At 55.0% G+C, this 57,121-nt stretch carries 56 protein-coding genes and 3 tRNA genes (1 of these 59 cut by a window edge); 26 read left to right on the forward strand and 33 right to left on the reverse strand.

Annotated elements, in window-relative coordinates:
* From AUQ41_RS20595 to AUQ41_RS19410, 3 genes are all read right to left on the reverse strand, one after another.
* Positions 1–97 (reverse strand): GTP-binding protein (locus tag AUQ41_RS20595; protein WP_039011239.1); only part of this gene is annotated, 97 nt, incomplete at its 3' end.
* 81 nt (positions 98–178) lie between these two features.
* Positions 179–252, reverse strand: a tRNA-Gly gene (locus tag AUQ41_RS19405).
* Between the two features lie 36 nt (positions 253–288).
* Positions 289–373 (reverse strand) — tRNA-Tyr (locus AUQ41_RS19410).
* A 194-nt stretch (positions 374–567) separates the two neighbouring features.
* Here AUQ41_RS19410 and rlmB point away from each other — a divergent pair.
* Together rlmB and AUQ41_RS19420 are read left to right on the forward strand one after the other, a co-directional pair.
* Entirely contained in the window at positions 568–1,440 is an 873-nt protein-coding gene (gene rlmB, locus AUQ41_RS19415; protein WP_008892100.1) for a 23S rRNA (guanosine(2251)-2'-O)-methyltransferase RlmB, read from the forward strand.
* Between the two features lie 108 nt (positions 1,441–1,548).
* Positions 1,549–1,625 (forward strand) — tRNA-Thr (locus tag AUQ41_RS19420).
* Between the two features lie 60 nt (positions 1,626–1,685).
* Here AUQ41_RS19420 and AUQ41_RS19425 read toward each other — a convergent pair.
* From AUQ41_RS19425 to AUQ41_RS19460, 8 genes are all read right to left on the reverse strand, one after another.
* Positions 1,686–2,093, reverse strand: coding sequence for a GFA family protein (locus tag AUQ41_RS19425; RefSeq protein WP_063090169.1), 408 nt, complete (start codon positions 2,091–2,093; stop codon positions 1,686–1,688).
* A gap of 16 nt (positions 2,094–2,109) precedes the next feature.
* Complete coding sequence (locus AUQ41_RS19430; RefSeq protein ID WP_063090171.1) at positions 2,110–2,994, reverse strand: oxaloacetate decarboxylase; 885 nt, start codon at positions 2,992–2,994, stop codon at positions 2,110–2,112.
* 6 nt (positions 2,995–3,000) lie between these two features.
* Positions 3,001–4,272, reverse strand: a complete 1,272-nt coding sequence (locus tag AUQ41_RS19435; protein ID WP_008892103.1) for a TRAP transporter large permease — start codon at positions 4,270–4,272, stop codon at positions 3,001–3,003.
* On the reverse strand, positions 4,269–4,757 hold the full coding sequence (locus tag AUQ41_RS19440; protein WP_008892104.1) for a TRAP transporter small permease: 489 nt from the start codon (positions 4,755–4,757) through the stop codon (positions 4,269–4,271). Before AUQ41_RS19440 ends, AUQ41_RS19435 begins: the two co-directional genes overlap by 4 nt.
* 165 nt (positions 4,758–4,922) lie before the next feature.
* The gene (dctP, locus tag AUQ41_RS19445) at positions 4,923–5,912 is read right to left on the reverse strand and encodes a TRAP transporter substrate-binding protein DctP (protein ID WP_063090173.1); all 990 of its coding nucleotides are present in this window, start codon (positions 5,910–5,912) and stop codon (positions 4,923–4,925) included.
* A gap of 301 nt (positions 5,913–6,213) precedes the next feature.
* Positions 6,214–6,768: a GNAT family N-acetyltransferase gene (locus AUQ41_RS19450; RefSeq protein WP_063090175.1), complete on the reverse strand. Its 555-nt coding sequence runs from the start codon at positions 6,766–6,768 to the stop codon at positions 6,214–6,216.
* A gap of 14 nt (positions 6,769–6,782) precedes the next feature.
* The gene (locus tag AUQ41_RS19455) at positions 6,783–7,337 is read right to left on the reverse strand and encodes a helix-turn-helix domain-containing protein (RefSeq protein WP_063090177.1); all 555 of its coding nucleotides are present in this window, start codon (positions 7,335–7,337) and stop codon (positions 6,783–6,785) included.
* Between the two features lie 124 nt (positions 7,338–7,461).
* Complete coding sequence (locus AUQ41_RS19460) at positions 7,462–7,866, reverse strand: RidA family protein (RefSeq protein ID WP_063090179.1); 405 nt, start codon at positions 7,864–7,866, stop codon at positions 7,462–7,464.
* Between the two features lie 143 nt (positions 7,867–8,009).
* Here AUQ41_RS19460 and AUQ41_RS19465 point away from each other — a divergent pair, with 143 nt between their 5' ends.
* Complete coding sequence (locus AUQ41_RS19465; protein ID WP_063090181.1) at positions 8,010–8,612, forward strand: TetR/AcrR family transcriptional regulator; 603 nt, start codon at positions 8,010–8,012, stop codon at positions 8,610–8,612.
* Positions 8,613–8,692: 80 nt separating this feature from the next.
* Here the strand turns inward: AUQ41_RS19465 and AUQ41_RS19470 are convergent, their stop codons facing one another.
* Entirely contained in the window at positions 8,693–9,031 is a 339-nt protein-coding gene (locus AUQ41_RS19470; protein WP_008892110.1) for a rhodanese-like domain-containing protein, read from the reverse strand.
* A 615-nt stretch (positions 9,032–9,646) separates the two neighbouring features.
* Between AUQ41_RS19470 and AUQ41_RS19475 the strand changes: the two genes are divergently transcribed.
* From AUQ41_RS19475 to AUQ41_RS19520, 10 genes are all read left to right on the forward strand, one after another.
* The gene (locus tag AUQ41_RS19475; RefSeq protein WP_008892111.1) at positions 9,647–11,590 is read left to right on the forward strand and encodes a PrkA family serine protein kinase; all 1,944 of its coding nucleotides are present in this window, start codon (positions 9,647–9,649) and stop codon (positions 11,588–11,590) included.
* A gap of 175 nt (positions 11,591–11,765) precedes the next feature.
* Positions 11,766–13,103, forward strand: a complete 1,338-nt coding sequence (locus AUQ41_RS19480) for a YeaH/YhbH family protein (RefSeq protein ID WP_008892112.1) — start codon at positions 11,766–11,768, stop codon at positions 13,101–13,103.
* Entirely contained in the window at positions 13,100–14,671 is a 1,572-nt protein-coding gene (locus AUQ41_RS19485; protein WP_063090183.1) for a SpoVR family protein, read from the forward strand. The genes AUQ41_RS19480 and AUQ41_RS19485 overlap by 4 nt, the downstream gene beginning before the upstream one ends.
* Before the next feature lie 403 nt (positions 14,672–15,074).
* Positions 15,075–16,607 (forward strand): multicopper oxidase family protein, encoded by a 1,533-nt coding sequence (locus tag AUQ41_RS19490; RefSeq protein ID WP_063090184.1) that lies wholly within the window; start codon positions 15,075–15,077, stop codon positions 16,605–16,607.
* A 44-nt stretch (positions 16,608–16,651) separates the two neighbouring features.
* Positions 16,652–16,948 carry a c-type cytochrome gene (locus tag AUQ41_RS19495; RefSeq protein ID WP_232308477.1) on the forward strand — a complete coding sequence of 99 codons (297 nt, stop codon included), beginning with the start codon at positions 16,652–16,654 and terminating at the stop codon, positions 16,946–16,948.
* Positions 16,948–17,643, forward strand: a complete 696-nt coding sequence (locus tag AUQ41_RS19500; protein WP_008892116.1) for a phytochelatin synthase family protein — start codon at positions 16,948–16,950, stop codon at positions 17,641–17,643. The genes AUQ41_RS19495 and AUQ41_RS19500 overlap by 1 nt, the downstream gene beginning before the upstream one ends.
* Positions 17,640–18,098 carry a hypothetical protein gene (locus AUQ41_RS19505; protein WP_063090188.1) on the forward strand — a complete coding sequence of 153 codons (459 nt, stop codon included), beginning with the start codon at positions 17,640–17,642 and terminating at the stop codon, positions 18,096–18,098. Before AUQ41_RS19500 ends, AUQ41_RS19505 begins: the two co-directional genes overlap by 4 nt.
* Complete coding sequence (locus AUQ41_RS19510) at positions 18,098–19,702, forward strand: GMC oxidoreductase (RefSeq protein ID WP_063090190.1); 1,605 nt, start codon at positions 18,098–18,100, stop codon at positions 19,700–19,702. The genes AUQ41_RS19505 and AUQ41_RS19510 overlap by 1 nt, the downstream gene beginning before the upstream one ends.
* Positions 19,699–21,135 carry a hypothetical protein gene (locus AUQ41_RS19515; protein WP_063090191.1) on the forward strand — a complete coding sequence of 479 codons (1,437 nt, stop codon included), beginning with the start codon at positions 19,699–19,701 and terminating at the stop codon, positions 21,133–21,135. The genes AUQ41_RS19510 and AUQ41_RS19515 overlap by 4 nt, the downstream gene beginning before the upstream one ends.
* 206 nt (positions 21,136–21,341) lie before the next feature.
* Positions 21,342–22,256 (forward strand): hypothetical protein, encoded by a 915-nt coding sequence (locus AUQ41_RS19520; RefSeq protein WP_063090193.1) that lies wholly within the window; start codon positions 21,342–21,344, stop codon positions 22,254–22,256.
* 103 nt (positions 22,257–22,359) lie between these two features.
* Here the strand turns inward: AUQ41_RS19520 and AUQ41_RS19525 are convergent, their stop codons facing one another.
* Complete coding sequence (locus AUQ41_RS19525) at positions 22,360–23,175, reverse strand: hypothetical protein (protein ID WP_063090195.1); 816 nt, start codon at positions 23,173–23,175, stop codon at positions 22,360–22,362.
* Positions 23,176–23,423: 248 nt separating this feature from the next.
* On the opposite strand from AUQ41_RS19525, the gene AUQ41_RS19530 reads away from it, so the two are divergent.
* From AUQ41_RS19530 to AUQ41_RS19540, 3 genes are read left to right on the forward strand one after another with little or no spacing between them, the layout of a single operon-like run.
* Positions 23,424–24,542, forward strand: coding sequence for a zinc ABC transporter substrate-binding protein (locus AUQ41_RS19530; RefSeq protein WP_063090197.1), 1,119 nt, complete (start codon positions 23,424–23,426; stop codon positions 24,540–24,542).
* Positions 24,502–25,197 (forward strand): DUF1007 family protein, encoded by a 696-nt coding sequence (locus AUQ41_RS19535; RefSeq protein ID WP_063090199.1) that lies wholly within the window; start codon positions 24,502–24,504, stop codon positions 25,195–25,197. Before AUQ41_RS19530 ends, AUQ41_RS19535 begins: the two co-directional genes overlap by 41 nt.
* Positions 25,166–26,176, forward strand: a complete 1,011-nt coding sequence (locus AUQ41_RS19540) for a nickel/cobalt transporter (protein WP_063090201.1) — start codon at positions 25,166–25,168, stop codon at positions 26,174–26,176. The genes AUQ41_RS19535 and AUQ41_RS19540 overlap by 32 nt, the downstream gene beginning before the upstream one ends.
* An 80-nt stretch (positions 26,177–26,256) precedes the next feature.
* On the opposite strand, the gene AUQ41_RS19545 is transcribed toward AUQ41_RS19540, so the two are convergent.
* The 4 genes from AUQ41_RS19545 to AUQ41_RS19560 form a co-directional block, all read right to left on the reverse strand.
* Positions 26,257–26,703, reverse strand: a complete 447-nt coding sequence (locus AUQ41_RS19545; RefSeq protein ID WP_120225230.1) for a hypothetical protein — start codon at positions 26,701–26,703, stop codon at positions 26,257–26,259.
* Between the two features lie 124 nt (positions 26,704–26,827).
* Entirely contained in the window at positions 26,828–27,568 is a 741-nt protein-coding gene (locus tag AUQ41_RS19550) for an anti-sigma factor domain-containing protein (RefSeq protein WP_063090203.1), read from the reverse strand.
* The gene (locus AUQ41_RS19555) at positions 27,565–28,107 is read right to left on the reverse strand and encodes a sigma-70 family RNA polymerase sigma factor (protein ID WP_063090442.1); all 543 of its coding nucleotides are present in this window, start codon (positions 28,105–28,107) and stop codon (positions 27,565–27,567) included. The genes AUQ41_RS19550 and AUQ41_RS19555 overlap by 4 nt, the downstream gene beginning before the upstream one ends.
* A gap of 175 nt (positions 28,108–28,282) precedes the next feature.
* On the reverse strand, positions 28,283–29,152 hold the full coding sequence (locus tag AUQ41_RS19560) for a LysR family transcriptional regulator (protein WP_008892128.1): 870 nt from the start codon (positions 29,150–29,152) through the stop codon (positions 28,283–28,285).
* Positions 29,153–29,301: 149 nt separating this feature from the next.
* On the opposite strand from AUQ41_RS19560, the gene AUQ41_RS19565 reads away from it, so the two are divergent.
* Entirely contained in the window at positions 29,302–29,535 is a 234-nt protein-coding gene (locus AUQ41_RS19565; protein WP_063090204.1) for a hypothetical protein, read from the forward strand.
* Between the two features lie 109 nt (positions 29,536–29,644).
* On the opposite strand, the gene AUQ41_RS19570 is transcribed toward AUQ41_RS19565, so the two are convergent.
* The 10 genes from AUQ41_RS19570 to AUQ41_RS19615 all read right to left on the reverse strand — a co-directional run bounded on the left by AUQ41_RS19570 (position 29,645) and on the right by AUQ41_RS19615 (position 41,529).
* Positions 29,645–30,286 (reverse strand): bifunctional 4-hydroxy-2-oxoglutarate aldolase/2-dehydro-3-deoxy-phosphogluconate aldolase, encoded by a 642-nt coding sequence (locus tag AUQ41_RS19570; protein ID WP_063090206.1) that lies wholly within the window; start codon positions 30,284–30,286, stop codon positions 29,645–29,647.
* A 21-nt stretch (positions 30,287–30,307) separates the two neighbouring features.
* Positions 30,308–31,246 carry a glucokinase gene (gene glk / locus AUQ41_RS19575; protein WP_063090208.1) on the reverse strand — a complete coding sequence of 313 codons (939 nt, stop codon included), beginning with the start codon at positions 31,244–31,246 and terminating at the stop codon, positions 30,308–30,310.
* Entirely contained in the window at positions 31,246–33,078 is a 1,833-nt protein-coding gene (gene edd, locus AUQ41_RS19580; RefSeq protein WP_008892135.1) for a phosphogluconate dehydratase, read from the reverse strand. The genes glk and edd overlap by 1 nt, the downstream gene beginning before the upstream one ends.
* A 5-nt stretch (positions 33,079–33,083) precedes the next feature.
* Entirely contained in the window at positions 33,084–33,803 is a 720-nt protein-coding gene (gene pgl / locus AUQ41_RS19585; protein WP_063090211.1) for a 6-phosphogluconolactonase, read from the reverse strand.
* Between the two features lie 73 nt (positions 33,804–33,876).
* A complete protein-coding gene (gene zwf / locus AUQ41_RS19590) occupies positions 33,877–35,370 on the reverse strand; it encodes a glucose-6-phosphate dehydrogenase (protein WP_063090213.1) in 1,494 nt (497 codons plus the stop codon).
* A gap of 125 nt (positions 35,371–35,495) precedes the next feature.
* A complete protein-coding gene (locus AUQ41_RS19595; protein ID WP_063090215.1) occupies positions 35,496–36,626 on the reverse strand; it encodes an ABC transporter ATP-binding protein in 1,131 nt (376 codons plus the stop codon).
* A 26-nt stretch (positions 36,627–36,652) separates the two neighbouring features.
* Complete coding sequence (locus AUQ41_RS19600) at positions 36,653–38,284, reverse strand: alpha-glucosidase (protein ID WP_063090217.1); 1,632 nt, start codon at positions 38,282–38,284, stop codon at positions 36,653–36,655.
* Positions 38,285–38,322: 38 nt separating this feature from the next.
* Positions 38,323–39,162 (reverse strand): carbohydrate ABC transporter permease, encoded by an 840-nt coding sequence (locus AUQ41_RS19605; protein WP_083952911.1) that lies wholly within the window; start codon positions 39,160–39,162, stop codon positions 38,323–38,325.
* 1 nt (position 39,163) lies between these two features.
* A complete protein-coding gene (locus AUQ41_RS19610) occupies positions 39,164–40,087 on the reverse strand; it encodes a carbohydrate ABC transporter permease (protein WP_063090219.1) in 924 nt (307 codons plus the stop codon).
* A 167-nt stretch (positions 40,088–40,254) separates the two neighbouring features.
* The gene (locus tag AUQ41_RS19615) at positions 40,255–41,529 is read right to left on the reverse strand and encodes an ABC transporter substrate-binding protein (RefSeq protein ID WP_198155662.1); all 1,275 of its coding nucleotides are present in this window, start codon (positions 41,527–41,529) and stop codon (positions 40,255–40,257) included.
* 276 nt (positions 41,530–41,805) lie between these two features.
* On the opposite strand from AUQ41_RS19615, the gene AUQ41_RS19625 reads away from it, so the two are divergent.
* The 3 genes from AUQ41_RS19625 (at position 41,806) to AUQ41_RS19630 (ending at position 45,172) form a co-directional block, all read left to right on the forward strand.
* On the forward strand, positions 41,806–42,795 hold the full coding sequence (locus AUQ41_RS19625) for an AraC family transcriptional regulator (RefSeq protein WP_064790521.1): 990 nt from the start codon (positions 41,806–41,808) through the stop codon (positions 42,793–42,795).
* Between the two features lie 252 nt (positions 42,796–43,047).
* The gene (locus AUQ41_RS21305) at positions 43,048–43,179 is read left to right on the forward strand and encodes a hypothetical protein (protein ID WP_255356223.1); all 132 of its coding nucleotides are present in this window, start codon (positions 43,048–43,050) and stop codon (positions 43,177–43,179) included.
* 703 nt (positions 43,180–43,882) lie between these two features.
* Positions 43,883–45,172 carry a polyhydroxyalkanoate depolymerase gene (locus AUQ41_RS19630; RefSeq protein WP_008892138.1) on the forward strand — a complete coding sequence of 430 codons (1,290 nt, stop codon included), beginning with the start codon at positions 43,883–43,885 and terminating at the stop codon, positions 45,170–45,172.
* 77 nt (positions 45,173–45,249) lie between these two features.
* Here AUQ41_RS19630 and AUQ41_RS19635 read toward each other — a convergent pair whose 3' ends face one another.
* Positions 45,250–45,633: a hypothetical protein gene (locus tag AUQ41_RS19635; protein ID WP_063090224.1), complete on the reverse strand. Its 384-nt coding sequence runs from the start codon at positions 45,631–45,633 to the stop codon at positions 45,250–45,252.
* Positions 45,634–45,754: 121 nt separating this feature from the next.
* Between AUQ41_RS19635 and AUQ41_RS19640 the strand changes: the two genes are divergently transcribed.
* Positions 45,755–46,477 (forward strand): SDR family oxidoreductase, encoded by a 723-nt coding sequence (locus AUQ41_RS19640; protein ID WP_063090226.1) that lies wholly within the window; start codon positions 45,755–45,757, stop codon positions 46,475–46,477.
* Positions 46,478–46,484: 7 nt separating this feature from the next.
* On the opposite strand, the gene AUQ41_RS19645 is transcribed toward AUQ41_RS19640, so the two are convergent.
* The 4 genes from AUQ41_RS19645 to AUQ41_RS19655 form a co-directional block, all read right to left on the reverse strand.
* On the reverse strand, positions 46,485–47,099 hold the full coding sequence (locus tag AUQ41_RS19645; protein ID WP_063090228.1) for an NUDIX domain-containing protein: 615 nt from the start codon (positions 47,097–47,099) through the stop codon (positions 46,485–46,487).
* A gap of 15 nt (positions 47,100–47,114) precedes the next feature.
* Positions 47,115–47,903: an alpha/beta fold hydrolase gene (locus AUQ41_RS19650; RefSeq protein ID WP_063090230.1), complete on the reverse strand. Its 789-nt coding sequence runs from the start codon at positions 47,901–47,903 to the stop codon at positions 47,115–47,117.
* A gap of 163 nt (positions 47,904–48,066) precedes the next feature.
* Positions 48,067–48,228, reverse strand: a complete 162-nt coding sequence (locus AUQ41_RS20790; protein ID WP_157088485.1) for an RSP_7527 family protein — start codon at positions 48,226–48,228, stop codon at positions 48,067–48,069.
* A 498-nt stretch (positions 48,229–48,726) separates the two neighbouring features.
* Entirely contained in the window at positions 48,727–50,277 is a 1,551-nt protein-coding gene (locus AUQ41_RS19655; RefSeq protein ID WP_232308478.1) for an NAD-dependent succinate-semialdehyde dehydrogenase, read from the reverse strand.
* Positions 50,278–50,475: 198 nt separating this feature from the next.
* On the opposite strand from AUQ41_RS19655, the gene AUQ41_RS19660 reads away from it, so the two are divergent.
* Positions 50,476–50,940: a cytochrome c gene (locus AUQ41_RS19660; protein WP_063090232.1), complete on the forward strand. Its 465-nt coding sequence runs from the start codon at positions 50,476–50,478 to the stop codon at positions 50,938–50,940.
* A gap of 107 nt (positions 50,941–51,047) precedes the next feature.
* On the opposite strand, the gene AUQ41_RS19665 is transcribed toward AUQ41_RS19660, so the two are convergent.
* On the reverse strand, positions 51,048–51,749 hold the full coding sequence (locus AUQ41_RS19665) for a cytochrome b/b6 domain-containing protein (RefSeq protein ID WP_063090234.1): 702 nt from the start codon (positions 51,747–51,749) through the stop codon (positions 51,048–51,050).
* Between the two features lie 341 nt (positions 51,750–52,090).
* On the opposite strand from AUQ41_RS19665, the gene AUQ41_RS19670 reads away from it, so the two are divergent.
* The 4 genes from AUQ41_RS19670 to AUQ41_RS19685 all read left to right on the forward strand — a co-directional run.
* Positions 52,091–53,359, forward strand: coding sequence for an imelysin family protein (locus AUQ41_RS19670; RefSeq protein WP_063090236.1), 1,269 nt, complete (start codon positions 52,091–52,093; stop codon positions 53,357–53,359).
* 356 nt (positions 53,360–53,715) lie between these two features.
* Positions 53,716–55,179 carry a di-heme oxidoredictase family protein gene (locus AUQ41_RS19675; protein ID WP_063090238.1) on the forward strand — a complete coding sequence of 488 codons (1,464 nt, stop codon included), beginning with the start codon at positions 53,716–53,718 and terminating at the stop codon, positions 55,177–55,179.
* 68 nt (positions 55,180–55,247) lie between these two features.
* Positions 55,248–56,375, forward strand: coding sequence for an imelysin family protein (locus AUQ41_RS19680; RefSeq protein ID WP_063090240.1), 1,128 nt, complete (start codon positions 55,248–55,250; stop codon positions 56,373–56,375).
* Between the two features lie 24 nt (positions 56,376–56,399).
* Positions 56,400–57,121, forward strand: the 5' portion of a protein-coding gene (locus AUQ41_RS19685; RefSeq protein WP_063090242.1) for a DUF1513 domain-containing protein. Its footprint extends 418 nt past the window's final position; 722 of the gene's 1,140 nt are visible here — the first part of the coding sequence; its start codon is at positions 56,400–56,402; its stop codon lies beyond the right edge, outside the window.

The following is a 57,121-nucleotide window of genomic DNA, read 5'->3' on the forward strand; positions in this document are numbered from 1 at the left end:
TGATTGCTGCGGTCAGCGTGGTTTTACCGTGGTCAACGTGGCCGATAGTGCCAACGTTAACGTGCGGTTTTGTACGCTCAAACTTTTCCTTGGCCATTGCCCTCAGATCCTATTATCCGAACCAAAAAAACACGTAGTAACCCACCGCACGAGCCGACGGGTTGCATCATAAGAATATTGGAGCGGGTGAAGGGAATCGAACCCTCGTCGTAAGCTTGGAAGGCTTCTGCTCTACCATTGAGCTACACCCGCATATTTATGCTGCGAGCTCTCGCGAGGGCGAGAGAGTGGTGGAGGGGGCAGGATTCGAACCTGCGTAGACTAAGTCGGCGGATTTACAGTCCGCTGCATTTGACCGCTCTGCCACCCCTCCATCAGGGTCGTAACGCCATCCGGGTTTGACCCCGGCCTCGTTGCGGCGAGGGAGGGAATACGGCGAAGGCACCTACCCTGTCAACAGCAAAAAAAGCACGAAATCGTATTTCCTTTCCTATATGTTCGCCAAGTTTCGCCGATCAAACGAAGCAAACTGCATTCAGTCCCCTACGGCCCGGAGGTTTCCGCCATATGTCGCGTCGCAATAAATCCCGTTCAGGAAATCGTCATCAAGGTGACGGGGCACCCGATGCCCTCCCGCAAGGCGATGAAAACCGTGAAGGCAATTCGCGCCGCGGACGAAAACGCGGCCGTGACGGTGGCGGATCGGGCGGCAATTCGCGCCTGATTCTATTTGGGCGTCACCCGGTAATGATGGCAATTGCCAATCCACAACGCACGATTCACAAAATCTGGGCCACCGAAAACACCCGTGATGAAGTCATGGCAGCCCTTGCCGACGCCGAGCGCGATGACATCGCGGTAGATTCGGCCGGACGCACCGACCTTGATGAAATGCTGCCGCCGGGCACGGTGCATCAGGGCATGGCCATGCATTGCGCCCCCCTGCCCCAGCTTTCCGTCGAAGAACTGATTGCCGATCACCGCGATTCTGAACAATGCACGGTTCTGATCCTTGATCAGGTGACCGACCCGCATAACGTTGGCGCGATCCTGCGCAGTGCGGCGGCCTTTGGCGCATCAGCGGTTATCGTGCCCGACCGTCATGCGCCGCCTGAAACCGGTGTGCTTGCCAAATCGGCCAGCGGTGCGCTTGAAACCGTTCCCTATATCCATGCCGGCAACCTGAACCAGACGCTCGATAAGCTTAAGGGCGCGCATTTCTGGCTGGCGGGCATGGATGGCTATGCCGAACAAACCCTGGCCGAAGCCAAACTGCATGGCCGTGTCGGGATTGTGATGGGATCAGAGGGTGAAGGGCTGCGCCGTCTGACGCGTGAAAGCTGCGACTTCCTGGTCAAGCTTCCGATGTCGGATCGCATCGAAAGCCTTAATGTTTCAAACGCAGCCGCCGTCGCGCTTTACGAGCTGTATCGCAAGTAGGCAACAGCGCGCCGACACGGGCGTTTGAGGGGTTTTCACGGGATGTAAATTTCCGTGCTTCAAACTCTTGCAATCATCAGCGGCCCGGATTATGTTCGCGCCGCTCACGCCGGCATAGCTATAATTGGTAGAGCAGCTGATTTGTAATCAGAAGGTTGGGAGTTCGAGTCTCTCTGCCGGCACCATTAAAGAAAACCCCGCAAGCCATCGGCTGCGGGGTTTTCTTTTGGCATCACACCGAAATGCTATTTGGGCAGCCCTTCGAGCTGATCAACTTCATCAAGTCCGTGGTCCCAGCTCGCCTTGCTGCCCATCATGATGTGGGCGTTCGGGCGTATCGAGACAGGCGTTTCAAGGCTGCCTGCCGGCACCACCAACAGCTTGCCGTCCATCTGCGTGTAGGGAACGGCCGAGCCGCATGTTTTGCAAAACGCCTTTTGATGGCGCGTTCCGGGCACAGTGTAGGACTGGATGTGATCCTGGCTGTCTATCCAAGACAGCCTGGCCTTGGCTGAGAACAGATTGGCTGCATGGGCCGAGCCGGTGTCCTTTTGGCAATATTTGCAGTGGCACAGAAAGAACGCATCAAAGTCACCTTTGACTTCGTAGCGCACAGCCCCACACAAACAGCCGCCGTGATGTTTATCAGCCATCACTATCCCCCCTGCCCTAGCCGTCGCGTCTTGACGACGCATAGCGTTCCGAAACGTCGTAATACTCATCAAAGCCGATGCGTTGACGCAGGTCCGCCCAGCTCATCAGTTTGTCATCCCGCGGCTGGCCGACCTTCATGGTTTGCAGGCATTCGACCATCGCCTTCATGGCGGCTGCCATCAGCGAAAGTGGATAGGCCGCGATCTGATAGCCGATCTGTTTGAGTTCTTCGGGCGACAGATCCGGGGTTTCGCCGCCTTCGACGATATTGGCCATTTTGGGACCGGGCAGTTCGGCACAAAGGGTGCGCATTTCATCGACGGATTTCGGGGCCTCGACAAACAGGATGTCGGCACCGAGTTCCTTGAACTTCGCGGCACGGTCAATCGCCTCGGTCAGGCCATGCTGATGACGGGCATCTGTGCGCGCCAGGATCAGGATGTCTGCCCCGGCTTCGCGGGCGTCGACGGCGGCCTTGATGCGGTCAAACGCCTCGTCACGGCCGACGACTTCCTTGCCCTTGGTATGGCCGCAGCGTTTGGGCGCCAGTTGATCTTCGATCATAACCGCCGCACAGCCTGCCTTCGCAAAGCCGGTGACGGTCCGCCTGACATTCATCGCATTGCCATAACCGGTATCGCCATCACCGATCACGGGGATCGAAACCGCATCGGTGATGTTGCGCGCCTGATCAAGGACCTCGCCATAGGACATCAGGCCCAGATCAGGTTCGCCAATCCGTGCGGCAGAGGTCGCAAAGCCCGACATAAAGGTCAGACCGAATCCTTCCTGTTCGATCAGTTTGGCGGAAAGCGCGTCAAAGCAGCAGGGCATGGTGATTAGATCACCGGTGGCAAGCAGTGCGCGCAGGGTATCGGCAGGTGATTTTACGTTACTCATCGGTCTTTACAGCTTGAAGGGAATATAAAGGGCGAGATCGTGCCACACATACAAAAGGGCGGCACAAGCAAACATCAGCAGCAGGAACGGTGCAACACCGCGGGCAACCTCGCCCAGTCTGGCCTTTGCCACCGACTGGATCACATAAAGGTTAAGCCCGACGGGCGGCGTAATCAGGGCACATTCGACCATGATCACCATATAAACACCAAACCAGATCGGATCGAATCCAAGCGCAAGGGCGGCCGGCAACAGCACTGGTGTCATGATCAGCACCATCGAAAGCGCTTCGAACACCAAGCCCATGACCAGCAGAACCGCCGTGACAATCAGGATGAAACCAAGTTCGGTATCAACCCCTTGGGTGATCATTACCGAGATGTCCTGCGGGATGCGGTAAAGCGTGATCGCCTTGCCAAAGACCTTGGCCCCGGCAATGATCAGAATGATCGCAACCGTGGTTGCCATGGAATCGAACACCGCCTTTTTCAGCGCATCCCATGTCAGAACCCGCATGATCGGGCCGGTGATGATGAGGGCGGCGGCAAAGCCGATGGCCGCGGCCTCGGTCGGGGTGAAGGCCCCGGAATAGATGCCCGATATGATCAGTACGGCCAGAACAACCGATGGCAGGGCGCGGATGGTGGCACGTTTGCGTTCGGCCCAGTCTTTTTTCGGTTCAAGTTCCTGCCCGCCCATGCGGGCATAAATCATCGAGAAGATGATAAAGAACACCAAAAGCGCGATGCCCGGTCCGATCCCGGCCAAAAACAGCGAGATCACCGATTCTTCGGTGACAAAGCCATAAATGATCATCGGGATCGATGGCGGGATCAGAATGCCAAGAGTGCCGCCCGCGGCCAGCAATCCATAAACAAACCGCTTGTTATAGCCACGATTGATCATTTCCGGGATGGCCACCGTGCCGATGGTCGCCGCCGTCGCAACCGAGGACCCGGAAATCGCGGCAAACACACCACAAGACAGAATGGTCGCCACCGCAAGCCCGCCCGGCCAATGGCCGACCCAGGCACTGACAGCGGCAAACAGGTCATTGCCGACACCGGCACGCAGCAGGATGTTTGACATCAAAAGAAACAGCGGCACGGCCAGCAGGATAAAACCATCAAGCGTGGACAGAACCGCCTGTGGCGCCATCAAGGGCGAAAACCCGCCAAGGATCAGCATGGCAAGGCCAAGCCCACCGAGTGCGAAGGCAACCGGCACACGCATCAGAAGCAACGCGAACATCGCAGCAAGGGTCAGGACGATGGTCATTCGTGCGCCCCTTTCGGAATATCCTTGCCGCGTGCAAGCCCGATAATCTCGATCACTGCCTGAATAGCCAGCAGCGCAAACCCGATGGCGACCGGCAGTTCAGCAACCCACGCCGGAAGATCAAGCATGGTGCCGCTGGTGCGGCCACGCTCGAAGCTTTCATAAAAGATTTCCCAGCCCTTGATTGTCACCATCACCGAAAAGGCCAGAATGCAGGCCATGGCGATAATTTCGACAAGGCGCTGGACCTTGGGGGCGAGAAGACGGGTGATGGCATCCACCGAAATATGGCGGCGTGCAGCCAGTGCCCAGGGCATCCCCAAAAGCGATCCCCAGATCAGACACAGTTGGGAAAGCTCGGCCGCCCAGATGGTCGGACGCACGAAGAAATACCGTGCCAGCACTTCGTAGGTCAGCATGCAGCCAGCAAGCACAAACAAGATGGCCGCGACCCACGCAAGAATAAGCGTCAATCGATCAAACATGATTTAAACAGTGCATGTTGGAAAACAGGGCGTCATCACCACACAGTATCGGCATTGGCCCGAATATGCGCGGTGATGACAACAAATCAAATTACGCCCCGGTCGGCGTCCATGCACAATCATGCACCGCATGGCACATGGCACCCGACCGGTGACGCCAAATGCTTAGAACTTCTGGGCGGCCTCGAAGACCTGTTTGCCAAGATCACCGGTATTGGCGAGGAATGCCTCGTAAACCGGTTTGGCAGCTTCGCGCCATGCAGCCATTTCTTCGGCCGTCGGGGTGTAAATGGTCATGCCGTTGGCTTTGGCTTCGGCAAAGGCCTCTGCCTCGATCGTCGACATGCGATCACGCACATCGTTCTCGGCATTGATGGCCGCGGTTGAAATGATGTCACGCTGCGCATCGGTCAGGCCGTTCCAGAAGTCGGTATTCACAACGACGATGAATTCGATATCGGCATCGTTGGTGGTGGTGACGGTGTCCATGACTTCCCAAAGCTGACGGGATTTCACGCCCGACATGCCGGTCATGCCAACATCAACCGTGCCACGCTGATAGGCGATATACTGCTCGGAGCCTGAAATCAGGGTCGGTGCACCACCGGCAGCGGAGATGAAATCACCTTGCGTTTTCGAGAACACGCGGACTTTCTGGCCTTTCAGACCATCCGGGCCTTTGATCGGGCCACCGTTCGACAGCATGATCGACCCGCCGTAAGCCTGCCACCACAGAACCGTCGAACCGGTTTCAGCAATGGCTTCATCCAGCGGCGCACGTACCGGAGAATCCGGGGAAACGGCCTTACGGACCTTTTCTTCGGTATCGAGCAGGAACGGCTGATAGAAGATATCAACAGCCGGGACATCACCGACATAACGGGTCAATGACGCGACACCCATTTCAATCGCACCCGATCCCACCGCCGCAGGAACTTCCTTGTCCTTGTAGAGCTGGGCTGAATCATAGATCTGGACTTCAATATCGCCGTTTGATTTTTCCTCGACCTCGTTCTTGAACATCAAAAGGTTCTGACCGAGGTGGCTTTTCATCGGCAATTGCAGGGAAATACGCAGTGTCAGGTCTGCGGCCTGAACCGTGCCGGAAAATCCGACGGCTGCCATCAGTGCGGCAGCAAGGGCAAATTTTTTCATGATGGACGTCCTCCGAGAACTTTTATTCTGTTTCTTTATTCAGGACGGCAAGGATGCGCCCATTTTTCGGCGGTGTTCAACATGTTTTGACTACGGCGAAACCCTGACCAGCCTGTCCGTAATGCGCCGCACACAACGCCAGAACTCAGCAAGCTGAAGACATACAGACGAGAAGCACAGCTTTGATAACGGCACTGCGGTATTGAAATAATTTGCGATCGAAATGTCCATGCGTCCCGTCTGGCATGCCAGAATGATCGTTCTGGATACAAAACCGGGAATCGCAAGCCGTTTCAAAACACTATCTGATAATGCGCTTATACATCACAGTGGTGCCGCTGAGTTTTTCAGAGTCCGGATCACGGGCAAAATCCGGAATAACGCCGGTGGTCTCGAACCCGAGCAAGGTATAAAGAATCTCGGCACTGTCGCCAGTTCGGGTATCAAGGGTCAGCAAGGTTCGCCCAAGATCACGCGCCCGGTTTTCGGCCGCCTGCATCAACAGTCGGGCAATGCCGCGCCTGCGACAATCGGGGCGCACCATCAGCTTGCTGATATCGCCGCGATGGGCCTGATTGGGCATGGTGTCGTAATCAAGCTGAACCGTGCCGACCACGCGATCCTGATCAAGGGCCGCAAACAGGACCCGTTTTCCACCCTTAAGTGCCGCGATGGTTTTATCGCGCCAAAAAGCTTCGGCCTCGTGCATCGGGAAGGGTTCGATAAAGCCAATGCTGGCCCCGTCATGGACACAGGAGTGAAGCATGTCGGCGAACTGATCCAGACACGCTGTGACACCATCAGCATCAAGGGTGACGATGTCGAGATCGGGGGCGGTGTGCGTCGTCGATGGCATAACGGTTCTTTCGCTTAGTCGATGATAAACAGGTGATATTTCGCGCCCTGATCTCGGGGCGTTTGAAATACGTTGCCACCGCGCAACTGATAGCGCAGGCAATCGCCCGCATTGAGGCGATGGATTTGGCCATCGACGTCCATCAAAAGCGCGCCAGACAGCATCACCAAATGATGTTCAAGCCCGTCCCGCGGCGATCCGTCATATTGAATGCGCTGGTTCGGGCCGATTTCGACTTCAATCACCTCGCCCGATAGTTGTTTGGATGTCGGGGAGACCAGCCGTCTTTGATAGCCAGTATCGGGATCAGTCCAGACTTCCTGATCGGCACGCGCGACAAGTGGCACAAAGTCGTCTTCAACCATCTGCATCAGGCGTGACAGGGTGACACCAAAAGCAACACACAGCTTTCCCAGCACAGTGGCGGTCGGGCTGACCTCGCCCTTTTCGATCCGCGACAAGCTGGCGCGACTGACCGCACTTTTTTGTGCAAGCTCATCAAGCGACCACCCGCGTTCGGCGCGCAAAGCGGCCAACCGTTGGGCCAGTCTTGTTTCAATCTCATCCATGGCAACACCCTTTAATCTCACATTTGGGATATTTTTCCATTTATGAGAAATCGTCAAGATGAAAAAACCGACCCCGCTTTCTTTGCAGGGCCGGTTCGTCATGAGTTCGAAGCATTACACCGGATCAGGCAATGCTTGCCGGGATGCGGGCGACAACCTTGATTTCGAAATCAAAACCGGAAAGCCAGGTAACCCCGACTGCTGTCCAGTTCGGGTAAGGCGCCTGATCAAAGATCGCGTCCTTCACTTCCATGATGTCTTCAAACTGGTTTTCCGGATCGGTGTGGAAGGTCGTCACGTCAATGATGTCATCAAAGCTGCATCCGGCGGCCGCAAGGATCGCCTTGAGGTTATCGAATGCGCGTTCGACCTGCGTTTTGAATTCAGGTTCCGGGGATCCGTCTTCGCGACTGCCCACCTGGCCAGACACAAATAACAGATCTCCGGATTTGATGGCCGGGGAATAACCGTGCGCGTCATAAAGCGCATGGCGGTTTGGCGGAAAGACGGCTTGGTTTGCGAGGGCCATGAAGACCTCCTTGTTCGGGTAAAATTCGGTATCTGTGGTATTTCGAATTGAGTTCAGATACGCTGCGTATGTGAAGCAGATATATTCACATACGCAGCGTATGTCAATTCGCATACGTCACGTATGTTAAATTGGAGTGCCCGATGGCTGCCAAAACGCGCGCTGAAAAAATGGAAGAAACCCGCATCAAATTGATCAAAGCGGGACGCAAGGCCTTTGCCGAAAAGGGATATGCAGAAGCGTCAATGGATGAACTGACCGCAAGTGCGGGGCTGACGCGCGGGGCGCTGTATCATAATTTTGGTGACAAGCGCGGGCTGCTGGCCGCTGTGGTCGATGAAATAGACTCCGCCATGGCGCAACAGGCCAAGGATGCGGGGGATGCCGCAGGCGGCGGCTGGAACGGCTTGATGGCCGAGGGCAGGACATATATCGAACTGGCCCTTGATCCCGAAATACAGCGGATCGTTCTGCGCGATGGTCCGGCCTTTCTGGGCGATCCATCACAGTGGCCGAGCCAAAACCGCTGCTTGCAGGCGACAATCACAACTTTAAGGGCGCTGGCCGATCAGGGGGCAATCAAACCGGTCGATATCGAAGCCCTGGCAAGGTTGCTAAACGGGGTCGCGTTGAATGCCGCCCTTTGGGTCGCGGCAAGCGATGATCCGAAAGATACCCTTGGCAAGGCAATTGCCGCATTTGAATGCCTTGCGGCTGGCGTATTGGTAACGCCCGATGCCAAATGATGGTGGCGTGAATTCGACCACCGCGCGCAGTCGAACGCCCGATCACATTCCGGCCCCTACCCCGTCAAAGAAGGTCGGGATTATTTGCCATTTTCAAGGTCAAAGCCCGCACGGGTCCAGCTTTGAATGCCGCCTTTAAGGTTACTAACGGAGCAATCGACGTGGGGCAGAACAGCATTGGCTGCCCCAAAGGAACGCTGACCGACGGCACAGACAAAGACCAGGTCGGTATCGCTTTCATCGGTCAGGTCGACCAACGCCGGGATATCGAAGTTCGAGGTCGGGATATTGATCGCGGTTTCAATATGGCCGGTTGCGAATTCCTCGGCTTCGCGGACATCAATAATGGTGACGGCTTCTTCGCCGATCAGTCGATCAAGTTCATGTGGTTCGATAAACTGTACGGTTTCGTCGCTCATTGTGAAGTCCTTTGGTGGCTTTTGCGGCCCGATCCTGCCCACCTGTGATAGCTGTCGGCTTGCGGATTTTGCAAATGCAAAATATTTTTGTGCAAGGCTGTGGGAATGAAAGCGGCATCAAAGCTGGACGAGCGGTCACTTACATGTGAACATGAACACACGATTTTACGATGTTCGACAGAAGTATCGTCTTGCGAAATCAGTTCGTTATTCCCACGTCTGAATAACAGGGCAAATTGCCTCGGCAGGCTCAAAGGTCACTTTGAAATTCATTCGACAGAAGCCTGCCCCGACACATTGATGGTCGGTTTGTTGGTCGCCGCAACGGGACCCAAAAAGAGTCTGATCAAGACTGCACTACGGCGCTGACGCCGCAACTGCACAATCGAATTTTCACACGTTTGGCATGATCCGCCAGAGATTAACCGCGAACGCCATTTGTTAATTCATGACCGTCTGGCGGAGTCCCTTCACAGGAGACCTGCCGACGCCACCAGATCAGGATCGGGTTCGTCCCATCCGTGCAAAAGCAAAACGCAAAAATTGCGCAAAAACAGGATTGAGACAGGAAACGTAAGTTTGACAGTGCGATAACGTTTGAAAGGAGACCGCGCCATGGCTGAGAAGGATATCTTCGAGCTGTATGCGGAAGGCTATGACGGAAAGCAGGAAACTGAACTGACCATCCGCGATTACCTTAATTTGTGTCGCGAAGACCCAAGTGCCTATGCCTCTGCCGCTGAACGCATGATCAAAGCGATTGGCGAGCCGGAACTGATCGACACCTCGACAGACTCCCGACTTGGCCGCATTTTCCTGAACCGAACCATCAAACGTTATCCCGCCTTTGAAGATTTCTTTGGCATGGAAGAAACCATCGAACGCATTGTCGGTTTCTTCAAATATGCCGCCCAGGGTTTGGAAGAACGCAAACAGGTTCTTTATCTTCTCGGCCCGGTTGGCGGGGGTAAAAGTTCCCTTGCCGAACGGCTGAAAGAGCTGATGGAACGTGAACCGATTTACGTTCTGAAGGCCGGCGATGAAATCAGCCCGGTGTTTGAAAGCCCGCTTGGCCTGTTTAACCCGGCAAAGATGGGCGATGCGATCGAAGACAAATACGGCATTCCCAAACGCCGCCTGACGGGGCTTATGTCGCCATGGGCGGTCAAGCGCCTTGACGAGTTTGGCGGGGATCTTACCAAGTTTTCGGTCGTTAAACTGATCCCGTCGCGCCTGCGCCAGATCGCGATTGCCAAGACCGAACCAGGTGATGAGAACAACCAGGATATCTCGTCGCTTGTTGGTAAGGTCGATATCCGCAAGCTAGAATATTTCAGCCAGAACGACCCGGATGCGTATAGCTATTCGGGTGGCCTGAACCGCGCCAACCAGGGCATTCTTGAATTTGTCGAGATGTTCAAGGCACCGATCAAGATGCTGCACCCGTTGCTGACCGCCACACAGGAAAGCAACTATATCGGCACGGAAAACCTTGGTGCCATTCCGTTCCAGGGTTTGATCCTTGCCCACTCGAACGAGGCAGAGTGGCAGACATTCAAGGCCAACAAAAACAACGAGGCCTTCATTGACCGAATTTCCGTGATCAAGGTGCCCTATTGCCTGCGCGTCACCGAAGAAACCATGATTTACGACAAGCTGTTGCAGGGATCAGAGCTTGAACACGGGTCCTGCGCGCCGGGCACCCTTAAAATGCTGGCACAGTTTTCCGTACTCTCGCGTCTGCAGGAACATGAGAACTCCAACCTGTATTCCAAGATGCGGGTCTATGACGGCGAGACATTGAAGGATGTCGATCCCAAGGCGAAATCCATGCAGGAATACCGCGATACTGCCGGTGTTGACGAAGGCATGGACGGTATTTCAACCCGCTTTGCGTTCAAGGTGCTGTCAGAAACCTTTAACCACGACACCCACGAGGTCGCGGCGGATCCGGTGCATCTGATGTATGTCCTTGAACAGGCCATCCGGCGCGAACAATATCCGGAAGAACGCGAAAAGGCCTATATGGACTTCATCAAGTCCGAACTGGCCCCGCGCTATGCCGAGTTTATCGGGGCGGAAATCCAAAAGGCGTATCTGGAAAGCTATTCCGATTACGGTCAGAACCTGTTTGATCGTTACGTTGCCTATGCCGATGCCTGGATCGAGGATCAGGACTTCAAGGATCCCGATACCGGTCAGCTTCTGGACCGCAAGATCATTGATCAGGAACTGTCGAAAATCGAAAAACCGGCGGGTATCGCCAATCCCAAGGATTTCCGTAACGAGGTCGTTAAGTTCGCCCTGCGTGCACGTGCCAATAACAAGGGAAAGAACCCGTCCTGGACGTCCTATGAGAAACTGCGCGATGTGATCGAGAAACGCATGTTCAGTCAGGTCGAGGACCTGCTGCCGGTGATTTCGTTCGGCTCGAAGAAAGACAGCGAGACCGAGAAGAAACACAACGAGTTCGTCAAACGCATGATCGATCGCAAATATACCGAACGCCAGACGCGTCGTCTGGTCGAATGGTACATGCGCGTCAATAAGGCCGGTTAAGCTCCCCCCTGTCTTTCCCGGCCCAACCGGGCGGCTTCGTCCCTTGTCCGCCCGGTTACCTCTTCGCCGCAGGATGTGGCCACGGCCCGTTTTATCCGGGTCACATCCTGCGGAACTTCAAGGCGCAAGCGACCTGCACAACGCGCTTTTGAACCGTGCAAGGATGTGACTGCCCATGCTTTATATCGTTGACCGCCGCAAGAACCCGACCGGCAAAAGCCTTGGCAACCGGCAACGTTTCATGCGTCGCGCAAAGGCCCAGATCAAAAAGGCGGTTGAAAGCACCATCCGGTCGCGTGGCATTACCGACATCTCCAGCGGCGACCAGATCACCATTCCCGGCAAAACGTTAAAGGAGCCGGGCTTTCACCACATGGGACGTGGTGGCAACCGCAATTATGTCCTGCCCGGCAACAAGAAATTCGTTCAGGGTGATCGCATTGCCCGCCCGCAAGGCGGCGATAGTGGTTCTGGCGGATCACAAGCCAGCCCCGATGGCGAGGGCGAAGACGAATTCCAGTTCACCCTGACCCGCGACGAGTTCCTTGATATCTTCTTTGAAGATCTTGAACTGCCCGACCTTTTGAAAAAGAGCCTGAAGCAGACCACCGCGTTTCGAAATGCGCGCGCGGGCTTTTCGGTCGAAGGCACCCCATCCAACCTTAGCCTTGTGCGCACCATGCGCAATTCGCTGGCCCGGCGCATCGGACTGCGTCGCCCGAAAACGGCCGAGGTCCGCGAACTTGAAGAAAAGATATCCGCCCTTCAGGCCAAGGCGGAAAAACGCCCGAATGGCAAGCTGACCAAAACTGACGAGGATACGCTTCATACCCTGCTGGCTGATCTTGAAGAAGCCAAACGGCGGATGAAGGCGATCCCGTTCATTGATCCGATTGATACCCGGTTTAACCAGTTTCAACAGATCCCCGACCCCAACACACAGGCAGTGATGTTCTGCTTGATGGATGTGTCGGGATCGATGTCCGAACAGATGAAGGAACTGGCCAAGCGGTTCTTCATGTTGCTTCACCTGTTCCTGCACCGCAAATACGAACATGTCGAGGTGGTGTTTATCCGCCATACATCGCGCGCAGCCGAGGTGGACGAGGAAACCTTTTTCTATTCGCGCGAAACCGGCGGCACGATTGTTTCCACCGCACTCGAGGAAATGAAAAAGGTGCTGGTGGATCGTTATCCCACTGATCAGTGGAACATCTATGCCGCGCAGGCGTCTGATGGCGATAACTATTCCAATGACGGGGCAAAATGCACCGCCCTTCTGGCGCAGGACCTTTTGCCCAAGTGCCAGTATTACGCCTATATCGAAATCACTGACGAGCGCGAGGCCGAGATTTTTGCCGCTGCCGAGGGGGAAACCGCCCTTTGGAAATCCTACGCCCCGCTTGCCAGAGACAATCCGCGCTTTGCGCTTAAACGGGTAACCAAGGCAGCCGACATCTTCCCGGTATTTAGGGAACTGTTTGCCAAAAACCGTGCGGAGGCAGGCCGATGAGCTCCAAGACCAAATCCGCCGACAAATTGCTTTTCACCAGTGCCGACTGGGATTTCGAGACATTGAAAGCCACCTATGACGCGATTGAGGATATCGCGCTTAATGAGCTTAAGCTTGATGTCTATCCCAATCAGGTCGAGGTGATCACGTCCGAGCAGATGCTCGATGCCTATTCATCGATCGGCATGCCGTTGATGTATCACCACTGGTCGTTTGGCAAACGCTTCGTGCGCGATGATGTGATGTATCGCAAGGGATATCAGGGGCTGGCCTATGAGATCGTGATCAATTCCAACCCGTGCATTTCCTATGTGATGGAAGAAAACACCATCGTGATGCAGGCGCTGGTGATCGCCCATGCGGCGTTTGGCCATAACCATTTCTTCAAGAACAACTATCTGTTCAAGCAATGGACGGATGCCGACGGCATTCTGGATTATCTGCAATTTGCCAAAAGCTATATCGCCAAGTGCGAGGACCGATACGGCTTTGACGCGGTTGAACGGATTCTGGATGCGGCGCACGCCCTGATGGATCAGGGGGTGAACCGCTATTCCCGGCCGGAAAAACCCAACTTGGCGGCCGAGCTTAAGCGTGAACGTGAACGCGCCAAGTATGAAGACGAGACCTACAACGATCTGTGGCGCACCCTGCCCCAGCCTGATCAGGGCGATCAGGACATGGACGAGCTTAAACGCAAGATGCGGGTCGAGGAACGCCGTGCACAGTTCGGCTTGCCGGAAGAAAACCTGCTTTATTTCCTCGAAAAGAACGCCCCAACCTTGCAAGCCTGGGAGCGTGAGATTTTGCGCATCGTGCGTAATATCGGGCAGTATTTCTATCCGCAGAAACAGACCAAGATGATGAATGAAGGCTGCGCGTGCTATGTGCATTACGCCATCATGAACAGTCTGTATGACAAGGGCCTGATTTCCGAAGGCGCTATGATGGAGTTCATCGACTACCATTCGCGCGTCGTGTTTCAGGCCGAATATGATGACCAACGCTATTCCGGCTTTAACCCCTATGCGCTTGGCTTTGCCATGATGCAGGACATCCACCGCATATGCGTGGATCCGACCGAGGAAGACCACAAATGGTTCCCCGATATTGCCGAGAACAATGAACCGGTCGAGACCCTTAAGGAAGCGTGGGCGCATTACCGGGATGAAAGCTTTATCCTGCAATTCTTGTCGCCCAAGGTCATGCGCGACATGCGGATGTTCATGATCGATGATCTCAGTTCATCACCGCATCTCGAAGTTGCCGCCATCCATGACGACAATGGATATCGCAAGGTGCGCCGGTCCTTGGCCCGCATGCATGATATCTCAGTGCGCGAGCCCGACATGCAGGTGGTTGATGTCGATATCCGTGGCAACCGCCAGCTTTACATTCAGCATACCGAACATGAAGGCATCCGTCTTGAAAAGTCGGAAGCGGAAATGACGCTGGGCTATATCGGGCAGTTGTGGGGCTATGGCGTTACCTTGCAGGCCGTCGACTATGAAAGCGGCGAAATCCTGCATGAGGTGAATTACACACCGGATGATCTGGTCGGTAACTAACCACGACCTTCGGGCAAAAAACAGACCTTTGAAATCCGCGCCCAAATGGGTGCGGATTTTTTGTTTCGGGTTTGGAAAAAGCCGAACCGATCAGGCGATGGATAATGATTTCATTACGTTGCCTGTTATTCCCACTGCCCGGACTTCCGTCTTCATTGAACCGTCATGCACTATCGAGCAACTCCGAATTGATAGATCGGTCAATTGCGGTACAATAGCGTCACGGGAGTTTGAAAGAATAATCGTTCCAAATCAGGCGTCTGTGACGGTTGGCACATCGCTTTGGCGGCCAAGCTTTTATCTTTCCGAAGTAATCAGCCCCACCCTAATGGGGTACAAGAATAATACTGAGCAACTGCCGCGCCGGGGGACCGCATTCCGGCACGTTGAGGGAGACCACATTATGATCACGCGTCGCGGCCTCTTGAAAGGGTCGGCTGCAGCGACCGTTGCTGCAGGCATTGCGCCAATGCCATGGCTTGTTTCGCCATCGAATGCGATGGAAACAATCGCAAGCCAATCCCCCATCGGCATCACAGACGATTTGCCCAACCCGATGGAAATCCATTCGGTTGATGGGCGCCTGAAAGCCGATTTCTTTATGGATGCCAGCGACTATTCGCTGCCAAGCGGGCCTGCCAAGCTTCGCATTTTCAACGCATCCATTCCCGGCCCGACCATTCGCATGAAACCCGGCGATACACTGGAACTGGCGTTTGAAAACCGCATGCCGCCCAACAAGGATGCCGGCGAGGACGTGGTCACCAATGTGCCCAACCGGTTTAACACCACCAACGTTCATTATCACGGCTTCCATGTCAGCCCGCGCGGCAACAGTGATAATGTCTATTTGCAGATCGAACCGGGGCAGAGCTTTAACTATGTCGTGAAGTTGCCGGTTGATCACCCGGCGGGGAATTACTGGTATCACCCGCATCGCCACGGATCGGTTTCGGCACAGGTCGCATCGGGTGCGGCGGGCATGGCGATCATTGGCGGCACGCTTGACGAAGTCCCAGAAATCGCTACTGCCCTTGAACGCGTTCTTGTGCTTCAGGCACCGATCCCGGGCATTGACGGGTTGCTGGAAAGTGAAAAGCCGATCTGGCCACTGGATGCCGAGCGCGACTTCCTTGTGAATGGTCAATACCGCCCGAAAATCTATATCCGCGAAGGCGAAGTTCAGCATTGGCGATTGCTGAACGCGGGCGATGCGCAGTTCATCCCGCTGCGCGCAGATGGCATGGAAATGCATCTGATTGGTCTGGATGGCAATCCGTTGCCCAAGGCCGAAGAAACTGAAGAATTCCTGCTGGCACCGGGCAACCGCGCGAACCTTTTGATCAAGGGTGTTAAAACCGGCACCTATGCGCTGCGCCGCCCGGCCTTCATGCAGGGCAAGGCCAGCCTGCCCGAAGAACATCTTGCCGATATCATCGTGATTGCGGCCGATGATCCGCGCGTTGGCAAGGATGTCAAATTCGGCAAATCAATTCCGACGGGTGATCTGCCCAAGAACGAAATTCTGACCGACATCACCGATGACGAAGTCACCAACAGGCGCAAGTTCGTTCTGGGTGTGAAGGATGTGTCGGGCTTCTTTGACGACACCGAATTTACCATCAACGGTCAGGGGTTTGATCCAAGGCGTGATGACGTTGTCGCCAAACTCGGCGCGGTCGAGGAATGGACGCTGATCAACACCACACCCTTCCCCCATCCATTGCATATCCACGTGAACCCGTTTCAGGTCGTCTCGATCAATGGCGAGCCGGATGAACGCAAACCCTGGATGGACACCATTGCCGTTCCGGCAGCGGGAACCGTGACATTCCGCACCCGCTTTGTCGATTTTACCGGCCGCTACGTTATGCATTGCCACATCCTGCCGCATGAAGACACCGGCATGATGATCAACGTTAATATCGAGGTATGATGATGCGATCCTTTGCACACACCGCCAGCTTCACTGCGGCCATCATGATCGCATGGTCCGCCTTTTCCGTGACAGACGCCAAGGCCGATGATGCCAAACCCGATGCGATGCCAACCGCGGCTTCGCAATGCCTTTCGTGTCACGGCACCAATGGCAACCCGGCCCTTAAGGATGTTCCGATCTTGTTGGGTCAACAGCCGCTTTATCTTGAAAACGCCATTCGCGCCTATCAGGAAGGTCGCCGCACCGGTGGTCAGGCGCTTGTCATGCATGAAATCGTCAAAGACCTGAGCGATGCGGACATCAAAGCCATCGCCATCTGGTTCGGAGGAACACAATAATGAAACGTCTTATGCTTCCTGCACTTGCCGGTCTGATGATGGCCGCCCCTATGATGCACGCATCGGCGGATGAGTTGATTTATCTGACCGATGACAAGGGCACCGAGATTTTCATGGATGCCGAATTTACCGGCCCCTATTTCGAACTGGCGAGCTATCTTGAAAGCGAACACATCCTGACGTTCTGTGGCCCGGCCAGTATTGCCGCGACCATGAACAGTCTGGGTGTCGAACGCCCGCAGCCCTATCGCCTGTATCCGTGGGGCCTGTTTACCCAGGAAACGGTGTTCACCCCGGAAAACCAGAAGGTAAAATCCTATGCCATGGTGGAGCATGACGGCCTGATTCTGAGCCAGATTGCCACCTTCTTTGAAAATCTGGGTGTGAAGGCAAAATACCATCACGCCAACAACTTTGATGAAGCATGGCTGCGCGACACCATCAAGGCCGCGCTTGCCGACCCGAACATGCGACTGGTGGCAAACTATTCGCGCAAACCGATCGGTCAGGTCGGTGACGGGCATGTTTCGCCGATTGCCGCCTATGACGAGGATACCGACCGCGTACTCGTTCTTGATGTTGCCAAATACAAATACCCGCCGGTCTGGATGACCATCGAAGACCTGCGCACCGCCATGGCAACGATTGATAGCGGATCGAACAAGGCGCGCGGCCTTGTCGTGGTAAGCAAATGAAGATTTCACGACGCGCCCTTTTAGGGTCAATCTCGTTATTGCCGCTGGCCCCCGCTGCCACCCGTGCGCAGGCACTGGGCAGCAATGCGGTGTTCTTTGACATTGTGCGTCAGATTGGCGGCATTCCCGATATTTCGGATCATCTTCTTGATGCCGCCAATGACGAGTTCCTTACGACTTACGGTGCGGCGGCCCAGCGTGAATTCGTTTATGCGCTGCGTACCGGGGCGATTGCCGAACGCATCAAACAAGCCAGCCCGGACATTCAGGAACAGGCGGCCTTCGTTGCCCGTCTGCTTTATACCGGCGAAGTGATGCGTGATGGCACCTATAAGGCAATCTATTACCCCTGGTGCCTTGGTTGGAAATCCCTGACCTTTGCCACCGCACCGGGAACCTGTGGCGGTCCGGCCTTTGGTCATTGGGCCCACCATCCGGTCACGGGGGATATGTGATGGAAGCAACCGTTGTCATCATCGGATCGGGCATGGCCGGATCGCATCTGGCCTATAGCCTTGTGCAAAAGGGCATCGATGTCATCATGCTCGAAGCAGGGCCGAAACGCACGCGCGCCGAGAACCTGAAGACTTTCTATGAGAACCCGGTCAAGGGACCACAGTCGCCTTATCCGTCAGAGCCCTATGCCCCGCATCCCGAAGACGGGAAGTATAACGACTTCTACGTTCAGGGCGGACCCGATCAGTTTATCGGTGCGTATCTGCGTTTGTTTGGCGGCACGACCTGGCACTGGACCGGCTTTGCCGACCGGTTGCGCCCGCATGACTTCACCATGAAGTCGACCTATGGCGTTTCACGCGATTGGCCGATCAATTACGACCTTCTGGTGCCCTATTACATCGAAGCTGAAAAACGCTGGGGTGTTGCGGGGGATCCAAACTATCCGTGGGGCGCGCCGCGCGATGGCGCCCCTTATCAGATGCCGCCGATCCCGATGAGCTATATGGATCAGAAGGTTACCGAGGCACTGGATAAACTGGGACTGCATTCAGCGCCGTTTTCCCATGCCCGCAATTCTGAGATTTACGACAAGCGCCCGGTTTGTTGCGGCAACAACACCTGTGTGCCGATCTGCCCGATTGGCGCGAAATATGACGCATCGGTTCACGCCCAAAAGGCCGAGGACCTCGGTGTCCGGGTTGAGACCGAAGCACTGGTCACCTTTGTCGAGGTTGGTGATGATCAAAAGATCAGCCGTGTGAGGGTCCGCAAACCCGACGGGTCGGAATTCTGGGTAACGGGGCAGTACTTTGCCGTTTGTTGCCATGCGATTGAAAACCCGCGTCTTCTTTTGAACTCGGCACAGGACAATGCCCCCAAGGGTGTTGCCAACAGTTCCGATGCGGTCGGACGTAATCTTTTGACGCAAGCCAACCAGGACAGCTGGGGCATGCTTGATGAGCAAATCTTCCCGTATCGCGGTCCACAGCAGACCGGTGGTCTGGTGGAACTGCGTGATGGTGACTTCCGATCCGATTATGCCGCGGTTGGGACCAGCTTCATGAATGATGGCTGGTCGGGCAATTCCGATGCCACCAATCTGGCAAAGGATCTGATTAAAAAGGGCATGGTTGGTCAGGAACTGGCCAATGCAATCAATGATCAGATTTCCCGACATCTGCGGTTAAACAGCTCGGCCGAGGTTTTGGCGAACTGGAACAACCGGGTCGAGCTTGCCGATGAAAAGGACAGCTCGGGCATTCCGCGCCCGAAGGTGACCTTTACCCTTGATGACTACACCAAAAAGGGATTGGCAAATGCGCTTGAGGTCAATCGCAAGATCTTTGCCACCCTTGGTGTGGCCGACATGCAGACCGATAAACCGTATCTGTCGAATGCGATTATTGGTGGAACCACGATCATGGGCTCGGACCCGAAAACATCGGTCGTGAATGCGGATCTTGTCGCGCATGATCACAGCAATCTTTATATTCTGGGATCAAGTTCGCATGTAACAACACCGGTCAATGCCCCGTCCTTGACCATTGCCGCACTGGCGATCCGTGCGGCTGATCATATGGCCGATGCATTGACCAAATGAATACACCACTCAAACAACTGATCCTGATCGAAACAGGGCTTCTTGCCCTGTTCGTTCTTCTGGGCAACGGAATGCGGTCTGTCGCAACCATGACCGTTTCCGTCTCCCAGGGTGAGTTTGCAAGCTTCCTGAACATTTCGGTCGAACGCACCGATATCCTGATTGAAGTCCTGATTGGTGGTGCTGTGATGGCACTCGCCATCGCGCCCTTTGTGATCAACGGTCACACGGCGCGCAAGGTCTGCCTTGCCACCGCCATCCTTGCCAGTGCCAGCTATGCCGCCGTTGGCCTGACCATGCACTGGGACCCGGCCCTTTCCGTGCGCGAGATCATTGTTCTGGCCAGCTTCTGCATGGGTGGCTTTGCGATTTCGTTCTTTGCCCCGCTGGCACAGCTTGCGATTAGTCAGGCCAAGACGGATCGCGAAAAGTCGATGCTGACAACAGTCTGGACCGCCGCCCAGCCGATGGCGTTTCTGATTGCGCCACAGCTGGTTAAATATGTCGCCTTTGATGTCGGCACCGGGAATTACTTCCTGATCCTGGCCGTCATGCCTTTGCTGTTTTTGTTGATCATGCCGATGGTGATGGGCACCGCCGATGGGGCTGCCGCGCCAACAACCACCGGCAATACCGGCACGAAACAGGCCCCCAACTGGAAACTGATCGGTCTGTTTCTTTCGGTTGTCATCATTTTTGAAGCATGGACAACCGCCAACAGCTTCCTTGGTGTTGAAAGCCTGACGGGGCTTGGCCTGATGTCGGCTTTCCTTGTTTTGTCGGCCGTTTTGTATTTCAGTGTGAAATCGGCAGTGCCGCACGACACCAAATTGCCGTCTGATGCGATTTTCCTTTTGGTGGTGTTATTCATCCTAGAAATTCCGACCACCGGTGTTTACGACACTGCATATCTTGTGCGGCATTTGTGTTCGTCAGAATTGATTGACGATCGCGCGACCCTTGGTGCGGCCAGTCAGGTGATCATGGTGTTTGCCGCCGGGGCCTTGATTGCACGTAATCCGGTCTGGCGCGAACGACTTTGGCTGCTTGCCATTCCGTGTCTGATCGTTGCATCGGTTGCGACGATATTTTACCCCTACCCCGCAACGGATGCCGCCCTGTTCTATTGGACCAAGATGCTTTCAAGCATCGGGATTGGGATTGCCACGACAATTGTGGTTAGTGCTGTGATCGCATCGGCCAATAGTAACAAGCTGATCACGCTGGCCCCGGCCTTCGTCATCATGTTTGGCACAGAGGTCGGGATCGAGATCCTTGAAATCACGTTCCAGATTTCAAAACTGGCAGGGCTTGGGGTAACACCGGCCTATCAGATGGTTTTTGTCGTGCAGGTAAGTGCTGTGTTGTTGGCCACCACGCTCATGGCGTGGCGCTGGCTTGCACCGAAAACACAAAAAATATCTGCCGCCTGACGCAAGGATTCCATCGTCATAGCAATGTGTGACGCCTGACAACGTACTTGCCGGGAATTCAGCCATTACAAGACTTTGCTAATTGAAGCCAAGCCCGAGTTTGTTCGCGATCCGCGCACCCGTGACCCTTTCAAAGGCATCGGCAAGACACAATATCAATTGATGGTCGCCATGCTTATTTCTCCGGGGGCTCTAGGAGCAACAGATTGCAAAACCGCTTTTGGGTATTGCTGATATCTGCCGTCATGTTTTCATTTACCGCCCCACCCGCACGGGGCGAAGAAATCGTGCGCATGGCCTTCCCAACCGGTGCGGTCGAGTTCTTCAAATACGAGTTCGGCGTTATCGAGCTTGCCCTTGACCACGCCGACGGCGACTTTCGGCTTGTGATCGAAGAATTCGACGGAATAACCCAGCCGCGCATCGGCTCAATGATGCAAGAGGGAAAGGTGGATGTCATGTTCACCGGTTACAGCCTCGAGCGAGAAGCAATGTTCTTGCAAGTTGACGTTCCGATGACGCGAGGCTTGCTGGGATATCGTGCGTTCATGACGCATAAGGAAAATCTCCCGGCTCTCAGTCAGGCGGACTCTCTGGAAGAATTGAAAAAATTCTGTATCGGCACCGGGACAGATTGGCCGGATGCCAGCATCATGGAGAAAAGCGGGTTTTGCGTTGATCGCGCACCACGTGATCAGCTTTGGCCGATGGTCGCCAATAAAAGATTTGATCTTCTCAGCCGTGCGGTGCACGAGGGCTATCGCGAAATTGATGTTATCAGCCGGGAATATCCCAACGTCGTTCTCAGCCCGTCACCCGTTCTGGCGTATCCGTTTGATCTGTTCCTTTACGTGAACCACAATAACCAACGACTGCACGCCATTTTGACGCAGGGACTTTCGCGGGCCTATAGCACAGGCGACTTCATGCGACACTTTTTGTCGAACCCGCATATTCGTCAGGCGCTCGAAACCCTGAAGGATCCTGACACCCATATTATCAAGATTGAAAATCCGGATATGAGCCAAAAGTCACGCGACATTGACCCCGCACTTTGGGAAAATATCGTGCAGCGGAAATATGATGATGACTTTGGCTATGAACCCAGAGATGAAATGTAAATCCGATATTTATCAATACGATATCTGATTTACTGCATATGCAGATTTTTCGTTCTCAAAACGGAATAATCTTATTTGGATCATGCAATGATCCTTAATTGGCTTAATGTTCCAGCCAATAACGGTGAATGTCGGCGCTGTTATTCTCTGTCATTTCCGGGTTACCAAGATCAATTATCCGCAAATCTGGATGGTCTTGCAGGAACCGGGTTGCATAGGCAATTCCGGGGTGTGCCTGGAAATATTTATCGATTGCGCCGTTTTCTGTCGCCGCCTGAAACCCTTGTTCGATCAGGTCATGAAGCGGTTTGCTGTCGCGACGAACATAAAAATAGAAATCATACGGATAGCGCACCAACAGGTTCTGATAAACCATCAGGCCATGCTGACTGAGCAGGTTCATGACGCTCTCTGTTCTGAGCTCATGAAGTGCCAGGTGCATGACATCGAACCGCCCGTTTTCGAGCATGGTATAAAGATTGTTCCCCGGCCCACCAACCACACACAGACCAGCATGTTCGAGAATGAGGGTATCAACCCAGGAGTTCCCGGACCCGATGCAGACACTTTTCAAATCATCTTGGCTTGCCACGTCATCAAGTGCTTCAAATGTGTCCTCACGGGTGATGAATAGCCGATATCCTTGCAGCCCCTTGGTCAGGGGATAATCGATTTGCAGCAAATCAGCCTCAGCTTCACGGCTATACCCGGCAAGGAGAACATTGACCTGACCTTCATCAAGCATGTTGAACATCCGCTTTTGCGACAGACCTTCCAGGGAAATAATTTCAAGGCTGTGATCACCGGGCGCGTATTGCAGTGCCAGTTCAAGCAAACCGGACTCAAAGGCAAAATGCGTTTCGCGACCAGCTGGCAAGGGCAGTGTAAGTGTTTCGGCAGCAACGGGCCGCACCAGCATTAGGGGAAGGACAACCACCCCGCACAAACATCTGAACAATGAAACCATTCCGCCTGCCACTATTCCCCGAAGTATCAGAAGCTTACCTATGCTGTTTCAGGTGGGGATTGCTGCGTCTGGAAACACCCCTTCTGGTATGAAAACACCTGAATCAGATCAGCCCTGGTCGTTTCTTCTTGACGATTTGTTATGTTATATCATAACAACACATATCGAATATCAAACCCATTGCAAACCGGATCACCCACATGCCTTCCTTGCGCCGAGCCCTCCGTCACATTGTATTTGCCGCCCCGATCCTTGTTGCCGCCCCGCTGACCGCGGCCGCCCATGGCGACGATGCCCCGAAAGTCGTGACCTCGATCAAGCCGATCCACGGCATCACGAGTGCCATCATGAAAGACATCGGGGAGCCGGTTCTGTTGATCGATGGCGCGTCTTCGCCGCATACCTATTCTTTGCGGCCAAGCGAGGCGCGTGCGCTAAACGATGCCGATCTGGTGATCTATGTTTCGCATGCGCTGGAAGGCTTCCTTGAAAAGCCGCTTGAAAGTCTTTCGGGCCATAGCCATCAGCTTGAACTGGTTTCCCTGTCGCAACTGTCACTGCGCAATATGCGCGAAGGCGGCACGTGGGAAGGTCACATGCATGATCATGAAGGTGACATGCATGATGATCATGAGGAGCATGACGATCATAACGACCATGCCCACGATGATGACCATGATCACGACCACGAAGCCGAACATGATCAGGCGGCACATGATGATCACGACCATGTGGCCGAACATGAAAAACATGATGATGACGACCATCATGACGTCACCGAACACCACGAACATGACGGTATCGACACGCATATCTGGATGGATCCGGCCAATGGCGCGACCATCGCGATTGCAATCGCCGATGAACTGGCCGAGATTGACCCCGAACATGCCGACGACTATCGCGCAAACCTGCAGACACTACTTGCAAGCCTGACCAACCTTGGTAATGATCTTCGGGCAAAAGTTGCACCGGTCCAGGACAAGCCCTATGTGGTCTTCCATGATGCCTATCAGTATCTCGAAGCCGGCCTTGGCCTGAACGCGGTCGGATCGATTACAGTTTCGCCAGATCAAAAGCCCGGAGCCAAACGCCTTCATGAAATCGAAGACAAAATCCATGATACCGGCGCTGTCTGCATATTTGCCGAACCGCAATTCCGCCCGGCAATCGTTCAGGCCGTCGTGTCTGACACTGGCATCCGGACCGGTACGCTTGACCCGCTTGGCTTTTACATTGCTGCGGGACCGACTGCCTATCAGGAAATTCTCGCACAAAATGTCGACGCACTTGTCGATTGCCTTGGCGACGCTTCGTAAGCGCACCGCAATGATTTTGGTTGCCGGCATGACGATGCTGGCAACCGCCCCTTCGGCATTTGCGCATCCACATGTCTGGATCGACGCGAATGCCGAATTCGTTTTTGAGAACGACAAGATTACCGCCATTCGCGTGCGCTGGCTGTTTGACGATCTGTTTAGCATGACCATGATCGACGAGTTCGACAAAAACCAGGACACCCGGTTCTTTGACGAAGAAAACACCGCCGTACACGACAATGCCTTTGCAGCCCTTTCCGAGTTTTCCTGGCTGACCCATCTGCGCAAGAACGAAGAACTGGTATCCTTTGCCGGTGCGACTGATTTTGTTGCCGATATCACCGATGACCGCCGGGTAAGCTATGACTTCAAGCTGATGCTCGAAACACCACTCGATCCAATCAAGGATGCCATCAGCCTGTCGGTCTATGATGCCGAATACTATATCGATGTCGCCTACACACAGGTCGATCCCGTCCTGTTTGTGGGGGCCAAAAACCTGTCCTGCCATTTCGAGATGAGCGAAGATGAAAAGAACCGCATCTATTTTGACCTGGTCGCGCCAATCCGTGCCGATGTTGTTTGCGCGGCCAAGGTGGCAGATAGCAGCAGTTCTGGCGGCCTTGCTCCTGGCGATTTCGTTCTCGTCGAATAATCCGGCAGCCGCACAATCATCAAACCTTCTGGGTCGCGGGGCAGCTGATAGCACCCAAAGCAGTCCTGCGCCCAATCCCGATGCCGACAACGTCGAAGACAGCCCGATTGCCCTGCCCGACTGGCTTTCAGACCTTATTGGCCAAACGGTGATCATTCAGACCAAACTCAATCGTGAAATCACCGCAACCCTCCGCGAAGCCAAGGACGGTGATAGCTTCTGGCCGGGCCTTGTTATTACTGCCCTGTCGTTTGGCTATGGCGTTTTTCACGCCGCGGGCCCCGGTCATGGCAAGATGATCACCACCACCTATTTCCTGTCGCGCGATGCCGGATGGAAACAGGGTGTGGCAATGGGCAGCCTGATTGCCGCCGTTCAGGCGGTTTCGGCCATCGTCATGGTCGGTGGACTGACCCTGATCCTTAATCTGGGCCCGGCAGCAGTCACCAAGAACGGCCTGATCATGGAGGCGGTTTCATACGCCCTGATTGCCGCCTTGGGCGCAGTGATGGCGCTTCGCATCCTGCAAGGCCGTGATGATTGTTGCGATCACCACGGACCGGGCGAGCATCATCATCATGCACATGATCATAGTCACGACCATGACCACAGCCACCACCACAACCATCACGATGCCCCGGCAGCTCAATCCAACTGGCAGATGATCTCAACCGGTGTTGTCGCAGGATTGCGACCCTGCACTGGATCGATCCTTGTGCTGCTGTTTACCTTGGCCAATGGCATGTTTCTGATCGGGATTGGCGCCGCCTTTGCCATGGCGCTGGGCGTTGCGATCACCATCAGCCTGATCGGACTGGCCGCCATCGGCATTCGCACAGGCACACAGCATCTGTTCAGCGTTTCGGAAACATCGTCGGGTATCATTCGCCGCACGGTCGGCTTTACCGGGGCTGCAATCATTACCCTGTTTGGTGTGATGCTGTTGCTGGCGTCGGCAAGACAGCTGGGCTGGCTTTGACCCGGACATAAAAACAGCCCGCAAGGGGGCACTTGCGGGCTGCAAACGATCGCGTCTATTTGGGTAAAAAGGCCTCTGCCTTACTGGGCAGATACAACTTTCATCACCAGTTTCCCGTCCGGCTTGATCGGGCCGTCTTCCTTGGCACCCAGGGTGTATTCGAAGACACCCGTTTTCATGCCACCGGCTTCGGAATGCACCATCAGCATCAACATTTCGCCGGACTTTACCGGTTCCTGCAGGATGGCGGATACATCCATGTTTTCACCCTTTTTAAGCGGTGCATAACCAACGACCGGCCCCGGCTTCATATCGCTGTTGGTGCGATGGACAACCAGCCAACCGTTTTCGCCCGCCATGATTTTCGATGCGGTCACCACGCCACCCGAAACATCCTGATCCATGGCTTCGACCATCGGACCCATTGCGTTTGCCGCACCGGCACCGCCGAATACAAAACCGGCACTCAGCATCATTGCCGTGATCACGCCGGTTGCTTTTGCCGTTGCTTTGGCTTTGAAGGTCATGTGAAGTCTCCTTTGCTTTTGATCTGGAACGCGCTGTTTTCTGCGCTCGCTCATGTCATGCGTTTCATCGCACACACAGAAGCTACGCAGCCAAATCAAACGGGTTTCAGCAAAGGTGATTTTTTTACTGAGAGACGGAAATCAGGCGCCCATGGATCGCAGGACCGGTTGGCTGACCGGTCGGAGAACCGCCTTCGGGCTCAAGGCTGATGCCAAACGTTGCATTGCGCAACATGGCCGGATCAAATCCGCCAAGCTGTTTGGTTGTCGGATTGGCGATGTTTTCAAGCAGGCCAAGCGATTTTGGTTTTGGCCCAGTTTCCTCGGTCACAATCCAAAGCTGATAGGTCTTGCCTTCGGGAACGGTCGCCTCGACCGGGCGAATGGTAACTTCGCGGGTTTCAAGATCGACACTCATGACAAAGGCCGGCTGCGTGTCATCCCGATGGAAAACGGCAACAAACTGCCCGTTCTGAACCGGGGAATTCAGATCGTTTGAAAGCACAACCACAATCAGACTGGCAGCAATCGCCGCAACCCCCAGCGCACTGGCACGCCACACGGCCAGTCGACGTTTGAGTTTGGCGAATTCCACCACACCCGGCACGTGCTGGCTGGCGGCTTGGCGCGTGGCCTGTGCGGCACCTTCGATCCGGGCACGAATACCGGCAAACAGATCGCGCGACGGGGCAACCGCATCATAATGGGCATTTAACGGCGACAGGCGCGCTTCCCAGTCAGAAATCGCGCGATCAAGTTCGGGTTCCTGGCTGCGACGTGTCTCAACGGATTGGCGTTGTGCGGGCTCAAGAGTCCCCAACACATATTCCGCCGCCAACATGTCAATATCATCCCGGTCCGTCATGTTCCCAGGCATTCCTTTAATTGTCTCAGGCTGCGATGCAGCCATGTCTTGATCGTTCCGACCGGTTGGGCAAAGCGTTCCGCCAGTTCGGCACGTGACCAGCCTTCGAGATAGGCCAGCTTTACGATCTGCTGGCGGTCGTCTTCGAGATCGTTCAGGCAACGGTCAAGTTGCCGCATCTCGTCTGCAACCGCCATCTGGTCAAATGCAGAGTCCGACGATATCAGCGTTTCAATATCTGCATCCTCTATATCGGCTTCCGGGCGTTGCCGCCGGACGATATCAATCGCCCGGTTGCGGGCAATGGTTGCCATCCATGTGATGATCGAGGCACGACCGGGTTCGAAATCCCCCGCCTTTTGCCAGATACGCACATAGATGTCCTGAAGGGCGTCCTCGCTCTCGGCGCGATTTCTCAAGATACGCAGGACGATACCGAAAAGTTTCGCTGATGTTGCATTATAAAGCTGTTCGAAGGCATCCGTATTGCCTTCGATCGACTGCCTCAGCAGGTTTTCCAAATCCCGGGTCGATGTCATACCCACCGCCACATGCATACAGGCCGCCAGACGTGCGGCTGTATGAAATAAACAAATACGGGATCGCGCATGATCCCGAGCCATAAATCATTACGCAGCCAGATAGCAACCTGATCAATTTTATTTCAAAGAAAACAACGCGTAGGGTTGCCTGCCTGCATGTCTGGTTTGCTGCTCAGACCTGATATTCCTCGGCGATATTGTTAGCCGCCTTGATCAGAGCATCCATAACAAGTCGCACGCCCGGCGATCGGCGCATATCCGGGTGCACCACCATCCACACACTTTCACGGCTGCGCCCTTCGACATCTGCGTGGATCAGTTCGAGTTCATCATCCCGATCACCAAAATAGCGCGGCAAAACGCCGACACCATGCCCGGCCGCAATGAACTGACGCACGGTTTCGGTGTCATCAGCGCGGAACCGACAGGGCAATTCACGATCAAGCACCGTGCGTACCCATTCCCGTTTGGACGCGCCATATGTGGTGTCCTCATAACCACAGAATTCCCAATCCATTTCCGGCACGCGATCCTTGTAACCAACCCCGCCATACAGCCCCACGCCCAGCTCAACCAGTTTGCGGGTAATCAGGCCCGGTTCACGCGGCGTGATCATGCGTACGGCGACATCGGCTTCGCGTCGCGCCAGATTGACGATATTGGCCGCGCCAATGATTTCGAATTCGAGTCCCTTATGCGCCTTGAGCAATCGGGCAAGGCGCGGCGCGAACAATACGCGCCCGGCAACCGGGGGCACGGAAATGCGCACAACCCCGTGGGCGGCTTCATCGCCCTTTGCCTGTCGCTCGAATGTCAGGGCTTCTTCTTCGACTCGTTCGGCCACAGGAACAAGGTTTCGACCCGCTGATGTCAGCTGCCACCCACGTGGCAATCGGTCAAAAAGTTTTGTGCCAAGATCACTTTCGAGCGCCTCGATCCGTCTCGCAACGGTGGTATGTTCTTTACGCAAACGTCGCGCTGCACCGGACAGGCTATTTTCTTCCGCAAGAACAAGGAAGTAGCGTAAATCATTCCAATTCATAGGCGTTATTTGGTCCCTTGGAATCTGTCAAAATCATCGTGCATTTTTGCACAGTAGCTATGCAAAACAAAGTAGTTCCCGTTTTATTTCGCATATGACATTTTCCGCCCATCGAAAGGCAAATCAACCGTAGATCACAGGAGGCCATCATGGCACACACGGTTTCCGCTGCACCGCAATTCAATGCTGCTACCGACCCGTTCGCGAAACGCATGCCGTTCGGATCGCTTCTGAGCAAGATCGCCAACAAGATCGGTAAGGCACGTGCACCCAAAGCCGCGAGCTACGGTTGGGATTCACTGAGCCATGCTGAACTTGCCGACCTTGGTCTGCAGCGCAAATTCAACGGTTCGACCTGGTATGTTGACCGCATTTCGCGCTAAGGCGTGATCGGGCGCGGCCCCCATATCGCCGCATGGACGACCCTGATAGAAAAAGGGACCCAACCGGGTCCCTTTTTCGCATTTCGGCTTTGGCTACTGAGCCCAAAACTCAGCCGCGCAGCGCATTGACCTTATCGGTGGCTTCCTGCGCAAGTTTGGTGATCTTGCCCCAGTCGCCTGCCTTGACCGCATCCTTGGGTGCAATCCACGAACCACCCACGGTGATGATGTTTGGCAGGGCCAGATAGTCGGCCAGATTGGACAGCGACACACCACCGGTCGGACAGAATGATACCTGCGGGATCGGGCCGGAAATGGCTTTGAGCATCGAAACACCGCCCTGCTGTTCAGCCGGGAAGAATTTCAGCGTGTCATAGCCATGATCAATCAGGTTCATGATTTCCGACGGTGTCCCGGCACCCGGAAGCAACGGGCATCCGGTATCCTTGGCTGCCTTAAGCAAACCTTCGGTATGGCCGGGCGACACGGCGAAGGCACATCCGATTTCGGCCATGCGTTCCATCTGTTTGGCATTGATCACGGTGCCCGCACCGGTAATCGCATCGGGCACCTCGGCGATGATGCGCTTGATGCTTTCTTCGGCCGCGGCACTCCGCAGGGTGATTTCAAGTACCGGCAGCCCACCGGCGACAAGCGCCTTGGCCAGCGGCACGGCATCGTTGGCGTCTTCGATAACCAGAACCGGAACGACCGGTGCCTTGGACAGAATTTCACGCGATGAAAGGCTCATTAACTTTCCTCCAGGTTTCGATTACGCCGTTAAAATCTTGGCGCAACCGATCAGGGCCGGGTATTTCGCCGTCATCAGGCGCACCGGCACATCATTCATCAAATCACGGAACCGCCCCTTGGCGATCATGCGCTCCTTGAGCGCGCTTTTCTTCATGTAATCAGTAATGCGCGGACCAATGCCGCCACCAATAAACACCCCGTCAAAGGCGCCGAGGGTCAAAACCAGATCCCCGGCAACCCCGCCAAGGAACATGCAAAACCGGTCCAGCACCTTAAGACACAAGGCGTCACCGTCTTTAAGGGCACCATCGACGATCTCTGCCGCTGTCTTGGGTTCGACATCAAGACCATCAATCGCGGCAAGCGCCCGATAGAGGTTTTCAAGCCCCATACCCGAAAGCACACGTTCGGCGGATACACGATCAAGTTCCTGGCCCAGGAATTTGACGATCTCGTAATCAAGATCATCAATCGCAGGCAGCGATACATGCCCGCCTTCACCCTGTATGGGTAACCATTTGCCTTCGTGTGGCAGCAGCCCCGATACGCCAAGACCGGTCCCTGCCCCGACCACAGCCAATGGCAAACCCGGACGTCCAGGACCATCAAACAACGTGATCAGGTCTTCGTCACCGAGATAGGGCACAGACATGGCAAGACCGGTAAAGTCATTGACCACAACAAGCCGATCCAGATTGAATTCGGCCTTGAGTGCTTCTTTCGAGAACACCCACGGATTGTTGGTGAACTTGACCGTATCAGCCATGGCGGGGCATGCCACCGCCACAGCAAACTCACGCAAGTCCGTGCAATCGGTTTTCGCCATGAAGTCCCGCATGGCATCGCCGATGGTGGCATATTCACGCACCGGCAATGTCATGGGTGTGTGGGGATCGCCAGCCTCATCCAGCCAGGCAAAGCGGGCATTGGTCCCGCCAATATCACCAACCAGCTGCATTACGCGACTTCAGCCTCCCCCGGGAAGGCCGCAGAGGCACCAAGTTCAGCCAGACCAACATGTTCGCGGAAGACACCAAACATCTCGCGGCCAAAGCCGTCCTGATGTTCGGCCTTATGGTCAAAGGTCGCAAAGTCACGCTTGGCCAATTCGGCGTCGGTGACATTGAGCAACAGCTCGCCGGTTTCGGCATCAAGACGGATGATATCGCCATCCTGAACCTTGGCGATCGGGCCGTTCATCATGCCTTCCGGCGTCACGTGAATGGCGGCCGGGACCTTGCCCGATGCGCCTGACATGCGACCATCGGTGACAAGGGCAACCTTGTAGCCAAGATCCTGCAAAACACCCAGTGGCGGGGTCAGTTTGTGCAGTTCCGGCATGCCGTTGGCTTTCGGCCCCTGGAAGCGGACAACACAGACGACGTCACGATGCAGTTTGCCCTCCTTGAAGGCATCCATCATTTCTTCCTGCGATGTAAACACCGCCGCCGGGGCTTCGATCACACGGTTTTCCGGCTTAACAGCCGAAACCTTGATCACGGAACGGCCCAGGTTACCCGAAAGCATGCGAAGGCCACCATCGGCACTGAATGCCTTTTCGGTCGGACGCAGGATTTCCTCGTCATGGCTGGTTTCCGGCGCATCACGCCACGAAAGCTTGCCATTATCCAGATACGGCTCAGTGCCATAGGCCGCCATGCCACCGGTATGAATCGTTTCAAGATCCGGGTGCAAAATACCGTTCTTGAGCAGATCGGAAATCACAAAGCCCATGCCACCTGCCGCATGGAAGTGGTTCACATCAGCCTGCCCGTTCGGATAAACGCGGCAAAGCAACGGCACAATGCGCGACAGCTCGTCAAAATCATCCCAGCGAAGCTCGATCCCGGCTGCACGCGCCATGGCCGGCAGATGCAGGGTATGGTTGGTCGAGCCACCGGTGGCCAGCAAGCCAACAATCCCGTTCACAAACGCCTTTTCATCAAGGATTTTGCCAATCGGGCGATAGTCATTGCCAAGCTTGGTGATGGCAAGCGCACGACGTGCGGCTTCTTCGGTCAGCGCATCGCGCAGATCGGTGTTCGGGTTAACGAACGCCGCCCCCGGAAGATGCAAGCCCATGACTTCCATCAGCATCTGGTTTGAGTTCGCAGTCCCATAGAAGGTGCAGGTGCCCGGGCTGTGATAAGACGCGGTTTCTGCTTCAAGCAGTTCCTTGCGGCCAACCTTGCCCTGGGCATAAAGCTGCCGGATGCGGGCCTTTTCATTATTCGGCAAGCCTGATGGCATCGGCCCCGCCGGGACAAACACCGCCGGGATATGGCCATAGGAAAGCGCGCCCATAACAAGACCCGGAACGATTTTATCGCAAACACCAAGGTAAAGGGCCGCATCAAACACATCATGCGACAATGACACGGCCGTCGACATGGCAATGACATCGCGCGAGAAAAGCGACAGTTCCATGCCCGGACGGCCCTGCGTCACGCCATCACACATCGCGGGAACACCACCGGCAACCTGTGCGGTGCCGCCGGCCTCAAACACGGCCTTTTTGATGCGGTCAGGGTAAACGCCCAACGGCTGATGGGCCGACAGCATATCGTTATAGGACGTCACAATACCAAGGTTTGCACCGTCTTCGCCGTTGATGCGTTGCTTTTCCGCAGCCCCGCAACCGGCCGAGGCATGGGCAAGGTTGCCACATGACAAGGCGGAGCGATGCGGGCGATCAGAGGCCGCTGCCTCGATCTTGGCAAGGTAGGCTTCGCGGGTTGGTTTGGAACGCTCGATAATGCGTTTTGTAATCTGTTCTATTTCACGTTTCATGGGGTTCAGCCTTTCGGGTTCTCGGCGCTCCACCACAGATCGACGGGGACATCGTTCTGTTGCAAGATTGCGCGAACCGGCATCTCTTCGATTTCCGTGCCGTTTTTCGCGGTTTCATAGGTCGACCATTTGGATTGTCCGGTAATATGGATGGCAATGTACCGGGAATTCAGGATGGCGGGCAAAGTCATGCTGATGCGCGGGACCGGGGATACAGTCGGGCGGGCAGCGGCGACCAGTTCGCCATGCTTGGGATAAAGCCCATTACCCAGGGCTTCGGGGGTTGAGGACGGGAAAAGCGATGCGGTATGACCATCATCCCCCATCCCCAAAAATACGATATCAAGCGGCCAGTGCATTTCCGTTCGCAAACGCGCGCTGACGGTTTCGACCGCGTCTTCCGGACTGTTATCGGCTGTTTTCAGCGACACAAAGCGGGCGTTCTGTGCTTCGTTGATAAACAGGTTATCGCGCACCAACTTTTCATTGGACTGATCATCATCAAGCCCGACCCAGCGATCATCGCCAAGGGTGACAATCACCTTTGACCAGTCAAGGCGCGCCTGTGAAAGGGTTTGAAACAGCGGCTTTGGAAAGCGTCCACCAGCGACCGCAATGCTGGCGTGTCCGCGGGTTGCGATGGCAAATTCCAGACGATCAACGGTTTCCTTGACCATTGCCGCAAGCATTTCATCGCCGCTTTTGAATGTGCGTTCGTTTGTCATGTCTTCTTCCCGAAGTTGGGGTCATGGCGAGTTTGCGCAAGGCCCCGGCACACAAGTACCGGGGTGCACAATGCTAGAACCCGGCCTCTTCGTTCCAGGTCCGGCCATCGCGTTCGATCAGGGCGATGGCAGCAGACGGGCCCCACGTTCCGGCGGTATATCCCTTGGGCGTGACATGATTGTTCTGCCACGCATCCTGAATAGCGTCGACCCACTGCCAGGCAATATCCTGTTCATCGCGGCGGACAAACAAGGTGTTGTTGCCATCAATCGCATCCAGCAAAAGACGCTCATAGGCATCGGGGCTTCGGCCACCAAACGCCTCGGCAAAGGACAGGTTGAGTGCCGTCGGACGCAAACGCACAAGCCCCGGTCCCGGGTTCTTGTTATTGAGCACAAGATGGATACCGTCATCAGGCTGCAGGCGCAGGACCAGCTTGTTGGCCTGATAGTTGGTCATGGATTTTGCCAGCGGGAAAATCTGGTGCGGGACGTCACGGAACTGAATGACGATTTCCGAATGACGCTTGGGCAAACGTTTGCCCGTGCGCAGATAGAACGGAACACCCGACCAGCGCCAGTTATCAAGCTCGGCCCGGATGGCGACAAAGGTTTCGGTGGTGCTGTCGGTATTGGCACCTTCCTCTTCGAGGTATCCCGGCACTTCCTTGCCACCCACAGCGCCCTTGCGGTACTGGCCGCGCACGGTGGAGCTATCGATGTTGCTATCATTGATCGGCTGAAGGGCTTTGAGCACCTTGACCTTCTCATCGCGGACCGCGTCCTGATCAAGGACATAGGGCGGCTCCATCGCGACAAGGCACAAAAGCTGCAACATATGGTTCTGCACCATATCGCGCATCGCACCGGCATCGTCATAATAGGACCAGCGGCCTTCGACCCCGACTTCCTCGCCGACCGTGATCTGCACGTGATCGATATGCGCACTGTTCCACAGCGGTTCGAACATCGCGTTGGCAAAGCGCAGGATCATCAGGTTCTGCACCGTTTCCTTGCCAAGATAGTGGTCGATACGGAAAATCTGGTTTTCCTCGAACACTTCACCAATCTGGCCGTTGATTTCACGGCAACTGTCAAGATCATGACCCAGCGGCTTTTCAAGCACGACACGGGAATTCGGCGTTACCAGACCGGCCTTTTTCAGATTAAACGCCATGTCGGCAAACAGCGATGGACTGGTAGAGAAATAAAAGACGCGATCACGATCAGGCTGATCGGACAGCTTTTCATACAGGACCTTGAACCCGCTTTCATCACCGGCAGAAACCTGCACATAGGCGATGCGGCTGGCGAACTTCGCCCAGGTCTCGGGTTCGAACTCGCCTTTGGGAATGAATTTCTTTCCGGCTTCTTCCAGCTTGGCCCGGAAATCTTCGTCGCTATGTTCGCTGCGCGATGCGCCAAAGATACGGGTCTCATCATCGAAACGCCCGGTGCGTTCCATTTCGTAGAGTGCGGGAAAAAGTTTACGTAACGCCAGATCTCCGGTCCCACCGAAAATCACGATATCCGCGATACGATGCTTAAGCCTTTGCCTTTGTTTCATTATGCCCTTAGCCTTCCAACGTTTCCTTCCCGTCGCCAAGGTGGGACCCTGGATCTTGCGATCCTGGCAGACAATCGGGGCACGGCATTTTGCCGTGGTGGCAATCCCGGCCTTTCCGGAACTGCCTATCTGGCAGACAGCTGCGCCGCAAGCGGAGCGTTATCGACCGCAAGCCGGCGTTTCGCCTTCCCATTCTGGTCGAACAAATAGCAATCCTGTACCCGGGCAGTTACCCCGACAGAGCTCCCTGATGCGATTGCCGTATCGCCAGCAACACGGGCAACAAAAAGCTCTTCGGCACCGGTCTGCACATAGACGAGGCCAGCCTCGCCCAAATGTTCAACCACATCGACCGTTCCTGCGAACAATGCTGTGTCCTGATCAGCAATGCTGCAATGTTCTGGCCTGACGCCCACTGTTACACGATCTCCTGTGGCAAGACCACTGCCATCAACGGGCAGATCGACGTCTTTACCAGAATCCAGTTTAACCGTAACAGTTTGTTGCGAAACGGCCCCAACAACCGCCGGAACGAAGTTCATTTTAGGCGATCCGATAAAGCCTGCAACAAATTGATTTTGCGGGTGATGATAAAGTTCCAGCGGGGATCCAACCTGCTCGACCCGACCGGCCCGCAAGACGACAATTTTATCGGCCATCGTCATCGCTTCGACCTGATCATGCGTCACATAAATCATCGTGGACTTCAATTTTTCATGAAGTTTTGTCAACTCGATGCGCATTTGCACACGCAGTGACGCGTCAAGGTTAGATAGCGGTTCATCAAATAGGAACACGCCAGGTTGGCGCACAATCGCACGCCCAATCGCGACACGCTGTCTTTGACCACCGGAAAGTTCCTTGGGCTTGCGGTCAAGAAGTTCTTCAAGCTGCAAGATCTTGGCCACCGCCATGACGCGTTCATGCTGCTCGCCCTTGGACTTTTTCGCCAGATCGAGCCCGAATGCCATGTTGTCAAACACCGACATGTGGGGATAAAGCGCGTAGGACTGAAACACCATCGCGACACCACGATCCTTGGGCGCGACATTATTAACGACCTTGCCGCCAATCGACAGTTCCCCGCCCGAGATATCCTCAAGCCCTGCGATCAGCCGCAGAAGCGTTGACTTTCCACACCCCGACGGGCCGACAAATACGCAGAACTCGCCATCGCGAATATCAAGGTTCACACCATGAATGACATGGACCGGCCCGAACCGCTTTTCGACCTGCTTTAAAACAACATCAGACATCTTAAACTTCCCTCAGACTTCTTTTGTTATATGGTCCCGAAATAAAAACCCCACCCCGGCAGCGTCAGGCGACTACCTGCAACTGTGCCGGTGGCAAACGGGCAGTTCGGTTCGGATTGTCCGGGCAGTGTGACTGCCACCGGATCAGGGGTGGTGTTGAACACGCAAATCGTGCGCACAACGCCAGACATACGGGCATAGGCAATGACATCACCGCCCAGATTTTCCAGCATCTCCATATCGCCATTGATGATTTCCGGATGGCTTTTGCGCCATGCCAGAAGATTGCGATAGAAATTCAGCAACGAGTTCGGATCGTCAGTTTCATCTGCCACTGAAAGTGCGCTGTGCTCTGGCGGAACCGGCAACCACGGCTGATCGCCAAAGGTAAATCCGCCATGTGGTGCATTGGCATTCAGCCACGGCATCGGCGTGCGGCAACCATCACGGCCCTTGAATTCCGGCCACATTTCAATGCCGTAGGGATCCTGAAGCAGTTCATAAGGTACAACTACTTCTTCAAGGCCAAGTTCTTCGCCCTGATAGATGCACGGGGTTCCACGCAGAGAGGTGTAAAGTGCCGGGATCATGCGCAAGCGCGCATCATTGTCTCCGCCCTTGTCCTTGCCCCAGCGGCTGGCAACGCGCATGAAGTCATGGTTGGACACTGCCCAGCATGGCCAGCCATCCCCCAGCACATCAAACACGTTTTTGAGCATATCCCGCACAAGCACGGTTTCAAGCGGGCTTTCAAGCAGGTTGATGGTGTAAGCCATGTGAAGCTTGTCCCCGCCTGAGGTGTATTCCGCCATGGTCGCAAGCGAATTGTCCGAGCCGATTTCACCCACCGTCGTACTGCCGGGATATTTATCCATTACCGCGCGCAGCTTTTGCAGGAAGGCTATATTTTCCGGGCGCGTCTTGTCATAGACATGCATCTGGCGCGTATAGGGGTTTTCCTTTGGTGCACCTTCCGGGCGATGTGTGCCCGGAACCCATGGCGGGTTATCACGCAACTCCGCGTCATGAACATAGAAGTTCGCCGTATCAAGCCGGAACCCGTCCACCCCGCGCCGCAGCCAGAATTCGACATCATCAAGCAACTGCGCCTGCACATCCGGGTTATGGAAATTCAGATCCGGCTGACTGACCAGGAAGTTATGCATGTAATATTGCTGGCGCGTGGTATCGAACTTCCACGCCGACCCGCCAAAGATCGACAGCCAGTTATTGGGCGGCGTGCCATCGGGTTTTGGGTCGGCCCAGACATACCAGTCGGCTTTGGGGTTATCACGCGATGAACGGCTTTCCTTGAACCAGTCATGCTGATCCGAGCTGTGTGACAGTACCTGATCAATCGTGACCCGCAGGCCCAAGTCATGGGCGCGTTCAACCAGATGATCGAAATCGGCCAGCGTGCCAAACATAGGATCGACATCACGATAATCGGCCACATCATAACCGAAATCCTTCATCGGCGAGGTAAAGAACGGCGACAGCCAGATCCCGTCCACACCAAGCGACGCGACATATTCCAGTTTTTGGGTCACCCCCGGCAGATCGCCGATCCCGTCACCGTTGGAATCAAAGAAACTGCGCGGATAGATTTGATACAGGACGCCACCGCGCCACCAGTTTTGATCACCGGCCAAAGCCATTTTTGATCACCTTCAAGTCAATTTGGGACGAGATCGCATCAACCTTTGACAGCGCCAGCCGTCAGGCCGGAAACGATGCGACGTTGGAAAATCAGAACCAGAACAATCAGTGGAACCGTCACGATGACCGATGCCGCCATGATATTGCCCCAGGGCATTTCAAACTGGCTGGCACCTGAAATCAGGGCGATGGCGACCGGCACGGTGCGCTGTTCATTGGTCAGGGTAAAGGTCAGGGCAAACAGGAACTCGTTCCAAGCCATGATGAAGGCCAGAAGCCCGGTGGTTACCATGGCCGGCCACATGACGGGCAGGAACACCCGGGTGATCACCGTCCACGGGCTGGCGCCGTCCATGACAGCCGCTTCTTCGAGTTCGCGGGGCAGTTCGCGCATGAATGCTGTCAGGATCCAGACCGTGAATGGCAAGGTCAGCATCATGTAGGAAATCGCCAAACCGAACATGCTGTTATAAAGCCCGACCGCGCGGATCAGCTCAAACATGCCCGACAGAACAGCCACCTGCGGGAACATCGACACCGACAAAATGGTGATCAGCAGCAACCCACGTCCGGCGAACTTGACGCGCGCCAGCGCATAGGATGCCGTTACCCCCATCAGAAGGGAAAGAGCAACCACCAGTACGCTGACAAAGATCGAATTGAAGATATTCCGCCCGAACGGCTGGCCTTCGAAGACTGACAGATAGTTCGCGAAGCTGAAGCTTTCGGGCAGATAATTGACTTCAAACAGGGCCGATCCGGTTTCGAACGCGGTCAGGATCGCATAGTAAAACGGGAACACCGCAAACAGGACGATCACACCGACCAGCAAATAGAAACCGGCCTTTTTGACGATGTCATTAAAGGTCATATCCATCTTAGTGCCCCCCTTCATCAAGGCGCACACGGCCAATCATGATATAAGCCATGATGCAAAACGCGATTACCAGGAAGAGCAAAGTGGATGCGGCAGAGCCATATCCGACTTCCTGAAAATCGACCAATATCTGTCGGGCATATACCGACATGGTCATGGTGTTGGGATTGTTCGGCGTCAGCACGTAAATCACGTCAAACACCCTAAGAGCATCAAGCGCACGGAAGATAACCGCAACCATCAGGGCTGGCTTGATCAGCGGCAAGGTCACCTTTAAGAACACCTTGACCGGGTGAATGCCATCGACCTTGGCGGCTTCGTAACAGTCACTTGGCAACATCTGAAGGGCTGCGAGTGTCAAAAGCGCCATAAATGGCGTGGTTTTCCAGACATCGACCATGATGACGGCGGCCATCGCCATTTGCGGATTGGCCGTCCACGCGATCGGTGCGTCGATAAAGCCAAGGGCAATGAACAGGTCATTGATGATGCCGAACTGATCATGAAGCATCCAGTTCCACATCTTGGCTGACACAATCGTCGGAATTGCCCACGGAATCAAAACAGCGGCACGGACAAGCGCGCGGCCCTTGAATTCCTGATTGAGGACAAGGGCAACAATGATGCCCAGAAACGTCTCAAGCGAGACCGAAATCACCGAGAAATAAATCGTGTTCCAGACCGCCTGCCACCATTCCGGGTCGGCCAAAAGCCCGAATGTCTCGCCGTCATAAACGGCATAAAAATTCTCAAACCCGATAAAGCCGTAGCTGCCAAGATCAGAAAGATTTGCATCGGTAAAGCCGAAGATAAACGTTCGAAGCAAGGGCCAGCCTGCCACTGCGGCCAGAATGACCAGCATCGGGGTCAGAAATAACCAAGCCGAACGCCGTCTTGAACGTGTCAGGGACGAAACCTGCGCCATGTTACTGCTCTTGATATTGAAGTCAGACGGAGCAATGCCCGTCAGTCACCCGGCTTGCCGTTTTCCGATGTTAACAGCCGCCACTTCGGATGCGTTCATCACGGCAAACCGGCATTGTGTCCGCCGGCGGGGCATCGTGTTTTGACGCCCCGCTCGACGGATGGGCGTTACCAACCGGAACGCTTGATGCGTTTAAGGCTACGTTCAAGCCCGGTAAGGGCCTCATCAGCAGTCTGGTTGCCAGAAAGGGCGCCATGAACAGCCTGCCAGAACTCGCTTGAAACCTTGTTATAGTTTGAACCGGTCACAGTTGACGGACGCGGTGCGGCATTGACAAAGGTGTCATAAAGATCGCCAAAGAACGGGTTGGCCGAAAGAACTTCTTCGTCCTGATAAAGATCGGCAATCGTCGGGTTATAGGACCCTTTGATGGCACGGCGTTTCTGTTCCTCATAGGAGGTCAGGAACTTCACAAGGTCTGCGGCCAGTTCAGGGTTTTCGGAATATTTGGACACTGAGAGCTGCCAACCGCCAAGGGCTGCTGCCGAACGGCCATCTTCACCACCCTTTGGCAGGGCAGCGACGCCGACCTTGCCCTTGACTGGGCTGTCAGCAGAGTTTGCCAGCGACCAAGCATAAGGCCAGTTGCGCATGAAAACCGAGTTGCCCGACTGGAACACACCACGTGCTTCTTCTTCGGCATAACCAAGGACGCCTTCCGGCGAAATCGTACCTACCCAGCCCGCAGCAGTGCGGATGGCTTCCTTGGCGGCATCGTTATTGATCGAAATGTCGCCATTTGGCTCAACAACCGATCCACCGTTATAGGAAACAACCCATTCCAGCGCGTCGCAGGTCAGACCTTCATACGCACGGCCCTGGAACACATGGCCCCACATCTTGTCGTTGCCAGCCTTGCGTTCGCCTTCTTGAATTTTCTGGGCAGTCGCGGTCAGTTGTTCCCAGGTTTCAGGAACGGGCTCACCGTACTTTTCCAGAAGATCCTTACGGTAATAAAGAACACCTGCATCGGTGTACCACGGCATCGCAACCAGACGATCTTCGAAGGTGTTGTTGGCAACAATGGCTTCAAAGTGTGCTTTGGCCTCTTCGGGCATATGATCGTTCAGATCAATGAAGTGATTGCCAAGAATACCCGGCCAGATCACATCGATCTGAAACACGTCGATATCGGCTGACCCGGCAGCCAGAATTTGCTGGTAAAGGGCCAGACGTTCCGTGGTGGAGTTCGGAGTGGAAATTACCGAAACCTCGTTACCGGTTTTGGCCGCCCAAGCATCGACACCTTCCTGACACAACGCAAGTTCCTGCCCAACCGCGCCACACGAAATCGAGATTTTGGCTGCATGTGCCGACCCGGCGATGGTGATGGCTGCGCCAAAGACGCCCGCAGTCGCGAGCAACTTTTTCATCAAGGTCATGGAGACCTCCCTATATTGATGTTTGTTTTCCATGCAGCCTTTTGGCGGCTGCCTTGTTTGTTCTTACTGGACGTATTTCTGTGCAGGATGGGTTCCGCGCCAGAACCCCAGTCGCACTATCCGGCTACAATCAATTCGGATTTTGCTTTCCCGGCGCGGAACCATCCGATTGAAAAAGGATACGCCTGATATGACCTTTTCAAAGTGTCATATCCTTCAAAGGATGATACTATTCTGCAAATTCAACGCCAATAGTCCTACAATTGACGGGTTAAAATGCGAATCATCCAGGAACGAATTACCAATCCAGATGGGTATAGCTGGGGTTATTTCCATTATGTCTGGGATGATTTCCGTTGTAATTGGCACCAGCACCCGGAATATGAAATGACCCTGACGCTCAACGCCAAAGGATCGCGTCTGATTGGTGATCATCGTCAGGATTTTGATGGTATCGACTTTGCCATGGTCGGCCCCAACCTGCCCCATTTGTGGGAATGCAAACGTATCGACCCGTCCCGCCCGATTGAAGTTTATGTCATGTGGCTGTCTCAGGAATGGGTGCAGAACCTGACCCATGACTTTGTCGAATTTGCCGACTTCCACGAATTGTTTGATCGGGCACGCCGTGGTCTTTCCTTTACCGAGGACGCGGTTGCCAAGGTAGAGAGTATCTGTCCCAAGCTTGATAGTGCCAAACCACGCGCACGCTTCATCCTGATGATTGAGATGCTGGAAACCCTTCTGGCCGGGATTGACCGCCCCCTGGCATCCGCCAATTTCCGGGGCGAGGCTGGTCATAACAGTGAATCGATCCGGGTTGACCGCGCCCTTGCCTTCATCCATGCCCATCACGCTGAACCGCTGCGCGTTTCTGCCCTGGCAGATGTCGCGGGTGTAAGTGAAAGCAGCTTCTATCGTCTGTTCAAACGCTATACCGGGCGCAGCGTGGTGGAATATTTGAACGAATACCGCATATCGCGGGCGTGCGTTCAGTTGTCACGCACCGATCTGCCGATTTACCAGATTGCGGAAAATAACGGCTTTCCCAACCTGTCCAACTTCAATCGTCGCTTCCGGCAATATCGCGGCAAATCGGCCAATGCCTATCGCGAGAATATCCGCGTTCACGGCCAGTTCCCCGATCATCCGCCGACGCCGGCCGCAGTCGCAGGTGCCGTTCCCGCCCGACCGCTTCCAAGCGAAGTTGATGGCATCCCGTCACGCACAGCCATCCCGGCTGCAACGATTGATGCTGCCGAGTAAAAGAACATCGGCGTTCTTTTTATCAAGACTCGCGTAAAGGCATTGTTTTCTGCGGACTTCACTAAACCCGAGTCCCATCCTTTAACGTGAATGTTCTCATTCTCACCCAAAAATGAGAACATTTGAGAACATCACATTTATATTTAATATCAAATACTTAATATAGATATCGTCATTTTGTTCCAATTTTGTTCTTGCGAGAACAAAATCAGAACAGTATGGTTCCTCCAGACAGATTGAGGAGGACACACCATGCTGAAACTGATCGAAAACCCGACCCGCTTAAACGAGCTTTGCAGCACAGTCGCTGTTGTCGGCAGCACAGGATTTTTCCTGTTTGTGATCGGACTTGGCATGGCCCAAACCCTTCGCGGTCTTGTCTAGGAATTCCCAACACACGTTATTTGTGTTTCTGAGGCCCGGACCATAAGCCACCCAGCTTTTGTCCATCACGGGCGTCTGACCGGCAGGCAACCCCGCACCCAAACCCTGTCCCGCCTGTCGGTCAGACCTTCCCTACGCCCGGTCTTCCCCATGGGGCCTCATGGACCGCAATAATGCTTTCCGCATACTCCGCCTACTGGCGCCGCTATTTCCCCAATAGCGGCGCTTTTTTTTTGGTTTGCACGTACCCGGTACCAGATTGCCCCCCAACAAAAAACATGAGCCTTCCTCACATTCATCTCATCAATCGCCTGCCAAGAACCAACGCTACATGCCAAAAACTTTTTATTGCATCGCAACAGTTTACGCTGCATTGCAAAATTTCACTCGACAAACCGGCAAAATTTCGTTTGAATCAGGGTGAAAAAAGATAATTCGTCATTTCCTCATACTTTATGGCTATTGCTTGTCTGCGGAACTCAAGTAGGCTTTGAAGCAACAATTGGATTTCAGAACGCTGATCCCCAGATATTGAGCAACGGGCGTCAGATCGGACAACGGAAATTATTCGTCCCGACCGGAATTCTGAAAAAAGCCAGATTACGCGCGCAGCTACGCTGTGCGCGGATAAAACAGGGTGAAATGCCGTAAACCAGGTCGGTGACCACTTAAACCTTTGTCGGTCACCCGGGAGTGAGAATAAATGCTGTATCACCTTTATGAATTGCAGCACGCCACAATAAGCCCGCTTCGCATGGCTGCTGATGCCAGCAAGAAGTGGCTGCGCAATCCGGCCAATCCAATGTCCTATACCCATCAGGGTCGGGCAGCGGCCGCAGCGTGTGACGTGTTCACGCATATTACCCATCGTTACGGCAAACCGGAATTCGGTCTGGACACGACGGTGATCAACGGTGAAACCGTGCCGGTCACCGAAGAAATCGTCCACAGCGAAGCTTTTTGCAACCTGTTGCATTTCAAGCGCGAAACCGACCATCTGAAAACGCAGCCCGATGACCCGCGCCTGTTGATTGTGGCACCGCTTTCCGGGCACTTTTCAACGCTTCTGCGCGGCACGGTCGAAGCACTTCTGCCCGATCATGATGTCTATATCACCGACTGGATTGACGCCCGCCTGGTGCCCGTCCACCTTGGCCACTTCGATCTTGATAGCTATATCGATTATCTGATGCGCTTCCTGCGCAAGCTTGGCCCGAACACCCACATGATGGCCGTTTGCCAGCCATCTGTTCCGGTGGTTGCCGCAGCGTCTCTGATGGCGGCAGGCAACGAAGCCTGCCAGCCGGCATCGATGACGCTGATGGGGGGCCCGATTGATACCCGCGAAAACCCGACCGAGGTCAACAAGTTCGCCAAGCAGCACACCCTTGACTGGTTTGAGCAGCATGTGATTTCCCACGTGCCCCTGCCGCATGCGGGTGTGATGCGGCGTGTGTACCCAGGCTTTATGCAGCTTGCAGGCTTCATGAGCATGAATTGGGATCGTCACGTTTCCGCCCATCACGACATGTTCAATCATCTTGTCGAAGGTGACGGCGAAAGTGCCGATGCCAAGCGTCATTTCTATCAGGAATATCTGGCGGTCATGGATATGACGGCCGAGTTTTACCTGCAGACGCTGAAGGTCGTATTCCACGAACACAGCCTGCCCGAAGGTACGATGCGCTGGCAGGGTGTTCCGGTTGATCCATCCGCCATCACCAAAACGGCCCTTCTGACCGTTGAAGGTGAACGTGATGACATTACCGGCATGGGACAGACCCGCGCGGCCCACAAGCTGACCACCAATCTGCCTGACAATATGCGCATGCATCACCTGCAGCAGGGTGTCGGCCATTACGGCGTCTTTAATGGACGTCGCTGGCGTGAACAGATCAGCCCGCGGATCAAGGAATTCATCCGCCGTCACGATCACGAAGGCAAAGGTGCGCGCAGCGCCCCCAACGTCACGCATATCAACGCGGCCGAATAACGCACGCAGTGATCAAAATTTAAAAAGCCGCCTGTTCCAAAGCAGGCGGCTTTTTCTGTGCTCACATCTGATTGTGATCACACATATTTTGGATCCACATGGCCATTATCGACCGAGCCGCCGTAGGTCCCATCACCCAAGGCGTATTGTTCGACCGGTTTAAGGTTGGCAACAAGATGTTTAAGCACGCCCGATGCACTGGCTTCCCAGGCACTGATGGCCCCTATGATCACTGGATTTGCAGCACCATCAAGCAATGCAATCGCCGCATCCACATCATCATCGGTCACCGCATTGCTGTCATCGCGCAGTGGCAGATGCACACCAATCACCTTACCATCCTTAACCCCCATCAACCCGATGCACGATGTAAACTTTGTGAACATGATCGTGTCGGCCTTCGCCCATTGCAGCTCTGCGACGGCCTGTGCATTCTGGGCCTCAGTATAAGCAAACGCCATTTTGATATCCTCTCTGCTTGTGACCAAATAGCGTTCGAAGACGCACCGTCCCAACACATGTGAACCGCCTGCCCCGCCAAACCGTAATCAAAACATCCATCACAGAACCGAGCCCACCGACATGAGCAACCCGCCCGCATTTGACAGCTTCCCCCAAGATGGATTTGCCGTGGTCTGTGGCGCAACAGGCGGCATCGGAAAGGCCTTTGTCGATCATTTGCAGGCCAGCGGGCGGTTTTCCGGGGTGATCGCGCTTTCGCGATCCAACAGCCCTGCCCTTGATTTTGATCGCCCTGAAACCGTCGCCGAATGCGCGGATTATGTCAAAACGCTTGGTGGCGAAGTGCGCCTGATCATTGATGCCACCGGATATCTGCATGACGAGAATTTCCAGCCGGAAAAATCCCTGCGTCAGATTGATGCCGACTACATGGCCAAGCAGTTTCAGATCAACGCGATCGGACCGGCGCTTTTGATGAAGCATTTCTGCCCAATGCTGCCGCGATCAGGCAAATCGGTGTTTGCCACCCTGTCGGCCAAAGTTGGCAGTATCGGGGATAATCGCATGGGGGGCTGGTACGGATACCGTGCGGCCAAGGCAGCACTTAATCAGCTGGTTAAATGCACCGCGATTGAAATCGGGCGGAACAAGCGTGATTGCGTTTGTGTGGCCCTTCACCCCGGCACGGTCGATACCGGGCTTTCCGGCCCGTTTGCCAAATCGGGACTGAAAGTACAAAGCCCGGTCGAGGCGACGGCCAATATGCTGAACGTCATTGATCAGCTAGATGCCCCGCAATCGGGCGGGTTCTTTGCCTATGACGGTACAGCGCTGCCTTGGTGAGGCGGGCTTAATCAAACAGCTTGGTCAGAAGGGCGTGCTGTAACAGGATCACGGTCTTGGCATCGCGGATACGACCATCAGCCATCATCGGAATGATGTCGTCAAAGCCGATCTCAAGCACATGGATATCCTCGCCCTCCTCGTGCAGGCCACCACCATCCCCTTCGCGGTGATCGCGGGTGACTTCGGCAACGAACAAATGCAAACGTTCGGTGACGGATCCCGGGCTCATGAACAGGTCAAAGACCTGGCGGGGCTTTCCGATCTTATAGCCGGTTTCTTCTTCGACCTCGGCAATGACGGCTGCCGCCGGATCACGATCATCAAGCACACCCGCCGGCACTTCGATCAACATGCCGTCTTCGTTGCCATTGACAAAGCTTGGCAGGCGAAACTGTCGGGTAAGGATCACTGTGCGGTCCGTGCGGTTATAAAGCAGGATGCCCGCGCCATTGCCACGCTCATAAGCTTCGCGCGTCTGGCTTTGCCACGATCCATCTGATCGTTTCAGATCAAAGCTGACGCGATAAAGCCGATACCAGTTGTCCGACAGACATTCGATATCACTGACACGGATGTGATCCTGATCGGGAAGAGACCAGCCTTTGGGCAGATCGAACATGATGGCGTCACCGGACTAGCGTTTCAGGAAGGCAGACAGGGTCAAAAGCACGGCGTCGGGTTTCTCGGCATGGACCCAGTGACCAGCGCCCTTGATGCTGGTAAAGGCCGCCTTGGGGAAAAGCGATTTGATGTGATCGCGATCCTTGGGGTCAACATAGTGCGAGTTGGCACCAGAAATAAACAGGACATCGCCATCATACTGATCGGCAAGCCCATCCGTTGGCCAGCCGATGATATCGTCAAGATGATTGGCCATGGCATCGATATTGACCTGCCATGACATAGCACCCGTTTCCTTGTCGGTCGCGACATTCTGGGCAAGGAATTGACGAACACCTTTCTCCGATACGCCAGAAGACAGGGCGTCTTCGACCTCGGCGCGGCGCGAAATGGTGGAAAAGTCGACATCGCGCATGGCACTGATATAGCCGCTATAATCATGGTCATAGGAAACCGGGGCAATATCGACCACGACCAGATCGGCAACCAAACCGGCATCGGCCGACAGGGCAAGCACCATCGATGCCTTGCCGCCCATCGAATGCCCGACCAGATGCACCGGTTTATCGGATACCTCGCCGATCAGTTCGGCCAGATCGGCTGCCATGGCCGGATAGGTCATTTCAGCGTCCCAGTCGGAGCGTCCGTGATTTCGCAAATCAGCGGTAACAACGTGATACTTTTCTGCCAGTCGCCGTGCGATGGCCGTCCAGTTGCGGGCCTGACCAAAAAGGCCATGGACAATCACGATGGTGCCGTTGTCACGGTTTTCTTCGCCAAAGGCGTAATGGGCAAGTTTCATAAAGACCAACTTCTGCGCAATTCGAACGGGGTCGATCCCCCTTAATAGCGGTGCAAACTGCGAAGGTGAAGAGCCCAAACAAAAACACCTCCGCAACAACGAGATGCGGAGGCGTTTTTAAGCGTACCGATTGAACGGTCGCAGGGTGTGGTCAGCCGCGCACTTACGCGCCAGCAGCAACACCACCGTGGGGTTTGTTGTGTGCGCCAAACAGGGCACCAACTTTGCGTACCAGTGCAACAAGCATCTGACGCATAGCCTGTGCACGGAGATGTTCAGCTTCGCGCTGCAGGGCAACCAGGTCATAATCACGATACATTTTCATGTCCGTTTCCTCTTAAAAGCATCCGGCGTTGTTCCCGCCGGGGTTTCGCTGTGTGTTTCGTTAAACCCGGTGTACGCCTGTTTGATCATACCGACGAGAAGAGTTTTATCACCCCAAACATGCATTCAACGCATACCTATGATCAGCAGTGATACAATTTCGTCATGCATATTTCACATATTTGTATCATGACAAATAAGGCGTTCGTTTTGCTCGCATTTTCACGTTTGGAAACCCTCAACATCCCGGCAAATCTATGATGATCCTAATATGAAGATGCTCTGCCCGACGGCATTTCAAGTCCTGCGCAGAAGAAAAATCATCGAAAAATACTTGGTGCAGATCGATTTTTCGCCAAATGCGGTCAAAATTGTGGATATTTTCGCCAGAGTCACACCGCACAATTTTGCATAGCTCATCCAAAAGCAGAAAACGGCAATACCCGATCAGGATATTGCCGTTTTACGATCCGCCTATATGGGGGTTCTTTACACGCCGTCAGATGCCCGACTTAAGGGCGTAATTGAGGTATTTGGGCTCAAGATATTCCTCAAGCCCCCAATGACCACCTTCGCGGCCCTGACCACTTTCCTTGACCCCGCCGAACGGCGCACCTTCGTGGCTGGTGGTGCCATCATTGATGCCGACCACACCGACTTCCAGACGATCGGCAAGCCGTTGGATACGCCCGATATCGCGACTGTAGATATAAGAAGACAGTCCGGTGCGCACCCGATTGGCAAGTGTGATCACATCATCTTCGGTGCCAAACCGGTAGATCGGCGCCACCGGGGCAAACAGTTCCTCGTCAAAGCAATCTGCATCATCGGGCACATCGGTCATTACAAGTGGTCGGGTGAAAAAGCCTTCCTCGGGCAAGGCCGCACCATAGATCAGGTTTGCACCGCGTTTTTGGGCATCGGCAACAAGGCGTTCGACCTTCGCCACCGCCTGCCGGTTGATCAGTGGACCCAATTCCGTACCGGGCACAAAGCCATTGCCAATGGTCTGTGCCTTGCTGGCGGCAACGAACTTTTCGACAAAGGCATCATAGACACCGTCCTGGACGAAAATGCGGTTGGCACAAACGCAGGTCTGGCCACTGTTGCGGAACTTTGAAATCATCGCGCCCGCAACGGCCGCATCAAGATCGGCATCGTCCATGACAATAAAGGGCGCATTGCCGCCGAGCTCCAGCGACAGCTTTTTCATCGTCGGCGCGCACTGCTCCATCAACCGTTTGCCCACCGATGTTGAACCGGTGAAGGACAACATCCGAACACGCTGATCGCCTGTCAGGGCCTCGCCTATCGGGTGGGGCAAACCGGTCACGACGTTAAACACACCGGGTGGGAAACCGGCCTGCTCGGCCAGTTTGGCGGCTGCCAAGGCGGAAAGCGGGGTATCCTCGGCCGGTTTGACAATAACAGTGCAGCCCGCCGCCAATGCCGGCGCACATTTGCGCACCACCATGGTCAGCGGGAAGTTCCAGGGCGTAATCGCCGCGACCACACCTACGGGGTGTTTTTGTACAACAACGCGACGATCGCGCTGGGTAGCGGGCATGGTTTGACCATAGGCGCGCTTGGCTTCTTCGCCATACCATTCGGCATAGGCAATCGCACCGACCACTTCGCGAAGCGCCTGATCAAGCGGTTTGCCCTGTTCAAGGGTGATCAGGGCTGCCAAGTCTTCTTGATGGGTTTCAAGCAAGTCACGCCAGCGGCGCAATATATCTGCCCGTTCGCGTGCCAGCATACGCGACCATGCCGGAAAGGCCGCGTGGGCGCCATCAATCGCCTGCCGGGCCTCCGATGTGCGCATAAATGGCACTGTGCCAATTACGTCGCCCTTGGCCGGGTCGATCACGTCCAGCGTTTCACGACTGTCGGCCGCCCGCCATTCCCCGTTGATATAGGCATGTTTAAGGTTCCAGTCGCGGACAAGGGCGCGTGAACGCGCGCGTCCCTCACGAATGAGGGTCTCAGTGGTCTGCGGATCCGGGGCGGATGATGCGGAGGGTGAATTATTCCGGGTGGCAGCGGACATGGGCGGGACTTCCTTGGCACGCAATAACAAAAACTTTGGTGATCACGCGCTTGTGATTACAGTTTCGGGGGCACTGCTGGGACACTAAGCCTTGCGGCGGGCTAATGGCAATAACGTGCTTACATCTCAATATAAAAAACTAAACTGAACGCTGCACTCAGAGAGACACTTTAACGCGTTTTGGAGAGAGAACCCAAGATGAAGAAGCTCCTTTTTGCCGGTCTCCTCGGCACGATCATAACTGCAGGTGCCGCATTCCCGATGATGGCACAGGCCGATGAAGCATCCGACAACGCCGTGGTTGAAAACCGCAAGATGCTGATGGATGGCATTGGTGGCGCGATGGGCACACTTGGCTGCTATATGAAGGGCGAATGCACCCTGCCCGATCCGGTTCTGGCCAATCTGGCCAAGGGCATTGCGTTTTCGGCGGGTGCCGCCCCGGCGGCGTTTGAGCCGCAAACCCCGGATGCGTCCGTCAAGACCACGGCAAGTGCCGATATCTGGACCAACTGGGATGATTTCTCTGGCCGCTTCCCGGAAATGCAGCAGGCTGCGCTTGCGCTGGCTGACGCTGTTGGTGACAAGGGTGCGATGGGCGCTGCGATGGGCAATCTTGGCAAGTCCTGCAAAGGTTGCCACGACGAGTTTCGCACCAAGTAAAATGTGATCTTGCGGCCCTGCCCAGTCATGGGGTTTGCATGCAAATCAAAAAAGGCCAACGTTCCATCAAGGGAATGTTGGCCTTAATTATTGTCCGCAGCCCCGAACTAACCGCGCGCCAGCGTGACACCGCCCCAGACCACAAGCGCACAGACAATCAGGATTACAATCCCCAGCACGGGTGAGGCAAACCGAATATTTGCAAAGCGCCCTGCCAGTTCGGCGGGCACGCGGCGGGTGCCAATCACAATCGCCCGGATCAGGTTTTCGCGCTTTACGACCAGATAAAACAGGGCGGCAAAGACATGCAGCCCGACGGCGGCATAGATCAGGTTGATGTTGGTGTGGTGGATCCAGTTCATGGTGCTGGCAAAATCGGAACTGACATAGGCAACCAACGGCCCGTCAAAGAACAGGAAGGTATCCTCGCTGGCGAACAGGCCTGATACCGCTTGCACCCCGACCAGCAAAATCATGACCAAAACCATCCACCCCCCGGCCGGGTTATGCCCGGTATATGTCAGCTCAGATGCCGAACCGTTGGGCAATTTTCCAAGATAACCGATCACATGACGTGGACCGGTCAGGAAGTCAGCAAAGCGGGCGTTTGAGCTACCGACAAAGCCCCAGATGATGCGAAAGATCACAAGAGCAAGCACGCTGTAACCGGCGATGGCATGGATATCAATCATCACCTGTCGATTGCTCCACCAGGCCGTGACAATGGCAACGACAAGAGCCCAATGAAACAGGCGAACCGGGAAATCCCAAAGTTTGACTTTCTTTTCGTCTGCGGACGGGGTGCTCATCGGGTCTCTCTCTTTGCACGAATAGGGGTTATTCAATTGCGGAAAATATCGCACAGCAGTTTCCGCCAAGAAACTTAAAGACAGATCAATTTTCCATACCAGTACAAATTGCCCGCGGATGCCGGGTCAACCAACGGTTATCACATTACCGAAACCTAAAACTTTGCGAATTGCCAATTCTTTAATTGAAAATCATTCTCACAAGCAGTATCAATTGGCGGAAGCAAAGTGATCAGGGTCACAGTTCCTGTGCGCGTTCAGTTTTGAGCGTGACGGATTTTCACCTTGATCGAAGGGGCTTTTGCCCTTGGCTCACCATTCAGGGATAGATGGGAACTCCTATGAAGATCGCAAAGATTCTGGGTACGGCCGCAATGGTCACTACCCTTGGCGCGCAGGCATATGCCGCACCGGCCGCCAAAGACGTGCTGACCACTTATGCCGATATCGCGCATGCCGGTTACGAAGATTCACTGATCACCGCCAAGGAACTGCAGGCGGCGATTGATGAACTGGTTGCAAATCCGTCGGCTTCGACCTTTGATGCCGCGAAATCCGCATGGCTGGCATCGCGCGCGCCCTATCAGCAGACCGAAGTTTATCGTTTCGGCAACGCGATTGTTGATGACTGGGAAGGCAAGGTTAATGCCTGGCCGCTTGACGAAGGCCTGATCGACTATGTCGAAACCGGCCTTTACGGCGAAGAAAGCGAAGAAAACCCGGCATACACCGCCAATGTGATTGCCAACCCGACCCTGACCATTTCGGGCGAAACCATTGATGCCTCGACCATTGATGCAGCTTTGCTTGAAAGCCTACATGAAATTGACGACGTCGAAGCAAACGTTGCTACCGGCTACCACGCGATTGAGTTCCTTCTTTGGGGTCAGGACCTCAATGGGACCGATGCCGGTGCCGGTGAACGTAAATGGACCGACTATGCAGCCGGTGATGCCTGCACCAATGGCAATTGCGACCGTCGCGGTGAATACCTTCAGGCGGCAGTTGACCTGATGGTTTCCGATCTTGAATGGATGACCGCGCAGTGGGCCGAAGGCGGCGAAGCACGCGAAACCGTTCTTGAAGGTGACGGCGTGCCGGGCCTGACCGCGATTGTGACCGGCATGGGTTCGCTTTCTTATGGCGAACTGGGCGGCGAGCGTACCAAGCTTGGCCTGCTGCTGCATGACCCGGAAGAAGAGCATGACTGCTTCTCGGACAACACCCACAACAGCCACTTCTATGACGCACTGGGCATCCAGAACGTTTACCTTGGCCGTTACACCCGTGTTGATGGTTCGGTTGTTGAAGGCCCGTCGCTTTCTGATCTGGTTGCGGCCAATGACGCGGCACTGGACACCGAACTGCGCGCCAAGCTGGCGGCATCGGTTGTTGCCGGTAAAGTCATGGTTACCCGCGCGAAGGGCGGCGAAGCCTTTGATCAGCTGATTGCCATGGGCAATGAAGATGGCAATGCCGTCGTTCAGTCCTTTGTTGACGCGCTTGTCGATCAGACCAAATCGATCGAACAGATCATTGCCGCAGTTGGCATTGACGGTATCGAGTTCGAAGGTTCTGACAGCCTCGACAACCCGGCTGCTGTCAACTAATCCTGATCATCAGGCACCTGCCTGACTGACTGTGAACGGCGGGGGATGAAGTCTCCCGCCGTTTTGCTTTGGCCAGGGTCAGGACCTATTAATTTGATAGGAATGGCAGAGTTTATGTTTGTGAAATCCAAGGAAAAGCCCGCTGGGCGGGTTGGTATCCCGCGCGAGGGGTTTGACGTCGGAGTTTGCAAACATAAACTCTGTCCTTTGGATCGCTCAGATTTGCACGGGCTACTTTGTCGCAAAACCTTGAAAGATTTATATCTTCCGGCGGCTTCGCTCCGCGTATCCGCACAAATATGAGCGACCATTCAAACCAAATTAGCAGGTCCTGACCCTAAAATTAGAAGACTTCCATGAACCGTCCCGCACGCACGCCGCTGTTTTCATTCCCGTTCTGGCTGGCATCCATTGGCCTTGCTATTGCGCCAATCGTCGTTAATGCACAGACCACAGGTGACCCTGCCCTGCCCGGCGGCGAAACAAGCTGGACCGGGGCAAAGGGGCGCAATGCCTTTCTGCACCAATCAGCCAATATGAGCTTTGAAAAGCGGCTTGATTTCAAGCTGGGGGAAGCCCTTTTTCAAAGATTGTGGGTCACCGCGCCGACCCGGACCAAGGCAGCAGACGGTTTGGGCCCACTGTTTAATTCACGCGCCTGCAGCGGATGCCATATCCGCAATGGCCGCGGTCATCCTGTCGATGAAAATGATAGCGAGGCCGGGGCAACATCGATGTTGCTGCGCCTGTCCATCCCGCCGCAAACCGCCGATCAACTCCGCGATCATCTGGATGGCAAACTGGCCACCATCCCCGACCCGGTTTATGGCGGCCAGTTTCAGGATTTCTCGGTCCCGGGCATTCAGGCCGAGGGGCGGGTCAAGGTAACCTATACAACGACCGATATTCTTCTGGCCGGGGGTGAGACGGTTACCTTGCGCAACCCAAGCTATGAAATGACCGATCTGGCCTATGGGCCTCTGCATCCAGACATCATGGTCTCCCCGCGCCTTGCCCCGCCGATGATCGGGCTTGGGTTACTGGAAGCCATTCCTGACAGCACCCTGATCGCGGCGAGTGATCCGCAGGACAAAGATGGCGACGGCATATCCGGACGGTTTAATCAGGTCTGGGACATTGCCAAATCAGAAATGGCGATTGGCCGATTTGGCTGGAAGGCCGGTATGCCGACCCTGGATCAGCAAAACCAGAATGCATTCCAGTTTGATATCGGCCTTTCCACTCCGCTTTATCCAAATGCCAGCGGCGATTGCACGACTGCGCAAACGGACTGCATCACTGCGCCCGATGGCAATGACGAAGAATTCGAGGGGCTGGAAGTCCATTCGGTGATGACCGATCTCGTGCTGTATTACGCGCGTAACATTGCCCCGCCGGCCCGCCCCAATGCCAATGATGCCGATGTTTTGGCGGGTGAAAAGATCTTTGCGGCAATAGGCTGTGCATCCTGTCATACGCCGCGTTACGCGTTGCCCGAACGTGCTGACATGCCCGAACAATCCGGACAGGTGATCTGGCCTTACACAGACCTGTTGTTACACGACATGGGCGACGGCCTTGCCGATCATCGGCCAGAGGCACAGGCATCGGACACTGAATGGCGCACGCCACCGCTTTGGGGGATTGGCCGCGCGCAAGAGATTGATCAACGTGCCCGCTTCCTGCATGACGGGCGGGCGAGAACCATTCTTGACGCGATCCTGTGGCATGGGGGCGAGGCCGAAAACGCCCGCGAAGCAGTCACAAAGCTGCCACCATCGGAACGCAGTCAATTGTTGGCATTTCTAAAGTCATTGTGACGCGGTATATGTCGCAAGACCGAATACCAAACCAGATACCAAATCACGTGAATATCGGGATAAGTCATATGTTCTGCAAACCGAGCTGGCGCACCTTGTTGCTTTCGACCACCACCGTTCTTGCTGTTGGTGTGATCAGCCCCGGTGCCCGAGCCGATATTCCCGATGAAAACTATCAACCGGTTCTGGCGCACTTGCTGGGCACCGTGATGCCGCCGAAGCTTGATGACTTCCACGCGGCGACGGAAAACCTGACCAGCGAGTTCAAGGATTTCTGTTCAGACCCCAATAAGGGCGGACTTGAAGACACCCAAACCGCCTTTCACGCGGCGATGGATATCTGGCAGGAAATCCAGCCATGGCGCATGGGGCCGCTGGTTGCCAATGGCCGTGATCAGCATATCGAATACTGGCCGGACAAACATGGCACGGCTGCGCGCCAGTTTCGCAAGCTGATGTTTGATAAACCGGCCGCCTATACCGATCCCGAAAAGCTCTCCGGTGCCAGTGCAGCACTTCAGGGTTTCCCGGCACTTGAGGAAGTCCTGTTTGCCGATGATCACGGTGATCAGATGATTGCGGCCAATGAAGATGGCGTGTTCCTGTGCCAGTACGGCACGGCAATTGCCACCAACCTTGGTACGCTTTCTGGCGAATTGCAGGCCGAATGGCCGGCATTTGCCACCGCCATGGAAAATGCCGGACCGGACAGCATGGATTATCCCACTGCCAAGTTTGCCGCGACCGATCTGTATCGTGCCCTGCATGAAGGCCTTTTGATCATCTCAAGCCAGAAGCTCGCCCGTCTGCTTGGCGATGGCGCCGAGGATGCCAGTGCAGGCCGCGCGGAAAGCCCGATATCGGAACGATCCCTTCGTAATATCGAACATAACCTGATTGGTCTGTTTGCCATCTATGACGGCACTTGGGGTGATGTCGGTGAAGAAGGCAAAGGCCTTGCCGCCCTGATTGATAACAGCCTGCTGGATCGGTCGTTTAAGCTTAACTGGCAGACTGTTGGCGACACAGTGGCAGAGCTACCGCCCTCTGTTGCCGAGGTGCTGGAACAGCCCGATGGTTATACCGTGCTGACAGACCTTAAGGGTCAGATTGATTTCCTGACCACGCTTGTTGAAAACGACGTCGGCGGCAATACCCAGCTTGGTGGCGGCTTTAACGCGCTCGATGGTGACTAGGGCTCAGACGGCAGGAGATCAAAGATGGCATATCAACGTCGCAGCTTCCTGAAACTCATGGGTGTTGGCGGGGCTTTCACCCTGTTACCGGTGGGGCTTGCCCGTGCGGCAACCATGCCCAACCCCGAAGACCGCGCGGTTTATATCTCTGCCAGCGCCGGGGATGATGGGGACTATTATGTCAGCGCGTTTAATGCATCGGGCAAAATCCTGTTTGAGCGGCCCCTGCCCGGCCGTGGTCATGATATCGGTCTTCGCCCCAACCATGTTGATGTCGCAGCCGTCGAACGCCGTCCGGGGCTTTATGGTCTGATCCTTGATCGCCATACCGGGGATGTGCGCGCCAAACTGCATTGCCCGGAAGACCGCCGGTTTTATGGCCATGCGATCTATTCCAATGATGGCCGTTATCTTTACATCACTGAAAACGATTTTGATCATGCGCGCGGGGTTGTTTCCGTCTGGGATGCCGAGGATGGCTATCGCCGGGTGGCGGAATTCGACAGCTTTGGCACCGGTCCGCATGAATTGCATCTGATGCCGGATGGCGAGCATCTGGTGATTGCCAATGGCGGATTGCACACCCATCCCGATCAGGACGGGCGCACACCGCTTAATATCAGCTCGATGGAACCCAACCTGTCGATCATTGATCGGCGCACTGGCAAGCTTGTTCACCAGGCAGCGCTGAAGCATGACTGGCACAAACTTTCGATCCGCCATCTTGATGTGGCATCGAATGGCAC

This window comes from Thalassospira sp. MCCC 1A02898 (assembly GCF_001618185.1).
Lineage (GTDB): Bacteria > Pseudomonadota > Alphaproteobacteria > Rhodospirillales > Thalassospiraceae > Thalassospira > Thalassospira tepidiphila.

Excerpts from the sequence above, each read along its gene's own strand:
- rlmB (WP_008892100.1), top strand. The coding sequence starts at position 568 with ATGTCGCGTCGCAATAAATCCCGTTCAGGAAATCGTCATCAAGGTGAC.
- AUQ41_RS19425 (WP_063090169.1), bottom strand. The coding sequence starts at position 2,093 with ATGGCTGATAAACATCACGGCGGCTGTTTGTGTGGGGCTGTGCGCTAC.
- AUQ41_RS19430 (WP_063090171.1), bottom strand. The coding sequence starts at position 2,994 with ATGAGTAACGTAAAATCACCTGCCGATACCCTGCGCGCACTGCTTGCC.
- AUQ41_RS19435 (WP_008892103.1), bottom strand. The coding sequence starts at position 4,272 with ATGACCATCGTCCTGACCCTTGCTGCGATGTTCGCGTTGCTTCTGATG.
- AUQ41_RS19440 (WP_008892104.1), bottom strand. The coding sequence starts at position 4,757 with ATGTTTGATCGATTGACGCTTATTCTTGCGTGGGTCGCGGCCATCTTG.
- dctP (WP_063090173.1), bottom strand. The coding sequence starts at position 5,912 with ATGAAAAAATTTGCCCTTGCTGCCGCACTGATGGCAGCCGTCGGATTT.
- AUQ41_RS19450 (WP_063090175.1), bottom strand. The coding sequence starts at position 6,768 with ATGCCATCGACGACGCACACCGCCCCCGATCTCGACATCGTCACCCTT.
- AUQ41_RS19455 (WP_063090177.1), bottom strand. The coding sequence starts at position 7,337 with ATGGATGAGATTGAAACAAGACTGGCCCAACGGTTGGCCGCTTTGCGC.
- AUQ41_RS19460 (WP_063090179.1), bottom strand. The coding sequence starts at position 7,866 with ATGGCCCTCGCAAACCAAGCCGTCTTTCCGCCAAACCGCCATGCGCTT.
- AUQ41_RS19465 (WP_063090181.1), top strand. The coding sequence starts at position 8,010 with ATGGCTGCCAAAACGCGCGCTGAAAAAATGGAAGAAACCCGCATCAAA.
- AUQ41_RS19470 (WP_008892110.1), bottom strand. The coding sequence starts at position 9,031 with ATGAGCGACGAAACCGTACAGTTTATCGAACCACATGAACTTGATCGA.
- AUQ41_RS19475 (WP_008892111.1), top strand. The coding sequence starts at position 9,647 with ATGGCTGAGAAGGATATCTTCGAGCTGTATGCGGAAGGCTATGACGGA.
- AUQ41_RS19480 (WP_008892112.1), top strand. The coding sequence starts at position 11,766 with ATGCTTTATATCGTTGACCGCCGCAAGAACCCGACCGGCAAAAGCCTT.
- AUQ41_RS19485 (WP_063090183.1), top strand. The coding sequence starts at position 13,100 with ATGAGCTCCAAGACCAAATCCGCCGACAAATTGCTTTTCACCAGTGCC.
- AUQ41_RS19490 (WP_063090184.1), top strand. The coding sequence starts at position 15,075 with ATGATCACGCGTCGCGGCCTCTTGAAAGGGTCGGCTGCAGCGACCGTT.
- AUQ41_RS19495 (WP_232308477.1), top strand. The coding sequence starts at position 16,652 with ATGATCGCATGGTCCGCCTTTTCCGTGACAGACGCCAAGGCCGATGAT.
- AUQ41_RS19500 (WP_008892116.1), top strand. The coding sequence starts at position 16,948 with ATGAAACGTCTTATGCTTCCTGCACTTGCCGGTCTGATGATGGCCGCC.
- AUQ41_RS19505 (WP_063090188.1), top strand. The coding sequence starts at position 17,640 with ATGAAGATTTCACGACGCGCCCTTTTAGGGTCAATCTCGTTATTGCCG.
- AUQ41_RS19510 (WP_063090190.1), top strand. The coding sequence starts at position 18,098 with ATGGAAGCAACCGTTGTCATCATCGGATCGGGCATGGCCGGATCGCAT.
- AUQ41_RS19515 (WP_063090191.1), top strand. The coding sequence starts at position 19,699 with ATGAATACACCACTCAAACAACTGATCCTGATCGAAACAGGGCTTCTT.
- AUQ41_RS19525 (WP_063090195.1), bottom strand. The coding sequence starts at position 23,175 with ATGCTGGTGCGGCCCGTTGCTGCCGAAACACTTACACTGCCCTTGCCA.
- AUQ41_RS19530 (WP_063090197.1), top strand. The coding sequence starts at position 23,424 with ATGCCTTCCTTGCGCCGAGCCCTCCGTCACATTGTATTTGCCGCCCCG.
- AUQ41_RS19535 (WP_063090199.1), top strand. The coding sequence starts at position 24,502 with ATGTCGACGCACTTGTCGATTGCCTTGGCGACGCTTCGTAAGCGCACC.
- AUQ41_RS19545 (WP_120225230.1), bottom strand. The coding sequence starts at position 26,703 with ATGACCTTCAAAGCCAAAGCAACGGCAAAAGCAACCGGCGTGATCACG.
- AUQ41_RS19550 (WP_063090203.1), bottom strand. The coding sequence starts at position 27,568 with ATGACGGACCGGGATGATATTGACATGTTGGCGGCGGAATATGTGTTG.
- AUQ41_RS19555 (WP_063090442.1), bottom strand. The coding sequence starts at position 28,107 with ATGACATCGACCCGGGATTTGGAAAACCTGCTGAGGCAGTCGATCGAA.
- AUQ41_RS19560 (WP_008892128.1), bottom strand. The coding sequence starts at position 29,152 with ATGAATTGGAATGATTTACGCTACTTCCTTGTTCTTGCGGAAGAAAAT.
- AUQ41_RS19565 (WP_063090204.1), top strand. The coding sequence starts at position 29,302 with ATGGCACACACGGTTTCCGCTGCACCGCAATTCAATGCTGCTACCGAC.
- AUQ41_RS19570 (WP_063090206.1), bottom strand. The coding sequence starts at position 30,286 with ATGAGCCTTTCATCGCGTGAAATTCTGTCCAAGGCACCGGTCGTTCCG.
- glk (WP_063090208.1), bottom strand. The coding sequence starts at position 31,246 with ATGCAGCTGGTTGGTGATATTGGCGGGACCAATGCCCGCTTTGCCTGG.
- edd (WP_008892135.1), bottom strand. The coding sequence starts at position 33,078 with ATGAAACGTGAAATAGAACAGATTACAAAACGCATTATCGAGCGTTCC.
- pgl (WP_063090211.1), bottom strand. The coding sequence starts at position 33,803 with ATGACAAACGAACGCACATTCAAAAGCGGCGATGAAATGCTTGCGGCA.
- zwf (WP_063090213.1), bottom strand. The coding sequence starts at position 35,370 with ATGAAACAAAGGCAAAGGCTTAAGCATCGTATCGCGGATATCGTGATT.
- AUQ41_RS19595 (WP_063090215.1), bottom strand. The coding sequence starts at position 36,626 with ATGTCTGATGTTGTTTTAAAGCAGGTCGAAAAGCGGTTCGGGCCGGTC.
- AUQ41_RS19600 (WP_063090217.1), bottom strand. The coding sequence starts at position 38,284 with ATGGCTTTGGCCGGTGATCAAAACTGGTGGCGCGGTGGCGTCCTGTAT.
- AUQ41_RS19605 (WP_083952911.1), bottom strand. The coding sequence starts at position 39,162 with ATGGATATGACCTTTAATGACATCGTCAAAAAGGCCGGTTTCTATTTG.
- AUQ41_RS19610 (WP_063090219.1), bottom strand. The coding sequence starts at position 40,087 with ATGGCGCAGGTTTCGTCCCTGACACGTTCAAGACGGCGTTCGGCTTGG.
- AUQ41_RS19615 (WP_198155662.1), bottom strand. The coding sequence starts at position 41,529 with ATGACCTTGATGAAAAAGTTGCTCGCGACTGCGGGCGTCTTTGGCGCA.
- AUQ41_RS19625 (WP_064790521.1), top strand. The coding sequence starts at position 41,806 with ATGCGAATCATCCAGGAACGAATTACCAATCCAGATGGGTATAGCTGG.
- AUQ41_RS21305 (WP_255356223.1), top strand. The coding sequence starts at position 43,048 with ATGCTGAAACTGATCGAAAACCCGACCCGCTTAAACGAGCTTTGCAGC.
- AUQ41_RS19630 (WP_008892138.1), top strand. The coding sequence starts at position 43,883 with ATGCTGTATCACCTTTATGAATTGCAGCACGCCACAATAAGCCCGCTT.
- AUQ41_RS19635 (WP_063090224.1), bottom strand. The coding sequence starts at position 45,633 with ATGGCGTTTGCTTATACTGAGGCCCAGAATGCACAGGCCGTCGCAGAG.
- AUQ41_RS19640 (WP_063090226.1), top strand. The coding sequence starts at position 45,755 with ATGAGCAACCCGCCCGCATTTGACAGCTTCCCCCAAGATGGATTTGCC.
- AUQ41_RS19645 (WP_063090228.1), bottom strand. The coding sequence starts at position 47,099 with ATGTTCGATCTGCCCAAAGGCTGGTCTCTTCCCGATCAGGATCACATC.
- AUQ41_RS19650 (WP_063090230.1), bottom strand. The coding sequence starts at position 47,903 with ATGAAACTTGCCCATTACGCCTTTGGCGAAGAAAACCGTGACAACGGC.
- AUQ41_RS20790 (WP_157088485.1), bottom strand. The coding sequence starts at position 48,228 with ATGAAAATGTATCGTGATTATGACCTGGTTGCCCTGCAGCGCGAAGCT.
- AUQ41_RS19655 (WP_232308478.1), bottom strand. The coding sequence starts at position 50,277 with ATGTCCGCTGCCACCCGGAATAATTCACCCTCCGCATCATCCGCCCCG.
- AUQ41_RS19660 (WP_063090232.1), top strand. The coding sequence starts at position 50,476 with ATGAAGAAGCTCCTTTTTGCCGGTCTCCTCGGCACGATCATAACTGCA.
- AUQ41_RS19665 (WP_063090234.1), bottom strand. The coding sequence starts at position 51,749 with ATGAGCACCCCGTCCGCAGACGAAAAGAAAGTCAAACTTTGGGATTTC.
- AUQ41_RS19670 (WP_063090236.1), top strand. The coding sequence starts at position 52,091 with ATGAAGATCGCAAAGATTCTGGGTACGGCCGCAATGGTCACTACCCTT.
- AUQ41_RS19675 (WP_063090238.1), top strand. The coding sequence starts at position 53,716 with ATGAACCGTCCCGCACGCACGCCGCTGTTTTCATTCCCGTTCTGGCTG.
- AUQ41_RS19680 (WP_063090240.1), top strand. The coding sequence starts at position 55,248 with ATGTTCTGCAAACCGAGCTGGCGCACCTTGTTGCTTTCGACCACCACC.